Origin of the sequence: Shewanella sp. NKUCC05_KAH (assembly GCF_019345585.1) — a bacterium.
GTDB lineage: Bacteria > Pseudomonadota > Gammaproteobacteria > Enterobacterales > Shewanellaceae > Shewanella > Shewanella oncorhynchi.
Genome location: NZ_JAHKQZ010000008.1, coordinates 115,343 through 173,013, shown reverse-complemented (window position 1 = coordinate 173,013; position 57,671 = coordinate 115,343). Strand labels below are relative to the sequence as shown.

Genomic DNA, 57,671 nt, shown 5'->3' with positions numbered 1-57,671 from the left:
CCATTCCCATGGAGTAGAAATGATCACAATATCAATATCATCGCGGCTTAAGAGATCGCGATAGCTCAGGTCATTACCAGTATAGACAGCTGGTTTTGGCCGATTCTGTTTAACGATATGATCCACGGCTCTGTCCAGCACCGCTGTGTGAGTATCACAAATGGCTTTAAGTTCAACGCCTTCTAAATGACAGAATTGCTCGACATGGCTAAAACCCCGCTCGCCAACACCGATAAAGCCAACTCGAACCACGTCCATCTTGGGTGCTATGAGTCCGATAACGGATTTACCCGCTTGTGGTTTAGGGGCGACACTATTGGCGTAGGCGTTGAGGGCAATATTGGCTGTGACGAGTCCGGCGGTAGCTGCACCCGCTGCTTTAAGAAAGTGACGACGATGAATGTTATGCATAGCGCTTCCTGCTTTATTTTTGTTTTGTAGGGATATTGAAATATCACTTGGTCTTATTTGTGCGGTAATTCACTTATGTGGTTATATCAGAAACCCTATTAAAATTGGCAATAAAAGATGTAGAAAAATCTTTTTTATTGGTGAGCTAGGTGCGTTATTTTACGTTTTATATTGGTTTTTTAATGGCGCAGTATAATTCACATAACAAAGCCATCATGCTAGCAAGCTAGCTGGACAAATTTTCCGTTGTTCGTTTTATGCTTTTTCTACTACGCTAGCACAAAATAACCCACTCCAAATTTGTAGCATATGGCGGTGTTAGCTGCGCAGTTTAAGTTACGGGATATATCAACCAATAAGGAAGTTAAAATGAAAAATGTTATCAAAATCAGTTTATTTGCAATGAGTATGATGGTTTCCAGTATATCTGTCGCCAACCAAATTTCTCCTGACTTTCTCAGGGAAGAAATTGAATTTGCTCATTCTCAATACTTAACAGGCACACCTGAAAGCGGACTCTATGCGCTACAAGCTTTAGCAAGAGTCCTTGAGTCAGACCAATCGAGTTCTCTACATTCTGAAGTGGGACCCAATAATTTGTCATTTACATATCTGAGAATTGGGTTGATATACGAAAAGTTAGGAAGCGAATCTGAAGCAAGTGAATATTTCAATAAGGCTAGAATTGCCTATAAAGGTGAGAAAGTAGAAATAGCTCAATTGAGAGAGATGGTCGCCTACATCGATGAAAAGCGCCGCTAACAAGTTGCCAAAGTTCGTCGCAAAAAGCTCGGCTGGCCAGACACTCGCTGGGCTTCGCCCAACAACGCTCGCATTTGCCCCTTGGCAAAGTGTTACGTGTCTTTAAGAGTTCGGGGTATTTTTTAATAATGCAAAATATTATCTACGTAATGCGTCATGTTGATATTGGTGGGAATGTCGATATTCCTTATAAGAAGGCAGGAATAACTGGGGCCGGAAATGCAAGTCTCAGTTCAAGGCTGCAACAGATAAGCAATACCAAATCGCCTATAAAGGCGCAGTGCATTGCTGCCTGGGAACATCATGACGCAAGGTCTGTTGAAATGCATTGCACATGCTATTGGACGATAGCCGGATTGAGGGTGAATGGTTCTTAGATAAAGACGATACTCTAGTAGAGCGTATGCAACCAATTATGGCGCTAATTGGCGCGAAAGAATTAACGATTGAACAAAGTAACGATGCCTATACCCAAAGCGTCCTTCGTAAAGAAGTAGAAGCCAAGCAAAAATTTGATCATATTTTACTTGGTGAAATATCAGATTTACTAGAAAAGCCGCTTAGATCAAGCAATCAAGGATTGCTGGGCCAACATTTTTCAGTGATGAAAAGCAGCTAACTTACTATGTAAATGCAAGAAAATCAGGTAAGCATCATCTTTCTATAGGCCGGAGCAGAGATGTCTATGATGATATTAAAGAGTTTCTCGAAGGTCGTGGATTTGACGTAGAGCAAGGGAAAAAGGGTGGTGCAAAAGTAATGAGCATAAGCACCGAAACCGTTACTTCAGTAATTAATTTAATTGAGCGCGAGTTTGTACCAATCAACACGTAACAAGGCCAAGTACAATCACACGGCAAAAAAGCCGCCGTGCTGGACTTACTACACTGCGTTTCGCTCGCCTGTGTTGGCGGAGTTAGGGCTCAGGAGTGAAAATGACATTAGAAGAATATGAAAAAGCTATAGCTAATTGGGCGGTGGAAAAAGTAACACCAATTAGTCAGGCAATGCTTGCAAGCGAAACGCCAGAAGACTATAAAACGGATTACTTTCCAATGCTCCTAGGTGGCTTTAAAGGAGTATTTGACTCATTCATCTAGGAGGATAAGTCTTTTAGCTGCCTTTACTTTAGCGATAAGTAAATAGTGATAAAGATCGCGTTTTTATTTTTAGATTGAGCTACACTGCCGATTAATTAGTCAAAGGTATTTATCTTTTATATTTTAAATATTTAGCAAATTTAAATTAACCAAAAAGTTACATTTGACGGGCGATTTGAAGTAATTTGCTGCTGTGGGGAGTAAAGAGTTAAATGGGTTCTATGCTTAATGTACTACCACAACTGACATTCACTTTAGGTGATTGGGTATTGCATAAGGATATCAGGATGTCTGGGATCGAAAAACGCCGTCGCCTTCATTGGCGGGAGACAGATATGCAAAATCGTGAAATTATAGGTCGTTGGTTAGATGGGCGTCCTTTATTGGGTGACAAAATTACCCTCTATAAAGAAGACGATAAATATTTTTTAGAAACTTGGTTTAGTGATGGCTGCCATAGTTTAGATGAAGTCTATATGACGCAAACTCCTGAGGGCCATAAGCTGGAAGATGTTGGCGGCAATTTCTTTGGTGAATTCTTTATCGTGACATCGTCGCAGCAATTACAATTTTGTAATGAGCAGGGCTGCTATTTCCAAGCAGAAAAGTTAGCGGCTGATGTCGATTTTGGTCAAGGTATACGCGTCGCTTAAACGACGACAGTCGAATCGCGAAATAACTAAGGTCGCACGATAGTTAAGAGCTAAGTCGCGACCTTTTGCTTTTATGGAATTGTAGCGAGTGGCTTAAGTTATTCAGTAAATGGATGTTTACTGCTAAAAAACAGCGGTTTACCCGAATAGGGATGGGTCAAACTTAAGCTTTGTGCATGTAAACATAAACGCGGTTTGGCCTTGATAACCTCGGCATCACCATAAAACTCATCACCCAAAATCGCATGGCCTAGGGCAAGCATATGCACACGCAATTGATGGGTGCGGCCTGTTTCTGGCGAAAGCTCGACTAAGGTGCTGTTTTCTCGGCGCTCTAATACACGGTAGTGAGTGAGGGCGCTTTTGCCGCCAGTCTCTCCCGCCTGTAGCGTTTTTTGATAGGGCGGATGTTCAGTGTCTGGCACTATCGCGAGGTCAATAATCCCCTGTTCTTGCAGCACATGTCCCATCACTTCGGCAATATAGACTTTCTTACTCTGTCTATCTTGAAACTGTGTTTTTAAATGCGATTCCGCTTTTTTATTACGGGCGAACACCATAATGCCCGAGGTCGCACAGTCGAGCCTATGCACTAAAATTGTTTCTGGATAAAGGGCTTGTAAGCGGGTTAACGCGCAATCGAAGGTGTGAGCCGCTCGACCCGGATTAGACAATAATCCCGAAGGTTTATTGATGATAATCAGATCTCTATCTTTATAGCGTATGTCTAGCCAAGGAACTGCTGGGGGCTGGTAATCAAATATCTGCATCTTGTCCTCATTTTTGCGCGGCCATACTAGCAAAATTTACGCAGGCACACAGCATAATCTCATGCTTGCTTATTCTTAGAGGGGGGAGGGCAAATATTCTGCAGGTGTCTTACGGCTCCAAATACGGGTATAAGCCATCAGCTGCGGATAAAAAGTGCGGAACGCGGTTTCGATTTCTATCTGCATTTTATTGACGACTTTATGGGCATCTTTAAACAGTGCGGCTTGCGGATGCTGTTTGGCCACCTGTGCTAAGGCTTGTTGTAATCCTTTTTCGGTGGTGTAGCTGCCTAGCCAATCGGCGCTGCGCATTGTGGGCAAGAGTGTAAATAATGCCTCTGGATGGTATGGATCAACGCCTTGCGTGGCGAAAGCATCTAACGCGTCATAGGCCTTGCTGCTGAATTCATCCAAGGGTTGGTGGTGATATTCTTCCCAATAGTAAGCTAAATAGTGATCGAAACTCACCGCCATGAGTTCTGCTGCTATGCTTCTTAAGGGCGCAGGGAAAGCTTCCATTAATTCAATCGTCAATTCATGGCTGGCGCAGAGGGTATTAATCTCTTGGTTTAGCCATAAAGCTTGGCGTAACTCCATTGGGGCTTGCGCAATTGGCGCTTGAATATAGTTACCTGCTACGTTGGCAGCAAGGTGGGTTTTACTGATGTCGGCGAGATGTAAGTGTGTAAGAAAGTTCATTATTTGTGCTTGGTTAACCACGTCGGTTCACGGTATCATGCACAAGCGCGCTTAGGAAAGCGCCGAAGCTAAAAATGCAGTATTTTTTCACTTTTTATTGATAATGACATTTGATTCGCCGTGAATAATTATGGCTGACTTAAACGTTGACATAGTAATCGATAAGGGAAAGTGAAATAAAATCAATAACCTTTTTTAGGATCATGGATGATGTGGAACTGGTTCACCAAAATGCTTGGTAAAGACGAGCAGCAGAAGCGCAAAAAAGTGCTAATAGAAATCCCCTTTGAACAACACCGTTTCAGCATGGATGACTTTAGTCGCTCGCGGCTAAAATTCGATGCCGATGATAATCAGCCCCAAGATGGCATCAATCCAGTGGAACCCGAGCAAGAAGTGGACACTGGCAATAAGTAATCTTGATCTTATTGGCCTCTAACCATAGACTAGCCGCCGTTCTAAGCTATCTAGAGGCCAATATGCGCGTTGCAGACTTTTCTTTCGATCTCCCCGATGAGCTGATCGCTCGTTATCCTATGGCGCAGCGTAATGCATCTCGTCTGTTAACCTTAGACGGCAACTCTGGCGCGTTAGGCGACAAACAGTTTACCGATTTGCTGGGGATGATTAATCCCGGTGATTTAATGGTGTTCAACAATACCCGAGTGATCCCCGCGCGCATGTTTGGTCAAAAGGCCAGTGGTGGCAAGTTAGAAATTTTAGTTGAGCGTATGCTCGATGATAAGTGCATCCTCGCCCATGTTCGCAGCTCTAAATCCCCGAAAGTGGATTCGTTAATCCATCTCGACGGTGGCTATCAAATGAAGATGGTCGCCCGCCACGATACCTTGTTTGAACTTGAGTTGTTATCAGAGTTAACCATCTTAGAAGTGCTTGAAGCAGTAGGGCACATGCCTTTGCCTCCTTATATCGATAGACCCGATGAAGATGCCGACAAAGAGCGCTATCAAACTGTGTATAACCAAAACCCTGGTGCAGTTGCCGCGCCAACGGCGGGTTTGCATTTTGACGATGCCATGCTCGATGCATTAAAAGCCAAGGGCGTGAATGTCGCGTTTGTGACCTTGCATGTGGGCGCGGGAACATTTCAGCCAGTGCGTGTCGATACTATTCTTGAACACAAGATGCATTCCGAGTGGGCGAATGTGCCGCAGGATGTGGTTGATTTAATCGCGCAAACCAAAGCTGCGGGTAAACGTGTGGTGGCCGTAGGGACGACGTCAGTGCGCTCTTTAGAAAGTGCGGCACGCGCAAGCCTTGGCGAGCTCAAAGCTTTTAGCGGCGATACCGATATCTTTATTTACCCAGGTTATGAATTCCAAGTGGTCGATGCTATGGTGACAAATTTTCATCTACCTGAATCAACTTTGATCATGTTAGTTAGTGCTTTTGCTGGTTTTGATCATGTTATGGCGGCGTATCAACATGCTATCACGCAAAAATATCGCTTCTTTAGCTATGGCGATGCGATGTTTGTGACGAAAAAAGCCCACTAGACCAAGATTTTGTTTTAAAATAGCCGCCCAAAGTGAGATTGTGCGGCAATTTTTTTCGTTAAAAGATTGAACCTTTTAACGCTGTCCCCATCTCTATTGTTAATCAAAATGGCATTAGCCATTAAAAATGTAGTCAGACTGTTTATCTGGCGAGGTGAATTATGAAATTTGAATTAGACACTACCGACGGGCGTGCGCGCCGTGGTCGGTTAATTTTTGATCGTGGCACAGTAGAAACCCCCGCTTTTATGCCGGTAGGAACCTACGGCACAGTGAAAGGCATGACACCAGAAGAAGTACGTGCCACTGGCGCGGATATTTTGCTCGGTAACACTTTCCATTTATGGTTGCGCCCAGGCGAAGAAATCATGCGTAAGCACGGTGACTTGCATGACTTTATGAACTGGCAGCGTCCTATTTTAACGGACTCGGGCGGTTTCCAAGTGTTTAGTCTTGGCGATATCCGTAAGATCACCGAAGAAGGTGTGCATTTCCGTTCGCCCATTAATGGTGAAAAAATCTTCTTAGATCCTGAAAAATCAATGCAAATTCAAGATGCATTGGGCAGTGATGTGGTGATGATTTTTGACGAATGTACCCCGTATCCTGCCACTGAAGATGAAGCGCGCAAGTCAATGCAGATGTCTTTGCGTTGGGCAAGACGTTCGCGTGATGAATTTGACCGTTTAGAGAACCCTAACTCACTCTTCGGTATTATTCAGGGCGGTGTGTATGAAGATTTACGCGACGAAAGCTTAAAAGGCTTAGTCGATATTGGTTTTGACGGTTATGCCGTCGGTGGTTTGGCCGTAGGTGAGCCTAAAGCAGATATGCATCGCATTCTTGAGCATATTTGCCCGCAAATTCCTGCAGACAAACCTCGCTATCTGATGGGGGTCGGTAAACCAGAAGATTTAGTTGAAGGTGTACGTCGTGGTGTTGACATGTTTGACTGTGTGATGCCAACCCGTAATGCCCGCAACGGTCATCTGTTTACGAGTGAAGGTGTGATCAAAATACGCAATGCGCGTCATAGAGATGACACGTCACCACTTGATACTAAGTGTGATTGTTATACCTGTAAAAATTATTCACGGGCGTATCTTTACCACTTAGATCGTTGTAATGAGATTCTGGGTGCGCGTTTAAACACCATTCACAACTTGAGATACTATCAAATGTTAATGGAAGGTTTGCGCGGTGCGATTGAGACGGGTACATTAGACGCCTTTGTGGCGGACTTCTATACCAGTCAAGGTCGCGAAGTACCAGAGTTAGTCGATTGATTTTTTGCTAATAAGAAGAGAAAAACTATGTTTATTTCAAATGCATATGCAAGCGCTGCCGGCGCACCACAAGGTGGCGGCACGATGGAACTGATTTTCATGCTGGCGATTTTCGGCCTGATTTTCTATTTCATGATTTTCCGTCCGCAATCAAAACGCGTTAAAGAGCACAAAAATCTGATGTCTTCATTAGGCAAAGGCGATGAAGTGTTAACCAGTGGTGGGATTTTAGGCAAGATTGCAAAAATCAGCGACGAAAGCGATTACGTGTTACTGAGCTTGAACGACACAACACAAATCACGATCAAAAAAGACTATATTGCAGCTGTATTGCCTAAGGGCTCTATCCAGTCGTTGTAAGCCAAGAGGGCTCAGGCGTGTTAAATAAATACCCAATGTGGAAAAACATTATGGTGATGCTCGTCATCGCCATAGGTTGTTTCTATGCCGTACCTAACCTTTTTGGTGAAGATCATGCGGTGCAAGTGGTGGCGACTCGAGGTGCTGAAGTAACAGCATCTACCCAAGCCAGTGTGAACGAGCTGTTAGCCAGTAAGAGCATTGCGGTAAAGCGCTCTGAGCTTGAAAAAGGTCAGTTGTTGGTCCGTTTGCAAAATGCGGATCAACAGCTACTGGCGAAAGAACTGATTGCTGACAGCTTAGGTGACAAGTTTACTGTGGCACTTAACTTAGCGCCTGCGACGCCTAAGTGGCTCGAGTCCATGGGTGGTAGCCCAATGAAACTCGGTCTTGACCTTCGCGGTGGTGTGCATTTCCTCATGGAAGTGGACATGGGCGAAGCGATTCGTAAGATGGAAGAAGCTAAAGTTGCTGATTTCCGTTCACAATTACGTGAAGAAACCATTCGTTATGCTGGTATTCGTGTTAATGCCACTGGAATTGAGATCAAGTTCCGTGATGCTGAAAACTTGGCGACTGCCGAGCGTTTTCTTAAGACTCGCAATAAAGATATGGTGTTCACCGACGCTAGCCGTGGCGAAGATTTCGCGCTGCAAGCTGTGATGAGTGAAGCTTATCTAAAGCAGATTAAAGAAGAAGCACTGCAACAAAACATTACTACCATTCGTAACCGTGTTAACGAGTTAGGTGTGGCTGAGCCTGTAGTACAACGTCAAGGCGCCGAGCGCATTATCGTTGAGCTGCCAGGTGTGCAAGATACGGCTCGCGCTAAGGAAATCTTAGGTGCAACCGCATCAATTGAATTCCACATGGTGGATGACAAAGCCGATCCGAATGCTGCGCAATCAGGTCGTGTACCTGCAGGTTCTGAAGTGTATCAGCGCCGCGAAGGTGGCACTGTGATATTGAAGAAAGAAGTGATGTTGACGGGTGATCATATCACTGGCGCGCAACCTAGCTTTGACCAGTACAGTCGTCCTCAGGTCAGTATCAACCTCGACGCTAAAGGCGGTACCATTTTCTCTGACGTGACTAAAGACAACATAGGCAAGCCTATGGCGACTTTGTTCATCGAATATAAAGACAGTGGTGATCGCAATGCCGATGGCAGCGTTAAGATGCAGAAAATCCAAGAAGTGATTTCTGTCGCGACCATTCAAGCCCGTTTAGGCCGTAACTTTGTGATCACTGGCTTAAGTCATGGTGAAGCACAAAACCTTGCGCTATTACTGCGTGCGGGTGCCTTGATTGCTCCTGTATCAATTGTTGAAGAACGTACTATTGGTCCAAGCTTAGGTGCTGAAAACATTCAAAGCGGTGTGCAAGCTATGGTATGGGGTATGGCAGTTGTCTTACTCTTTATGTTGGTTTACTACCGTAGCTTTGGGCTTATTGCTAACTTGGCTTTGACCGCAAACTTAGTCATGGTTGTAGGCGTTATGTCTATGATCCCTGGCGCTGTGTTAACCCTACCCGGTATTGCCGGTATGGTGTTGACGGTCGGTATGGCGGTTGACGGCAACGTGCTGATTTATGAGCGTATTCGTGAAGAGCTTCGTGCCGGACGTAGCGTTCAGCAGGCAATCCATGAAGGTTATGGTAATGCTTTCTCAACTATCGCCGATGCGAACATCACCACCTTCATCACTGCGCTCATTTTGTTTGCCGTAGGTACTGGTGCGATTAAAGGCTTCGCTGTGACCTTAATGATAGGTATTGCGACTTCTATGTTTACCGCCATCGTGGGTACTCGCTCAATCGTTAACGCGATTTGGGGTGGTAAGCGCGTGAAGACTCTGTCTATCTAAGGGGAAGTGACAATGATTGAAGTTTTATCCTTAAAACATACAGTAAACTTCCTCCGCCATGCACTGCCTATTAGCATTATGTCGGCAGTGTTAGTGCTGGGCTCGCTGGTATCGCTCGCAACTAATGGCGTTAACTGGGGTCTTGATTTCACTGGCGGTACTGTTGTTGAAATGGAGTTTACTCAGCCGGTTGATTTGAATGCACTGCGTGTGCAACTGACGACGCCAGATTCCGAAGGTGCGATCGTGCAAAACTTCGGTTCTAGCCGTGACGTACTTGTACGTTTACAGGTGAAAGAAGGCGTTAAGAGCGATGTGCAGGTTAAGTCTGTCATGGAAGCCGCGCAGAAAGTTGACCCACAAGTGCAGCAGAAGCGTGTTGAGTTTGTTGGCCCACAAGTGGGTAAAGAACTGGCAGAGCAAGGTGCATTGGCGGTATTAGTTGCGCTGATTTGTATCATGATCTATGTGTCGTTTCGTTTCGAATGGCGCTTAGCGTTTGGTTCTGTAGCGGCACTGGCGCACGATGTCATCGTGACCTTAGGGGTGTTTTCGTTATTCCAATTGGAATTTGACTTGACCGTATTGGCGGGCTTGTTGACTGTGGTGGGTTACTCACTCAACGATACTATTGTGGTATTTGACCGTATCCGTGAGAACTTCCTTAAGCTGCGTAAGAGCGATCCTGAAGAAATAGTTAACATTTCAATCACTCAAACTATGAGCCGTACCATTATTACAACGGGCACGACTTTGGTGACTGTTGTTGCCTTGTTCCTTAAGGGCGGCACTATGATCCATGGCTTTGCGACTGCATTGCTGTTGGGGATTTTTGTGGGTACTTATTCCTCTATCTATGTGGCGAGCTTCTTGGCCGTTAAACTGGGTATCAATCGTGAACACATGATGCCAGTTGAGATTGAGAAAGAAGGCGCAGACCAACCTCCTATGATGCCTTAAAGGTTAATTTAGAGTTAAAAAGCCACCGACGAGGTGGCTTTTTTTTGCATCGATTTTGAGGCGTATCTGACATTCTGCTAGCAAACTCACAAAGTTATGGTCAGTTATGCTGTAAAAAGTGAATGTTAATTTATTTAACAACTGATGTAAAAATCAGCGCTCGACAGCCTCGGCTATTTAGCAGTAGGATGTCGGCAACCCATATTCTAGAGAGTTGTAGCCGTAGGATGTCGCATGGAAGAACGTAAAGTGTTAGTTGCTGGTGGTAATTTATTGCAGGCCCACACATGGAAAGGTTTATTGGAGGCCTGTGGCATTCATGTTGAACTCAGAGGTGAAGCGTTATTAGGCGGTATTGGTGAACTCCCTACTGGGATGCAAAACGTCGAGTTATGGGTAGGTGAGTCCCAATACGCGTCGGCACAAGTTCAATTGAATGCGTTGGATGTTGAAAGTCCGCAATGGCAGTGTGTGCAATGCCATGAGACTAATGAAGGCAGTTTTGAGCTTTGCTGGCAATGTAGCTCAGAGCGCAGCGAAAGCCATAACTAGCCTTTCACTGGCAACCTTCTCAGCTTTGCGGTGAGGCTGAAAGATTGCGTCTGCAGGATGAGAAGATTACACTTTGCTGATAAGCTGACATTCATCATGTCATTCAATATCTTATCTAGGAGTTAGTGATGCAGCATCCCAATGCATTTTCCGCCCTTGTTGACGCTATTCTGCCTAATATCACCGAAGTGACAATCGAAGCTTATCAGGCCGATGACCGCTGGCACCTTGTTGATGTGCGTGAGGATCGTGAGTGGCTGCAAGATCATTTACCCCAAGCGAAACATTTAAGCCGGGGTATTTTAGAGCGTGATATCGAAGCGCGTTTCCCCGATAAAAATACACCCATATTACTCTACTGCGCGGGTGGTGCGCGCTCCGCCTTGGCTGCCCATAATCTGCAACTTATGGGTTACACCCACGTTGCCTCTATGATTGGTGGCTATAAGGGCTGGGTACAGCGTCAACTGCCAGTCGTGCAGGACTAAGCGTTCAGGATCTCATCTAATGCAATATTTTCCCTTGTTTGTCGATACGGTTAATTTGAATGTACTGCTGGTGGGCGCGGGCGATGTGGCGAGCCGTAAGTTAGCACTGCTGACACGTACTGAAGCCAATATCCACGTGGTAGCGCCAGAGGTGAACCCTGAAGTGCAACGTTATGCAGATGCTGGCCGTATTTTGTTATCCCAGCGTGAAGTCGTCCATGCCGACATTCAAAATTATGATTTGGTGTATTTAGCTACGGCAAACGACAGTCTTAATGCAGAATTAGCGACATTAGCTACCGCGCGTGGTATCTGGGTTAATGCCGTTGATAATCCGGCCTTTTGCCGCTTTATCACTCCTTCTATTGTTGATCGAGGTCGTTTAGTGGTCGCGATCAGCACTGCGGGCGCTGCACCGGTATTTGCACGCACGATTCGTTCGCGTTTAGAATCTAGCCTACCGCAGTCACTCAAACCGTTATTCGATTTTGTCGCCGATAGACGCGTCGAAGTACAAGATAAACTCGATTCAACCTCGAAACGCCGCTTATTTTGGGAGCGTTTTTTCGATACCAATGGCGACCGTTTCGATAGTCGTACCACTGAGCATTACCATAATGCGTTTAATAACTTAGTCAGCCGCGGCGAAATCCTTTTGTTGGATGATGCAACGTCTGTGGACTTATTGCCGCTCGCCGCCATGCCATTATTACAGCGCCTCGATTGGATATACAGCCAAGGGGATTTGAGCGTCGAACTCACTGAACTTGTTCGCCGCGACGCAGATCGCGGTTTTTTACCCGCTTTCAGTGAATTGAGTCAACAGTATGAGCTGGGTACGCGCATGCTACTGGTAGCGGATACGCAAAAAATCAGCTTGTTGAAAGCCCATTTCCCCACGGCTAAACATCTGCGACCCGGTGCGATTTAATTTCTTACCGATTCAGCCTTGGGTTCGATTTAACCTTCTGTTCGATTGCACTTTATGTTCGATTTCATGGGCGTATTCTATTGTTCGTTTGAGCTAATGCCGAGTCTCAGGTAGACTCGGCAGCCTTATTTTAGGATTTCGCTGTTTCAGGATTTCACTCTGCATTTAGGATGACTATGGCCCTCAAGGCGACCGTGTTTAAAGTCAATTTACAGATAGCCGATATGGATCGGAATTATTACCAAGACCATCAATTGACGCTTGCCCAGCATCCTTCCGAAACCGATGGCCGCATGATGGTGCGTTTACTCGCGTTTATTGTGAATGCCAGCGAAACCTTAAGTTTTAGTAAAGGTCTGTGTGTCGATGACGAGCCAGAGCTATGGGACAAAACCCTATCCGGTGAAATTGATCTGTGGGTTGAGTTTGGTCAGGCCGATGAAAAATGGCTTCGAAAGGCCAGCGGCCGTGCCAAAGTCGTACAGCTCTTTACCTATGGTGGTCGCAGTGTACCGATTTGGTGGAAACAGAATCAGCAGGCATTAGAGCGTTATCAGAATTTAAAAGTGTGGAATATTGCCGAAGAGTCCGTCACGGCGATGGAAGCCTTTGTTGGGCGTAATATGGCATTGCAAGTTTCGATTAGTGAAGGCCAAATTTGGTTATCGGATAATGAAACCAGCGTGTTGATTGAGCCTGAAATTCTCAAAGATATTGAATAACATGTTTTGTAAAAAAAGAGCCTGCAATTGCAGGCTCTTTCCATTTATCACTTTTATGTATCAGTAAGAGTATCGATTTTGATTTATTTGAAGCTCAGTTCCCAGCCATCGATATAACCAGCATCACCACGGCCACTGTCTACGGCTTTTAACTTCCATACGCCGTTCGAATTTGCACCTGTCATATCTGCGGTATAGCTCTTGTTGATATTGTCTGCACCAAGACCTGTGTTGTTATGCAGGGTAACCGTTTTTCCTGAAGGGCTGATCAGCTGCACTTTTAAGTCACCAATGTAAGGGTGGACTATGTTCACGACTGCAGTCACAGTACCTGAATCACCTGTGCGAGTAACCGTGATTGGGCTAGTGATCCCCGCCGCTTTGTTATCAGGAATATTATAGTTATCAGTATTGGTATAGCTCGTTGGCGTACCGCCGCCATTAGACGCTGTGTAGTTCGCCGTTAACGACACACCAGTGAAAGCCGAATCGCCTTTCACCATGGCATAGTAAGTGCCTGATTGTACGTTGTTGATTGGACAAGACTCACTATTGCCACTTTTATACGGACGGCAATCGTAATTAGTGGTGGTTGGCGCCGCGCCATATTGCACATACAAGTCCGCATCACCTGTGCCACCGTTCATCACAAAGCCTAGGTTCGTTGCACCTGCTGGAACTTCAAATGAAAAATGTAATTCTTCACCTGTTGCGCCTGCTAAACCTGTTTTCGCCACACCGTTCACCAGAACACTATCGCCCGGTTCAGTTGGATCGACAGGACCCGTTGGACCAGTACAAGATGCGTCTAGGAAGGCTTTTGCTGCAACTGCATTAACTAAACCGTAACCATAGTAATTGTCACGACCTGCAGTTCCGAGATCTTCGGCGGTCATTTTCAATGCGTTACGGACTTGCGCCGCACTACATTCTGGGTGGTAGCTCCACACTAAGGTCGCAACACCTGACACATGCGGTGTCGCCATAGATGTACCATTGTAGTACTCGTAATCTTTATTGCCTTGGTTGCTGACAGTGACTGTGGCGCCCAGTTGATTGCGCAGTGCTAAGCCTGTTGCACGATCAACAGATACAGAAACCATATTGATTTCGTTGTTAGCATCGACAAGGAAGGGGTTTTGTAAGCCGGGTAATGCCGCGTTACTGTAAACAATCGTCGCACTGGCACCTGCATTCTTACAGGCTTTAGCTGCGTTAATTTCAGGGTAGCTAGTGCCTTGATTACCAACACGTTCCACTAAACAAATCTTATTGGTCATGTTGCCGCAGTTGAAGCTTGTGCCGCTAACGGTACATTCTGCCAAAGTTGCAGTGCTGGTACCGTTAAATGGTGCGGGGACATAGCTGCTACCAGAAGGTATCAGGCGATTGTGCGGTACGACACCTGAGTCAAAGTAAGACTGATTGCCGATAGTGATATCGGCTAAACGGCCTTCGCCACGGGTAACAGTCGATAGAACGGCTTCACCAGGGCCAGATATTTCCACTTGGTTGGTGTATTGGGAGAATGCTGAGTGGTCTTTATGGCTATCCACAGAGGCGACAGACATGACGCCATCGTAGGATGCCGGGTAGCTGTGAGTGCTATTCCCATCGTTACCCGCAGCAGCAATCAGGAGAACACCATTATTATAGTGGGCAGCCAGAGCGTTACGCTCAGTGGTGCTAGAACCTGAACCACCTAAACTCATAGTGACAACATTGGCGCCGTTGGTGACACAAGTATCTACGGCAGCGACTAAGGATGAAGAGTAGCCCCAGCCAGATTCATTAAACACTTTGATCACATGAATATTGGCATTTTGATTTGGCATAACGCCGATCACGCCATCATTGTTGGCAATCGCCGCAATCGTCCCCGCAACGTGGGTACCGTGGGCGTTATTATTGCCCGGCTCAAACCAGTTACCCGTGCCTGAGTTATTGGTCCCTGTGACATTGTTGCCACCTAAGTCGCTGTGACTACGGTCGTAGCCTGAGTCGATAATACAAATAGTGCGGTTGCCAGCTTGGCTGTCGCTTAGCTGGGTTGCTCCCACAAAAGTTTGGCCCCAAGGCGTACTTTCACTTAGAAAGCGGCGTGGCATATCTTCTTCGACATATTCCACATCAGCACGGGTTTTTAATTCATTGATCCCTTTGGCATCGAGTTTCACCGAGTAGCTGTTACTGCGGCCGATACGCTTCATTTCCTTCGCTTGTACTTTATTTAATGCGGTATGTTGGGCACTGATTTCAGCCATTTGTGGCTGATAATTCATTGTGGTTGGTAGCGTATCTGTTGTCGCGTCATTGAGTGACTGCAGATCACTCGTTGATTGCACACTATTAGCTGACATGATGGCCGCGGCATCAGTGTTTTTAAACTTCACAATGTAACGCTTTGGCAGTGGTGAGGTTTGTGCTTGTAATGCTGCGGCAAAACCTGGGGCTTGTGGTGCTGCTTGTACACCGGCTGAGATCGCAATAGCTAAGCTTGAAAGGCTTAACGCTATTTTAGTGGTTCTGTTGATTGTCATGTTCTTCTTCCATGGTCAATTTAGTGTTAATCATTATTATTTTATGTTTCATAAGAATAACTACGACTCAGATGCTACTCGGTTAGTGAATTTATCTGCGACCACAGTATTTGTAAATGATTTGTTAACGGTATGGCGGTTGGTAAGTGTTTAGATTTAATAGGCATTTATAGTGCATATAAATTCAAATTGTAACGAGTTGTAACCAGATTTTATTAAAATATTTGTTTTTTTATGTGATAAACGTGAATAAGTGAATACGAATTTACGACTCCATATACGGGTTTTTGATTGATTTTGCTGTTAGCAATGCATTGAAATTTATATATATATTTTTTTGTGATTAAAAATAACAAAAACAAACTTTAAGTTTTCATCATAATGATAAGATTTTCTCAAGTGATTGATTATGCGAAATTGTTGCAAAAGGCTGTCAATAGGGTGGCAGTTGCCAATTGATTGACGACGGCTAAGCCATTCGAGCTAATTTGTTGAAGTGTTTTTGAAGGGGAATGTGAGCGGCAAAACGAGAAGTGGAAGCATGCAATATGTGTGATAAAGGAAAATGCTGAGTGTTACATCATCCAAAATAGCGGTACAGGATATGAGCTACCACTGCGAACTCGAACATGCTTCAATTATGTTTATGAGGCTAATTATGTCGATAAACTTTCAATTAAAAATTTTAAATAATCTTATTTATTTTTCATCGATAGAACAGTCTAAAAAATATATTCATTTAAATAATTATAACGCCCATCAGTGTGACGCTTTACTTCTAATAATCTGCATACATAAGTGTGAATTTTTCGCATTTTCACAAAATTTAACATATAAGCATTTTGCCTAATAGCGTGTCTATTGGATGGGTGGTAAGTTAAATTAATTCATGAGGTTAAGTTATTTTTCTTGTGGCATGGTTTAAGCGAGTGAGTGCACGAATTTAAGGCTGTGCACTATAAATCCTAAATTGGAGTAAATAAAAATTATAAAAAATATAACATCTAAGCGGATCGTATTGATATCTTCTTCAGCTGATCATCTTCATATAGAGCTTGAAACACCACAGTTACTTGCTGAAAAATTAAATGCAATTGTTTCAAATGCTTGGCCTTGTGGCGAATATGATTGTGATGCAATGGCGTTTTTCCTTGCTTGCTATGAAAATGGCGGTGAAGCAGCCCAAGGTTGGTATGGCTGGTATGCAGTTGATATTAATCCTGTTTCAGGAGAGAGAACACTAGTTGGCTCTGGTGGTTATTTTGGACCTCCAGATAGTCATGGGATGGTTGAAATAGGTTATTCAGTGCTACCTGAGTGGCAGCGTCGTGGCTATGCTACAGAAATCGTTAATACACTCGTTTCCCATGCTTACTCTTTTGAAAAAACAAAGAACATTATTGCTCATACTTCAGCGGAAAATGAAGCATCAAAAAGGGTTTTGATTTCCAATGGTTTTAGTGAGACTGGCGTTAATGAAGGTCATCTACGTTTTGAACATGTTAGATAGTTAATTTTTTTGCCATACATCGGATCATTTATGTTACTTGTGTAGCAGCGAAAACGATTATTAATTTTTTATCTGGATCGATTTACGCTAATAAGACACTTCAATATCTCGTCATTCGCCCGCCATCTCAGATGTCTAATGTTGGGGTGGATAAAAGCTTTTTATATAAAGCAATGTTGATTGATAGGCTATTACTTAAAGTAAGCTTATTCATTTAGACAATAAAAAAGCGCCCTAGGGCGCTTTTAGCCGTTAAGCCTTGAATGACTAGAGCGAGGTGAGAGTACTAAAGTGATTTATTCTTACTTCCCCACACTAGAGCCAATTTGATGGTAGTAAATTACTTAGCGGGTGTTTTTTGCGCCTCAACTAAGGTGGAGTAACCGCCACCATTATAGGTTTGGGTGTATCCGGCAGCGACTAAGGCTTCGGTCGCAATACTGCTACGACGACCGCTGCGGCAATACAAGACGACGGGAGCATCTTTGGCGATGCCACGCTTAGCAAACTCCTCTGTCACTTGCTCAAAGGGAATATTGACCGCATTCGCTAAATGACCTTCGGCAAATTCTTCAGGCGTTCTAACATCGAGCACCATAGCGCCTGAGGCAATTTTATCCCATGCGATTGCAGGATCTTGGTCGGTGGCGCTGGCTATCATGGGCATTAGCAGCAGTGGCATGAGTACCAGTGATTGCAAGCTTAATCGGGCTAAGCGCATTAGGCTTTGGCCACGGGTTACGAGGTTGTGGGTCACTTTATCTCTCCTTGACGGCTTTTTGGCACGCTTGTATTAACCAAGCGTGTACTTGCTCACCTAACTCTTATCTTAACTCTTAAGAAGTGACTTTATGTGGCTTAGCTTTGCTTAGCAATTTCAGCCTCTGATTTTACCCCTAATTTGCGTAAAACCATGGCGGCAGGACAAAAACCGGTAAAAGCACTTTGGAATAGGTTAGCGCCAACAAATGCGGTTAACCACAGAAAGTTGTGGTGCACATAGGCGGTTAACACCAGTGACAGTAACACCATCAATCCAGCAAAAGCCATAATACTGCGTTCTAATGACATACCTTACTCCTTGAAGCCATCTTGGTGATGGCCTTTGTTGTGGTTAGTTTTGTGTTTGTGTTTGTATCTGAACAGTATTCATACGGTTTTTCATGGCCGTGTAGTACAGCACAGGGATGACAACTAAGGTCAGTATGGTCGAGATAAAAATACCAAAGATCAGACTGATCGCTAAGCCATTGAAAATCGGATCATCAAGAATAAACAATGCCCCTATCATGGCTGCAAATGCAGTCAGCATGATAGGTTTAGCTCGCACGGCGCCAGAGTGGATCACTGCCCGCTCAAAGGGCACACCGGATGCGGTTTCTTGATTAATAAAATCGACCAATAATATCGAGTTACGCACAATAATCCCCGCCAGCGCTATCATGCCTATCATGGACGTCGCCGTGAATTGCGCTCCGAGCAGGGCATGTCCAGGCATTACGCCAATCACAGTCAGTGGAATTGGCGCCATGATGATAAGCGGCACCAGATAAGATCTAAACTGCGCGACCACCAATAAATAAATCGCAATCATGCCAACGGCATAGGCGATACCCATGTCTCTAAAGGTTTCGTAGGTGATCTTCCATTCGCCATCCCAGAGCACGGCGACTGAGTCTAACCCTGTGGGTTGGTGAATATAATGCTGATCAAATCCTAAGCCATCGGTGCCATCAATTTTGCCCGCCATATCGAACATACCGTAGAGTGGGCTGTCCAATGGCCCCGACATATCGGCGACGACCATGATCATAGGGATCATATTCTTATGGATAATTGGTGCATCGATTTTGCCGCGTTTGATGGTCACCAGCTCAGAGACAGGCACAGATTGCCCCGTTTGGCTCAGTAACTTCATATTCAGCACTTGCTCTAAATCGACTTTCGCGCCTTCGTTTAATTGCAGGCGGATCGGTATCGGTTGTTTTTGCTGGGCTTGATGTAAATAGCTCACATCTTTGCCGCCAACTGAGGTGGCAATCAAGTCGACAATATTGCTGTAGGGCACGGCCATCAGGCTGGCTTTACTGCGGTCGATCATCACTTGCCATTTTTGCTGGGCGGCGGGCAAGAAAATATCGATATCGACCACATCTTTGGTTTCATGGAACAGCGCCTGCATCTCATATGCGGCTTGCTCGCGAATAGCGGGACTTGGGCCATACACTTCTGCAACCAGCGGCGACCACACTGGTGGTCCAGGTGGCACTTCAACCACTTTGATATTGGCTTGATATTGCTCGCCAATTTGCTGCAGTTCGTCTCGCACCGATACCGCTATGCTGTGGCTGTCGCGCTTGCGGTGTTTCTTATCCACTAGGTTCACTTGGATGTCGCCAAGCTCTTGGCTGTGACGCAGGAAATAGTGGCGCACTAAGCCGTTAAAGTTCATTGGCGCGTTAGTGCCCGCATACAATTGCAGATGCTCGACCTCAGGGACGGTTGTTAGGTAGCGACTCAAATCCTGCAATACTCTTTGTGTTTGCTCTACGGGAGTGCCTTCTGGCATGTCCACCATCACTTGAAACTCGGACTTATTATCGAAGGGCAGCATTTTAAGCACCACGAGCTGACCGACAGGGAGCGCGACGGCGATGCCGATTAACACAAATACGCCGGCAGCCAGTCCCACTCTTGCCTTACGGGCATTTTTACCCAGCAGGAAAGGACCAATTAAGTGAGTAAAGAGGCGCACCATCTTAGTTTCAGCTTCATCCTCGTGCGAGGCTTGGGCAGTATCGTGTTGGTCATTATGTTTCAGCAGTTTACGACTGAGCCAAGGAGTGACCACAAATGCCACTACGAGGGAAATTAACATGCCCATACTGGCGTTGATGGGGATCGGGCTCATGTAAGGCCCCATTAAGCCCGATACAAAAGCCATCGGCAGCAAGGCTGCGATAACAGTAAATGTCGCCAGAATCGTCGGGCCACCGACTTCATCAACCGCCACTGGGATAAGCTCGCTGAAGGACTTTTTGCCGAGCGCCATATGCCGGTGGATGTTTTCTACTACGACTATGGCATCGTCGACCAAGATGCCGATGGAGAAAATCAAGGCGAACAAGGACACGCGGTTTAAGGTAAATCCCCACGCCCAAGAGGCGAAAAGGGTGATCGCCAGCGTGATAATAATGGCCACGCCCACGACTAAGGATTCGCGTGCGCCCATGGTTAAAAATACCAGTACAACTACGGCGCTGGTGGCAAAAATCAGTTTTAAAATAAGGGTGTTAGATTTATCCGCCGCGGTTTCGCCATAGTTACGTGACACTGTGACTTCGACATTTGCCGGGATCAACACATTGTCGACTTTAGCTATCCGCTCAATCACACTGTCGGCGATATCGACGGCATTTTGGCCTGCTTGTTTACCAATTGCGATTGTGACGGCGGGATAAATGTCGGTTTTATCTGCGTGCCAAACGCTCTGTTTAGGGATATCACTTTTTAAGCTGATTTCAGCAATATCCGCCAAATAAATCGGAATATTTTTGCCTTGTTTATCTTGATAGACACTGACGACTAATTGCTTGAGATCGTCGATGGATTGTAAAAACTGCCCAGCTTGGACCTTTATCTCTTGATTGCCTTGCACTAAGGATGCAGGCATAGAGACCATATTATTGTCATTCAGGCTTTGTCTTAACTTGTCGTAGGTCAGATTAAAGCTGTTCATCTTGGCGGGATCGATACGTATGTTGGCCACCATATCGTGCTGGCCAACGGTATCGATTTCGCGAGTGCCGGGAATACGCTTAATTTCGGTTTCTAATCCAAGGGCGACATGGGTTAGCTGCTCAGCAGACACTTGCCTGTCCTTAGACCACAAGGTCAAACTGACAATGGGCACATCATCGATGCCGCGGGGTTTAATTAGCGGATCGCCCACGCCAGCGGCCCTTGGCAATTTATCCATATTGGAATAAATCTGGTTGTATAGGCTGACGATGGCATCATTGCGCGCAACGCCGACCTTAAAGATGACGATGATCAGCGCGCCATCGGGTTGGGAGAACGAGTACAGAGTATCTATGCCTTTGATTTCGGAGATCACTTGTTCCGCTGGCAGAGTGACTAAGTTTTCAACTTCCGTGGGTGTCGCACCGGGAAAAGGGATAAACACATCGGCAAAGGTGACATCAATTTGTGGCTCTTCTTCTTTTGGTGTGACCAAAATGGCGAATAAGCCAAGTAAGAGCCCGAGAAGTGCTAATAGCGGCGTGATGGCGCTATTTTGAAAGGCAGCGGCAATTCGTCCGGAAATCCCAAGTGTGGTTTGTGGTACTGGAGCATGTTTCATAAAACAACCTCGACAAAGCTTAAGTCGCTAGGGAATTTATTGCTTCTTGCTGAGCAACACTTGGTAGGCATCAACGGCCACCTTATCACCCGACTTAAGGCCCGCAAGCACTTCTACCTCGCCATCTAAGGGCTCAGTGACACGGACTTGGGTCAGCACAAAGGCTTCGCCCTGTTTAAGGTAAACACTGCTCAGTTCGTTCATTGTGAGCAGTGCAGAGGTGGGCAGTTGGATTTTTTCCCGATCGCCATTTTTAAAGGAAGCTTTTGCCCAAGTACCGGGTTGAAGATTGGCTTCATTTTCTGGCAGATTAATTCGCACTTGATAACTGTGGCTGACGGGATCGGCGAAACTGAAAATCGTGAGGTCAGTTGAGGTGAACTCGCGGCCATCACTTAAACGGACGAGAAATTCGGGGGAATTTTTAAGTTGGTTAATGTAACGCTGTGGCACTTGGGTAATGGCGCGCATTTGACTCGCGGAAAACCCTGAAAGTAGTGCTTGTCCTGGGCTTACGGTTTCACCAAGTTCGACAAAACGCTCAGTGACGATGCCACTAAAAGGCGCTGAAACGACAGTGTATTTTAAGGATTCGTTGGCTTTGATGACACGGGCTTGTGCTGCACTGACGGCTTGCTCTGTTGCTTTAGCATTGGCGGTGGCTTCATCCATCGCGCCCTTAGAAATCGCGCCTTGGGGAAATAGCTCTTTATAACGTTTGTATTGTGCCTGAGCTTCGACATTTAAAGCCTTCGCTTTGGCTAGATCAGCCTCAAAGCTTGCCAATTCAGCACCTTGCTCTTTACTGGTAATTTCCAGTAGGGCGGCTCCTTCGGGGACGACATCGTTAACATCGTAGTTGAGTTTGACAATACGGCCAGAGGTTTGCGCCGATACCGTCGCTGCTTTTATTGCTTCAATGGTGGCGTCTAAGGTGACCCAATTCGGATAGGGTTTATTTAAGACTTCGATGGTTTCGACTGAGGCAGCCTGAGCTTGAGTACTGGAAAGTGCCAGCAGTAAGAAAAAAGCACGAGAAATTGATGTCATAACTTATATCACCCCAGATGTAATTTATGAGAAAATTCTAATGGAGTTGTTTTCAATAGGCAATCAATATTTATTAGAAAAATTTAATGTAGTGTTTTTACCTAATTTAGGAATAAGGAATAAGGCCTATAGCGCCTTATTCCTCGTGCTTCAGAGTTTCAAATTAAACCTAAAGTTTAGTCATTTAAATAATAGGTTAGTGTGGAAACGATGCGAATTTGTTTAATGTAAGGCGTGCTGCTGTCGCGGTCTGAAATAGTGAACTGGCCTTGACTCGCACTTTTAATTTTTCCGAGGCGAGAATCCGAATCCTTAGCAAATTTTTCAGCCACTTCGCGGGCATTTTGAGTCGCTTCTTGCACCATGACAGGTTTGACTGAGTTGAGATCGGTAAACAGAAACTCAGTGCGATTATCATAATCTTGGCTGGCGATCGCTATACCTTCTTTTACTAAGTTAATCATTTGCTTACGGGTGTTCAGCATGAGATCAATTTGTGGGGTATAAACCGATAGGTTCACTTTTGCCGAGTAACGGTATCTGACGTTGGGATCGACATAACCTTGGGCTTGGCGATCTTCAATTGAAGGCAAAGAGACAGTAATTTCGCTGTCGCTAAAGCCTTGTTCCTTTAAAAACGCCACAACACGATCGGTTTTTTGTTGAACCGTCTCGTAGAGTTTAGGCAGATTGTTATCGACCTCAGTGAAATTGATTGGCCAAATTGCCACATTGGCTTTGACTTCTTTTTCCGCTAAGCCCTTTACCGTGACAGTGCGTTCCATGGCTTTCATTTGCAATAGTGCTGAGCTTGCTGTCTGGCCTACATAAACAAGCCCAGCGCAAAGGAAACCACCTAACAGCAGGGCAGGAAGGATGTTACTTTTTTCCATAAAAAGAATCTCTTGATTAGATGAACTCAGTCTACGATACCGAATAAACCTCAGTCATGCACTGGGTTTATTCGGAATAGATGCCGCTTAAGGTAGGGGAGATTATGTTGAGAGATGAGTTTTGAAATATCTGTTTAAAGCATTTTATTTTTCAGGAGGGATGGCGCTTGGCTGCCATAATTCGACTTTATTGCCATCAGGGTCTATAAACCAGCCAAAGCGGCCAAATTCTGAATTTTCAATACTACCAATCGGTTGACCGCCACCTTGCTCTACTTGTACTAGGGCTTGCTCTAGATCGTCAACGACAAAGTTGAACATAAACCCTTTATCTGAGGGGGCGAAATAGTCCGTGCTATGGGCGAAAGGGGTCCAAACATGGTAGCCAAGAGTTGATTTATCTGTGTGATAAAACGCGGCGCCGCCCCAGTTTTCAATGGGGACTTGAAGATGGGTTTTGTACCAAGTTGCCAAGGCAACGGGATCGACACTTTTAAAGAAAATTCCACCGAGTCCAATGACTTTAGCCATAGCCGTAGCTGCATTTACAGGAGTATGAATTAACTTTAGGCAATAAATGCTTAAGATACAAAAAAGCCGCAAAAAATGCGGCTTTTGGTGTTAGGAGTTTATCTTAGAACTGGTAGTTGTATTGAACTGAGTAGTACATACCACTCGATTCAGTAATCGCATTAACAGGGCCAGCGATTGCGCTGTTTTCGATCAGGTGAACTTCTTCACCTTTAATATAAGCGATACCAAAGTCAACGGTGTTTTGTGGGTTGATGTGGTAGCTCATACCCGCTGTGTACCAGTTACGGTCAGAGTCTGGGAATGAAATAGAGCTGATTTCGTCCACAACGCCTTGGTCATGCATATAACCTGCACGTACAGTGAATTGTTCGTTGATTGTGTAAGTACCACCTAGGCTGAATAACCATGAATCTTTCCATTGGTATTCTTTCAGCGCAACATCACCTACGGCTTGAGTCACTCCAACAGCTGGAATGGTTGCAACACCATCTTTAGCTGTGATTTGTTCAAAATTACCCCATTGGGTGTGCTGCGCTGTATAGTGCAGAGCAAACTTAGGGGTGATTTGATGAAAACCTGCCACTTGGAAGATATCCGCTAGCGGTACATCTAAACTATCAAAACTGGTGGCAACAGCCACTTGTCCAACATTTGGTATATTGGTTGATGTAATGGTATTAACATCACCTTTAACATTCACTGTTGGGCTGAAACGGTAGCTGATACCGAAACGATTGTCTTTATCTAACTCAATTGTGGCACCCACAATACCACCAAACGCCCAACCGTCAGCGTCGACGTCAACCAGAGGTGTCGCGCCCATGTTACGGGTTAAACGACCTTCACCGTAAATGGCATCAATACCAGCACCGATACTGAACATGTCATTAATACGGTATGAAAGGCTGGTGTTAAAGTTAACCGTTGTTACTTCTGTTTCGCCAAGCAGATCATAAGGTGCTGGTGAGCCTGCTGGTAAACTCTTTGATAGTGAGCTGGCATCGGTACCGGTACCAAAGTTAGAGAAAGCGGCAAAACCTACGGCGAACTTATCGTCGATGGGGTGGATGTAGAAAATATTAGGGATAATTTTAGAGCTACCCGCGTCATCGATGCTGCCTAAGTCAACGGCACCACCGGCAAAGTTAACGTCTTTAACATCAACAGTAATATCGGCATAAGTTAAGCCGAAGGAGATCGCATCTTTATCGAATAATGCCATAGCAGCAGGGTTACGTGATAACACAGAAGCGTTATCGGCAATAACCGCATCACCCGCAAATGCACGGCCCATACCCGTTGCTGATTGGCTGTTTAGTTGAAAACCTGAAGCTAAGGTTTGTGTGCTTGCTAATGCGACAGAAACGGCAATGAGTGTCTTGTTGAATGTTTTCATTATTATTCTCTCTATTTTTTATAAGTATTGGATTTTTATTCGGTCCTAGTCCGCCGAAAGTATTTAAATCCATTTATTAGTCTCCGGCATCTTATGGATTCAATGTACCCTCAACAAGTCCGACCAGAAGTGAAATATGTTAATTTTCAGTTAATTAAAAGTCTTTAAAACAAGAGTGATACTTTAGTATGCTTGAATGGTCTGGCCAGATGCTTGATATGAAGGGCTTTGGGTGCTGCTATGGGTTTCAATTGAAGTTAACGGTTTGTAATGGTGTGTAGGGTATTTAAAAGGATACAAAATGTAAAAAGCGCACACTTGTGCGCTTTTAAACATATGGAAGCATATCTAGATTAGAGTGCAGACTTAAATTGTTCGAACTCTGTCGTTACTTTTTCACTTGGAGCAGAGAATTTACTGACTAAAATACCCGCAATAGTCGCGAATATAAACCCAGGAAGGATTTCGTATACTTCAAAAATGCCACCAGTGAGTTGCTTCCAAATCACCACGGTTAATGCACCGACAATAATAGTGGCGATAGCGCCATTACGGCTGTATTGCTTCCAAAACAAGGATAACAAGACTACGGGACCAAAGGCCGCACCAAAGCCTGCCCAAGCATAACTCACTAGGCTGAGTACGCTACTTTCAGGATTGAGTGCTATCACACCTGCAATCACAGCGATAGCGAGCACGCCTAAACGACCTACCATCATTAGCTCGCGATCATCGGCCTTTGGGCGTAACCATTTACGGTAGAAATCTTCGGTGATGACACTTGAGCAGACTAAGAGTTGTGAGTCGATAGTACTCATGATTGCCGATAAAATAGCGGCGATTAATAGCCCACCAATCCATGGGTTAAACGCCGCTTGAGCTAAATGGATAAACACTGTTTCAGAATTGGCTAATGGCTCTTTGGCGAAATAGAGCGAGCCTGCGATACCTGTGGCTAACGCGCCAATGAGAGATAACACCATCCAGCTCATGGCAATACGGCGTGACAAGGGCAGGGCATCGGCACTGCCTATCGCCATAAAACGCGACAAAATATGTGGCTGACCAAAATAACCTAGGCCCCATGCGAGCAAAGATAACATGCCGATGGCAGTGGTTTTGTCATTGACCAATGCCAACATTGCGGGATCAATCGTTTCAATACCTGCATGGCTTTCGGGGTGAGCGAAAACGGCAAAAGGGACAATCAATAGGGCGATGAGCATTAAACTGCCTTGGAAAAAGTCAGTCCAACACACGGCAAAGAAACCGCCAATAAAGGTGTAACCGACTATGATGGCCGAGCCAATCACGAGGGCTGCAGTGTAATCAAGCCCAAAGACTTTCTCAAACAAAATCGCGCCACCGACCATGCCTGAGGAGGCATAGAAAGTAAAAAACACCAGAATAGTGATTGCGGAAACGAGCTTGAGATAGCCTTGGGTATCGTGGAAACGTTTCTCGAAAAAATCCGGTAAAGTGAGGGCGTTATCGGCGAGTTGGGTATAAATGCGCAGTCGTTTGGCAACAAATAACCAGTTTAGCCAAGCACCAATAATTAATCCTACGCCAATCCAGGCTGCACCTAAGCCGCTTAAGTAAACTGCGCCGGGTAACCCCAGTAACAGCCAACCTGACATGTCAGATGCACCCACGCTGAGTGCGGTCACTGCGGGGCCCATTTTGCGGCCACCTAAAATATAATCATCAACAGTATCGGTAGCACGGTAAGCCCAAAAACCTATGCCCATCATCAATACTAAGTAACCAACAAATGTGATTAAAATCGGGGTTTCAATCGTCATCTTGCCTTTTCCCATCTTTTTATTATTAAAAGTGGCAAGCATGCTACCAGATGTTTGAACGTGCGCCCATTAGCAGATGTAAGTGTGATTGAAATCTAACCTCCGATAACATGAAAATATCGGAGGTTGATTTTTAAATATCATTTATAACAATGTCTTAAATAAATATATTCTTGATTTCGTCTTTTATATAGCTAAGGTCAGCTTGATCCTCACCTATGAGCAAAATAAATGCATCGGGCGTTTCAAAGCCCATTCCTTGATATTTACCGTCGGCGAAGGTTTTATCCAACACCATACGTTTCTCGAGTGGCACGATAAAAAGCGTCACCTTACTTTGTTCGCCCTGAAGTACTAAGTGCAGGCTTTTTACCCCTTGAAAATCGCAATAAGAGGTGTAATACACTTTGCCCGGTTGTTGGGTAAATTTGGCGTTGCCAAAGTCTTTTATCGACGCAAGCTGGGCATTGACTTGACTAAAATTGACATTTTGATCGACATGCAAGGCAATATCTTCATGGTAGACATGGGCCAGTGCATGTTCAGCCAAATCAATAGGCCCTAAGCGTAATAGGCTGAAGCTGATCCCTACCACAAACGCAACCGAGGCTGCCATGGCCACTAAAAAAAACGTTTGCCGGCGCTGTTTATGGTGCTGTTGTAACTGCTGACGCAAAATGAGTTTGTCGGCGAGATCCTCAGCCACATCCACTTTTAATGCATTGCTCAGTTTGGCATCAAGGTTTTTAAGCTCATTGATTAGGGCTTGGTTTTCTGGCTTGGCATTGATCTGCGCCAGAAAGTCAGCATCTTGATTATGAGGATCTTCATAAGCTTGACGTCTAAATTTAAGCTCATCCATTGGATTGACCTCTCACATCATTCTTTTCAAGTAATTCTTTCAATTGGCTCCTCGCCCGAAATAAACGCGTCATTACGGTGTTGCGATTGAGCTCCATCAGCTCGGCGATTTCATCGCCGCTAAAGCCACCAATGAGCTGGAGTAAGAGTGGTTCGCGGTATTCGATATCCAGCTTGCCAATTTGTCGACGGATCAGATATTGCTCGGTCTGCTCTTCACTGCTATTGGAGATATTGTCCTCTAAGGTATCTTGCTCAACGTCGGAATAATCGAACTGTTTACGCTCGAAACGCCGCGCATTTTCACGCCTAAGAATCGTGATCAGCCAAGCTTTCGCCGCTTTATCATCCTTGAGGGAATCCAAAGAGCGCCACGCCCGCAAGAAGGTTTCTTGGGTAATGTCTTCAGCCACGTGCTTATCGCCGCATAACCAATAGGCGTAGCGGAAAATGTCTGCATGTAGCGCCTTGACTAGGCTGTTGTATCGTCGTTGTTTGCTTAGCATGTCAGAAGAGACCGCGGGCTCGACGGATTTCTTGCGCCAGTTAGCAAACATTTTTTATCTTTGGGCTTTTGGGCGGAATATTTAGCATAGTAGCACTCGCTTTTTTGTCATTAACCCCATCATTTATTTAGGATTCAGTGGGCTTAATGGCGCTGATTTTGGGTTTGAATGTTTATGCTCACAGGCCTTAACCGCGTTAAGTAAGGCGGTACATTCGGCGCTTAAGTGGCTATTTGTATTGTTAGAATTCGCACTGCTCGTATTAGCACTGTCAGTATGGTGGCTCTTATCGGCCTTCGCACTGTAGGCTTTGATTTGCAGTTGCTGTATCGCTGCTGCCAGTTGTGGTGACTGCTCAGCAATCTTATCTAATGTCATAGGCGTTTGCTGTAACTCACTGAAATATCGCTGCAATTGCAACATAATTCGGCTCACATCGCCACTGGCGCAGGCTTGCTCTAATCCTTTCAAGCCGGAGGCAGTCACTGATTGTGCTGAACTTATTGAAGAGTTTACTGCAATTGGGGCGGCCGTTAGATTTTTTAAGGCGCGGCGCCAAGCGACTAAGGTGATAATCCAAGCGACTAGAGTGACCAGCCATAGCGCAGCAAAAACAGTGGTTAGCCAAGACCAGCCCTTATCTGCCGCGGAGTTGGTTTCCCATGTTGGTTGAGCTGGCGTATCACTGACAGCACCACCTTCAACGATTATGGTACGCGCGGGCAGCGTTGCAGTTTCTTGACGTTTAAGGCGCGGATTCCACCAAGGCACTTTGATTTCGGGCAAGGTAAAGGTGCCCGCTTTGCTGGGAACGATTGCCGAAGTAATACTGTACTGCGAAACAATTTGTGCATCGCGCACAAAGGTCTGCCGCTGAGGTTTTTCTGGGTATGACTTCAGTTCATTAGGCAGGGTTTGCAGTATATCAGGCAGACTATTTTCATCGGCATTGGAAGCCAACAGCGTAATAGTGCGGGTGATAGGGCTACCGACGGTAAACTTTTTAATATCCTCAGGGAAGTTTTCTTTTAGCGCTACTAAATCGGCAACCAGCCATTGGCCTTGGAAGCTTGCTGGTGCGGGATTCACTTGAACTGTCAGTGAGGGCGCGCCTGCTTGCATTGGGCGGCTTTCATTAAAGCCAAACATGCCGCCGCGGCGTTGGGATTCTACCAGCACATCGCCAGCAAAGGTTGCACCTTTGATATTCACTTGGCCGGGCAAATCGGGAATGATGCCATAGGTGCGTTCAATCACGCGGTAACGTCGACCATCGACTATCTCTGAACCATCCCTATCTTCACCGATTTGTTTGATCTGTGCGCCTTCGATCACAGGTGCACTCAATACGCCCCTTTGTAATTCTACCGCCAGATAGAGTTTCACCTTGTAGGTAATGAGCTGCCCAACATAGGCTTCGTCGGTCGAGACTTTGGCGTCAATGAACAGATTGTTCATTTGCGCGGGCTGGCTACCGGTTTCGACCACTTTGAGTGGGATCGGCGCCGAGCTGACGCCGTCAATAGTAAAGGCTGGAATGGTTAACTGGCCTTTTTGTTTTGGCGCGAGCAACACTTGCCAGCGAGTCTCTTTGACCGCATCGAAGTTCATGATCTGTGTGCTGCGACTCACGCTGGTGCGGCCAACAATAAAGTCTTTCAGGAGGGCGGATGTGTCTAGCTTGCCGGTATCGATTTCATCATCGACGCTGATGTTGAGCACAAAGTATTCACCCTCCATCACAGGATTACGATCGACCGATGCCTCAATTTTGCTGAGTGCAAAGGCGGGATGAGCCACTCCGATGGTAAGGAGTAGCAGGATAAAAAATTGTCTCGTCACCACTGTTCGTTATCCTTTGATATTTGGCCATTTTGACGGCGTTTTTGATATTCCAACTGCATCTTGTTGCGCAGTAACACTTGCGGGTCTTCACTCACGCCCCTCAGTGCTCGTTGCATTTCTGCGGGCAGTGGCTCGCTATTGGTTGGCGGTGCCTCGACCGATTCACTCATCGCAGCCTCTTGTTTATCTTGCGTATTTTGCTCTGGAGCTTCTTTGGCGGCAACGCTTTGCTTTTCTTGCTCAGCTGACTTTTGCTCTTCAGCATCGGCTTTAGCCTGCGCTTGCATCTTAGCTTCATTGTCTGCAGGTGAATTGTCTACAGGCTCATTTTCCTGCGCATCCTGCTCGCCATTTTGCTGCTTGGCTTCATCCTGCTGATCCTGAGCATTGCCATTTTGCTTATCTTGCTCAGACTGTTGCTCATCCGTTTTTTGCTGCTCAGGGCTTTGATCCGCGTCGGCATCGTCCTGTTGATCCTGAGGCTCTTGTCCCGCTTGATCTTGCTTATCTTTCTGAGCGCTATCTTGGTCAGATTGCTGTTTACCCTGCGATTTTTGGTCACCGGATTGTTGGTCGCCAGACTGCTGATCGCCTTGTTGATCTTGGTTCTTATCCTGTTGCTCGTTTTTACCTTGCTGTTGTTGCTGTTCCTGCAATAACTTTTCAGCCAGTTCAAGGTTGGCCTTGGCCGCAGGGAAATCGGTTTGTTTTTCAAGTGCGGCTTGATAGCGCTCCTTGGCCTTATCGGGTTTACCGAGTTGCATCAACGCATTGCCTTGATTGTAGAGGCCTTGGGCTGAGCTATCTTGCTCGAAGGTTTTCAGTGCTTGCTGGTAATCACCGGCTTTGTATTGGGCGCTGCCTCGCCATTGTGGCGACTCAAACTGCTTAGCGGCGTTTGCGTAATCTTGGGATTGATAGGCCTGCATCGCTTGTTGATCTGTGGTTTTCCACACATTATCCCAGGCATTGTCCCACACACTGGCATGGGCTGGCTGAGGCACAGCCGCGAGCAGTAAGCTGCCAGCAAGAGTGATAAATCCAACACTGGCCACGATTCCTTGTCTAAAGCTGAAAAGGGCGGGTAGCAGTAATAATAAGGCGAGGTAAGGACCGAGATCCTGCCAAGTTTCACCATCAAGATCTGTGGCTTTCGCATCGCCAGCATCGCTTAACCATTGCTGTAATTGGGCGAGATCATTACCGTCGGTGCGATTTTGGATTAAAACGCCTTTGTTATTCGCAGCCAGTTTTTGCAGCAGAGCGAAATCAGTGCTGGCCACAACGACTTCGTTGCTGCTGTCGCGCTGCAATTGTCCATCGGGTAGACGGATTGGCGCGCCTTGGCTGGTACCAAAAGCGACGACGGCGAGGCGATATTGCGTGCCATTTAATGCCGAGTTAGCCTCATCAAACTGGGCTGTTGTGATGCCATCTGTCATCAGGATAATATCACCGCGAATATGGCCACCCTGAGCCAGTAGCGTTTTGGCTTGGGTCAAGCCTGCCGCTAAGTTTGAGCCACGAACGGGCATGATCTCAGGACTTAAGGTCGGCAGTAAATTGAGTAATGTGCCGGTATCACGGGTTAATGGGCTGATAGTAAAGGCATCGCCTGCAAAGGCGACTAAACCTGTTTCACCTTCTTTAAGATTACGCAGGAGATCCGTTGCCCTAAATTTGGCTTGGGTTAACCGATTCGGCGCAAGATCGGTGGCGAACATAGATACGGACATGTCCATCACCAGTACGCGGCCTTGTTCGGCGGCAAACACAGGTAAGGATTGTTTATTAACGGCAGGTCCGGCGAGTGCCAAGGTCGCAATCAACCAAGTTAAGGCTAATAAATGCAACGGACGGCGGGATTTCTTATTGCCTTGGGTGACCAATATCTTGGCTAAGTGCGGCGCAATATAACGATTCCAAGCGCTGTGGCTCTCGTGTTGCCGCCATAAACTCAACAAGGCTAAGGCTAGCGGCACTAGGGCGAGTAGCCATTCGGGACGAATAAAATGTAGGCTCATTATTTGATGTTCCCCTGTGAAGTGGTTGCGACAGAGGGTTTAACGCGGCGCGCTGCAAAGAGTGGCAATTGACCTAAGGCAATCCACAGACTCGTCAGTAATGCCAGTGCCAGCGGCCAATAGAACAGATCTGCCTGCGGACGATAGCTTAACTGGTCGCGACTCACAGGTTCGAGTTTATCGATTTCTTGGTAAATCTGGTCTAGCTCTTGGCTGTTACGGGCGCGAAAATAACGGCCGTGGGTGACGTCGGCGATATGCTTAAGTTGGTTTTCATCCAGATCCATCGAAGGATTAACCCGCTCACGGCCAAAGAGTGTGCGGCGCTCCATCACATCTGCGCCCACACCAACCGTATAAATGGTAACTTTACGATTAGCGGCAATTTGCGCTGCTTGCTCTGGTTCGATATTGCCCGCGTTGTTAGAACCGTCGGTCAATAAAATCAATACTCTATTACTCTCGTCCATTTTATCGAAGCGTTTTACCGCTAGAGCGATAGCTTCACCTATGGCGGTTTGCTTACCGACTAAGCCAATTTGTGCTTCTTTTAAAAATTGCGCCACTGAACGTCTATCTTGGGTGAGCGGCGCCTGTAAATAGGCGTGATCAGCAAAGAGGATCAAGCCGATACGATCACCCTTGCGGCGCTCGATAAAGTCACTGACGACGTGCTGAATTAAAGTGAAACGGTCGACGGTTTTGCCATTCACCACCATGTCTTCAATCTGCATACTGCCGGATAAATCCACCGCCATCATCAAATCGCGGCCTTGGCTTGGCAGTTCGATAGGTTCACCAAGCCATTGAGGACGAGCAATAGCGAGCACTAACAGGCACCACATCAGCCAGTAGCGTTTGCGACTCTGGCGCGTGTTGGCCGCTAAGCTTTGTTTACCCGTTTGGCTTATTCCGGGTAATTGCAGCCGGCCACCATCCACTTGTAATGTGTGTTGGCGCCAAAAAATCAAGGGTAAAGGCAATAATATCAATAGCCAAGGCCATGCAATTGTTAACATTGTGCCTCCGCTTTTTCAGTGTCAGTTTGCTGGGTTGGCGCTTGGCTTTTAGCTCGAGCGTCGCCACTAGCTTGAACGTAGCCCTTAGCTTGAACAAGATTCGGCTCAGGCGCACTCAGTTTTGCTTTCGATGCCAACCAAGCCTGTGCGAGTTGATGTAATTCATTGGCTTCAGCTAAGGTCAATGGCGTTGCCTGATGACGTTTGGCTAATAAGGGGCCGATACGTTGGCGTTTATGCTCGGGTAAATAGCTGTCTAACCAAGTCGCCCAAGCTTCGCCATTTAAGGAGGCTATCGCTTCTCTGCTGAGGTAACTCATGGCGGTGCGCTTTAATAGGGTGTTGACGTCAGAGGCATAGGAAGTCGCTTGTTTATCGAGCTGATTGAGTAACTGTTTAGCGGCTTTTTTCGGCGCTAAGTCACGGGCGCGTTTTCTTAGCCAGATAACTAAGAGTGTGATGAGGGCAATCACAAGTGCTAAAACCAGCCAATAACCGATTGCCCAAGGCCAAGCGCCGATCGGATCGGGATGAATAATATCCTGCAGTTGTGCAAGGGCTGGGTTTGACGCCGTAGAAGGCATAGGTACTGTTGCCTGTGGATTTGCTATTTCTGAATTCACTGTTGCTGGATCCATAGTTAACGCAATAATTCCAATTGATGGGCTAGGGGAGCACCCGCATCTATGAGCTGGGTGCGAACGCGCAGTTGCTGCATCATGGCGATAAAGTCCTTTTGCTGACGCAACTGAATGTCGAGCCAAGCCTGATAACTGTGGCGGGTAAGCACTAAGTCCTCATCCCCATCCCGTACCGGCAAATTAAAGTTGTGCGGTAACGGCAGTGTGCCTTGACGCAGAGGATCGGTAATAAGATAGGCACCCACATCGCAATGACGCTTAAGCTCGGTGAGAGGCGCGATACATTGGGGACTAAAATGGCTGCCATCTGTCACTATCCAAACTAAGGAGCCGGGTTTGGCGATACGTTGTAATCGCTGACAGGCACGCAGGATATGGTCAGGATCGCGCTGGCCAGTGCCAACATGATTGAGCTGATTTTCGTGCACACGGCGCAGGCCTGAGATCAATTGCAATATGCCCTGACGACGGCTGCGGGGTTTGAGCTCTAAATGCTCAGACTCGCATGCGATCAAGGCGCCGAGCCGATCGCCATGGTTAATCGCATTCCAACCTAAGGTGGTCGCAAGGTGTCCTGCTTGCACCGATTGCAGCAATAAACTCGAACCAAAATAGAGGCTTTGGCTCAAGTCGATTAACAATAAAATAGGGCGCTCACGTTCTTCGACAAATAACTTAGTGTGAGTTGTGCCTGTACGAGCGGTAACGCGCCAATCAATGGTGCGCACATCGTCGCCCTGTTGGTAGTGGCGCACCTCGGCAAACTCCATACCGCGGCCTTTGATTAAGCTGCTGCGATGGCCCGCTAAATTAGCGCGGGCACGGCTATAACGCTCAGGCATAGCACGGGCGATATTTTGGCACGCCAGCAGCTCTTGCTCGGTTAAATGCAAGCCATCGGCAAAAAGCGGCAAGCCATCGACTGAGGCTGAGAGTCGCGCTATGTCACTCATCTTATTTCACCTTTATCTTCACCGTTAAGGTACTGCAACTTGACTTAAGATGTGGTTGATCACGTGATCGCGGCTGACACCTTCGGCCTGTGCTTGGTAGCTAAGTAGCAATCTGTGTCTTAACACGTTCGGTGCGACGGCTTGAATGTCTTCCGGTGAAACAAAGTCTCGCTCGTGCAGCCAAGCACGGGCGCGGGCGCAGCGTTCTAATGAAATGGTTGCGCGCGGGCTGACGCCGTACTCAAGCCACTTAGCTAAGTCTTCGCTGTAACGTAAAGGCTCACGGGTCGCCATCACGATTTCGACTATGTACTTTTCGAGCGGTTCGGCGAGATAGATTTCCATGGCTTCGTCACGGGCGGCAAAGACATCTGCTTGTGCAATCGGCTCAGTGGTTGGCAATTCGTGGGTCAGCGCTTCTTTGCGGGATTGACGCAGAATTTCGATTTCAGTCTCGCCGCTCGGGTAATCAAGGTTTAAGTGCATCAGAAAACGGTCAAGCTGTGCTTCGGGCAGCGGGTAAGTGCCTTCGTTTTCTAATGGGTTTTGGGTGGCCATCACTAAAAACAGCGGCGGTAGCTTATAGCTGTGCTTACCAACTGTGACTTGACCTTCGGCCATGGCTTCTAATAAGGCTGACTGAACTTTGGCTGGGGCGCGGTTAATTTCGTCCGCCAGGATTAAATTGTGGAAAATCGGTCCGGCTTCAAATTCGAAGGTGCCGGTTTGCGAGCGATAGATATCTGTGCCAGTTAAGTCGGCAGGTAGCAGATCTGGGGTAAATTGAATGCGGTGAAAATCGCCCTCAACCCCGTCACATAAGGCTTTCACTGCACGGGTCTTTGCCAGTCCCGGAGGTCCTTCAACTAATAAGTGGCCATTGGCAATTAAGGCAATGAGCAGATTTTCGGTCAATACTGGCTGCCCTAAAACAACCTTATTTAGGTAAGTGCGTAATGCGTGGAAGCGACTCAAAGGCATGATGCTACTCGTTTTATTATGTTGAAAATACGTGTGTGGGCTATAGACAGCAGCTATGGTAAAGAATTCCCTTAGGGTTTGGCTAGTGTTAAAAAAACAAACAGGTGTTTAAAACTTGCTGACAAGAAGTTAGAATCAGATCACACTTTAATGGTCAGACCTGTTATTGGGCGTTTTTCGCCGTAAAACAATGGGTCAAACACGGAAATAGCTAGCGCCGCCTGAAATCTCTCAGCGATTGCGCACATAAAGAGGGTGACAAATGAGTGATAGACAACAGGTTACGAACGCCAAGGGTGAACGTATCGCCATTGTAGCGGGTTTAAGAACGCCCTTTGCAAAGCAAGCCACGGCATTCCACGGTGTATCGGCGCTCGATATGGGCAAAATGGTGGTCAATGAATTATTGGCGCGCTCTGAACTCGATCCTAAGCTGATTGAGCAATTAGTGTATGGACAAGTCGTGCAAATGCCGGCTGCACCTAACATTGCCCGTGAAATCGTACTCGGTACTGGCATGAATGTGTCGACCGATGCCTATAGTGTCACTCGCGCCTGTGCAACTAGCTTTCAATCTGCCGTAAACGTGGCTGAATCTATCATGACGGGTAATATCGAAATCGGTATTGCGGGCGGCGCCGACTCTTCCTCTGTATTGCCTATCGGTGTATCGAAAAAATTAGCCCATGCGTTAGTCGATCTGAATAAAGCCCGTAGCTTTGGGCAAAAGTTACAAATTTTCCGCCGTTTAGGTTTAAAGGATTTATTACCTGTGCCGCCTGCGGTGGCAGAGTACTCAACGGGCTTGTCTATGGGACAAACCGCCGAGCAGATGGCAAAAACCTACAATATTAGCCGTGCCGATCAAGATGCCTTAGCGCACCGCTCACATACCTTAGCGAGTGAAACTTGGGCTTCGGGCCATTTGCGTGACGAAGTTATGGTCGCGCATATACCGCCGTATAAGCAGTTTATCGATCGTGATAACAATATCCGTGAAAACTCGGTACTGGAGTCATATGCTAAGTTGCGTCCTGCATTCGATAAACAGCATGGTACTGTGACGGCGGCTAACAGTACGCCACTGACGGACGGTGCCTCAGCGATTATCCTGATGAGTGAAGGTCGAGCCAAAGCCTTAGGTTATCAACCTATTGGTTACATTAAGAGTTACGCCTTTAGCGCCATTGATGTGTGGCAAGATATGCTGATGGGACCGTCCTACGCGACGCCACTGGCGTTAAAACGTGCTGGAATGGAATTAGAAGATCTTACTCTGATTGAAATGCACGAAGCCTTTGCTGCGCAGACATTAGCGAATATGCAGATGTTTGCTTCGAAAAAATTTGCCGAAGAAAAACTCGGCCGTAACCGCGCGATTGGCGAAATCGACATGAGCAAGTTTAACGTGCTCGGTGGCTCGCTGGCTTATGGTCATCCCTTTGCGGCAACGGGAACCCGTTTAATCACCCAAGTGTGTCGTGAGCTTAAGCGCCGTGGTGGTGGAACTGGCTTAACGACGGCCTGTGCGGCCGGTGGTTTGGGCGTGGCTATGATAGTGGAAGTGGAGTAATCGGCATGGAAAAGACCTTTAATTTAACCCGCCGCGACGACGGCATTGCCATTTTGACTATGGATGTTCCTGGCGAAACTATGAACACCCTAAAAGCACAGTTTGGCCCTGAAATCAGTGAGATCCTGGCTGAGATTAAAAGCGATCCTCATATTCGTGGACTCGTGCTGATCTCGGGCAAAAAAGATTCTTTCGTTGCGGGCGCAGATATTTCCATGCTCGATGCCTGTAAAACGGCGGCCGATGCCAAAGCCTTATCCCAGCAAGGGCATGTGGTTTTTAATGAGTTAGAAGCCTTAAAAATTCCTGTAGTGGCGGCAATCCATGGTGCCTGTTTAGGTGGTGGTTTAGAGTTAGCCTTAGCTTGTCATCAAAGGGTATGTAGCGACGATGGTAAAACCATGCTCGGCGTACCGGAAGTTCAACTTGGCTTATTACCTGGCGGCGGTGGGACTCAACGTTTGCCTCGTTTAGTCGGCATTACCACCGCCTTAGACATGATGTTGACCGGTAAACAAATCCGTCCTAAACAAGCCTTGAAAATGGGCTTAGTAAATGATGTTGTGCCGCAGACTATTCTGTTACAAACCGCCGTTGAGATGGCGCTTGCGGGTAAACGTGCACCGAAACCAGTTAAAAAGTCACTCGTTAATCAAGTACTTGAAGGCACGAGCTTTGGCCGTAACATTATTTTCGATCAAGCGACTAAACAAGTCGAAAAGAAAACCCAAGGTAATTATCCAGCACCAGCCAAGATTATTGACTGCGTGCGTCAAGGGATTGCGAAGGGGATGCAAAAAGGGCTAGAAGTCGAAGCGAGTCACTTTGCCGAATTAGTGGTATCAAAAGAATCTGAAGCGCTGCGCAGTATTTTCTTCGCTACCACAGAAATGAAGAAAGAAACCGGCGCTGAGGGTGCTACGCCGCGTAAAGTGAAGAAAGCGGTGATCTTAGGTGGTGGTTTAATGGGCGGAGGCATCGCCTCTGTGACTACCACTAAGGCTAAAATCCCCGTTCGCGTCAAAGACATCAGTGAAAAAGGTTTAAGCAATGCATTAGCCTACGCTTATAAGTTGTTGGATAAAGGGGTAAAGCGCCGCCATATGACGCCTGCTGCCCGTGACAACTTAATGGCGCTGATGACTACAACCACTGAGTATAAAGGCGTTAAAGATGCCGACATCGTTGTGGAAGCGGTATTTGAAGACTTAGCGCTTAAGCATCAAATGGTGAAAGACATTGAGCGTGAGTGTGGTGAGCACACGATTTTTGCGTCAAACACCTCATCTTTACCTATTAGCCAAATCGCCGAGGCGGCGACGCGTCCTGAAAATGTGATTGGTCTGCATTATTTCTCGCCAGTAGAGAAAATGCCGCTGGTGGAAGTGATTGCCCATGCTAAAACGTCGCCAGAAACCATTGCGACCACTGTCGCATTTGCCCGTAAGCAAGGTAAAACACCGATAGTGGTGCAGGATGGCGCGGGTTTCTACGTGAACCGTATTCTGGCTCTGTATATGAATGAGGCTGCGCAATTACTACTCGAAGGCCAAAGTGTTGAGCATTTGGATAAAGCTTTAGTGAAATTTGGCTTCCCTGTGGGACCTATTACTTTGCTCGACGAAGTGGGTATCGACGTGGGCGCAAAAATTTCACCGATCCTTGAAAAAGAATTGGGTGAACGTTTTAAAGCGCCAGCCGCATTTGACAAGCTTTTAGGTGACGATCGTAAAGGCCGCAAAAATGGCAAAGGATTTTATCAATACGGCCAAAAAGACTCTAGCAAGAAAGCGAAAGTCGTCGATGAGAGTGTTTATGGCGTGTTAGGCATTAAGCCTGGCACCAATAAAGACGCAAAAGCGGTTGCTGAGCGTTGTGTCGTACAAATGCTCAATGAAGCGGTGCGTTGTTTAGATGATGGTATTATTGCATCGCCAAGAGATGGCGATATTGGCGCCATTTTTGGTATTGGCTTCCCGCCATTCCTCGGTGGCCCATTCCATTATATTGACACTTTAGGCGCTGCGAACTTAGTGAAGATTCTTGAAGGTTATCAAAGCCAATTCGGTAACAGATTCGAACCTTGTGAGCGCTTAAAAACCATGGCTCAAGAAAACGCGAACTTTTTCTAAGTTTCAGTGAATCTAGGTCTTAGTCAATCAAAATTGAACAAAAAAGCGGCAGTTTGTTGCCGCTTTTTTATTGCCACAAGGCATGTTTTTGCCTAAAAAATGTTCATGTTGGGGATGTGGATCTTGTATAACCCGAGCCCTTTATCGAGAGTTCGGTGTTACGTGTTCTGTACTGAGAGCGTAGCGATGAATGAGTGTTGCTCGTTTATGCATAGTGCGGAAAACTTTTTATCCTGCCGTTAAAATGACGTATTTAACATGTGCATCAATCACCAAGACTACGCGAGTAGCATTCGCATTTTGATGAGGAATTAATTTCTCTACCTTTATGATTTATTTAGTTGTTTTTAAAGAGGTGGTTTGTGATTTTGCTGGTTATCTTTATCGCATTAATCTCGGCTTGGTACTTCGGCTTAGCTGCATTTACCGCAGGTCTTACTGTTAAGCATTGGGTGCTGCTGGGTTTTGTGCTCGGGCCTCTGGCTTATCCACTCTTTACGACACACCTCCATTTAGCCTTGAGGAAAATCCGTTGTAGTGAGGAAGGAATATTAAATAGCTAATTTATCAATCTGTTATGTAATTTACATGACTATTTAGTACTTTTATATTCTCTTAAAACTAAAGGGAGCCAATGCTCCCTTTATTGTTTCTAAGTCGCGCTAACTTAATTAACTATCACTGTACATGAGTTAGACTCATGTCTACAGAACTTAAATTAGTTCCACCAACCTTTTGCAGAAATCACTTCAAGGTGATTCAAGCCTTCAGGCAACTTAACTTTTTTACGCGCTGGCTTGGATAAACCGAGTGCTTTTTTGATTGAATTTAACATAGTCACTCTCCTTAACCTGATTAATGTTATGCAACTTCAGAGTTAATGAACTTCACGCATGGATGACCTGCAACTTCAAGTGATTTGAATTTCACAGCAGGATGACCAGCAACCTCAAGTGATTTGAACTTCACAGCAGGATGACCAGCAACCTCAAGTGATTTGAACTTCACAGCAGGATGACCAGCAACCTCAAGTGATTTGAACTTCACAGCAGGATGGCCAGCAACTTCAAGTGATTTGAACTTAACAGCTGGATGACCTGCAACTTCGAATGGTTTGAATTTGACTGCAGGATGACCAGCGACCTCAAGTGATTTGAACTTCACAGCAGGATGGCCAGCAACTTTGAGTGGTTTGAATTTGACCGCAGGATGACCAGTAGCTTCAAGCGATGTTTGTCCAGAATTGGAAGTCGCTTCAAGTGCTGCAGAATTTGCTACAAAGCCAATTGAAGATAATAGAGTAACTGTTACTAGGATTCCTTTAATCATTCTAATTCTCTCAGGGTAGTTGATATTGATTTATTATTGACACTGATAGTGCTATTGCACTTGTTGTGCCAATGTTGTAAATCAAAATCAAATTGAGAGTAAATGATTAAGTAATGTTACTCCTAGTGTTTGGCTTTGCCATGTCTTCTTGGAGTAGCAGGGTAAATTCGGTCTCCTTTATGGCCTTACTAAAAATATAGCCTTGAATTTCTTCACAGTTTAGTGCCCGTAAAATGTTCAATTGTGCTGTTTGTTCTACCCCTTCACCCACAACAGAAAGCCCCATGTTATGGGCGATGGTGATAATAGAATCGACCATTTTGAGATCGCGATCAGATTTATCTATATCGTCAACAAAGGCTTTGTCAATTTTTAAAGTATGAATAGGAAAGCGTTTTAAGTATGAAAGGGACGAGTACCCTGTGCCGAAATCATCGAGTGCTAAACTGACGCCCATTTTAGCCAATTGCTGCATGACGATAATCGCCGTTTCCGGCTGTTTAATGACGGTTCCCTCAGTTATTTCTAATTCAAGATGACATGCGGGGAGTTTAGTGAGTCTTAATATTGACTCTATTCGCTGTTGAATATCAGGCAGTGCAAATTGACGTGACGATAAATTGACGGCGACTCTGCCGCTGAATATGCCTTGTTCACGCCATTTTTGCGCTGCGAAACAGGCCTTGCGTAAGACAATTTCACCAATTTCAACAATCAAACCGTTTTCTTCAGCAAGTGGAATAAAGTCATTGGGGGGAATTAAACCATGTATTGGATGATTTAATCTGACTAAAGCCTCCATACCTGCAATTTTACCGCTTTTAAGATCAACCTTAGGTTGATAATAAACTTCAAATAGATCATCTTTTAAGCCTTCACGGATAAGATTTTCTATTTCTAATTGCCTAATTGCATGTTGGTTCAAGGACTCAGAATAAAACTGGTAGCAATTACCTCCCGCAGACTTAGCATGGTACATAGCAATGTCAGCCTTTCTCAGTAATGCTTGCTCGCTTTGTTCATCTTCTGGGAACAGCACTATACCAATACTTAATCCTAGGACTAGCTGTTCATTGCTAACGTCAAATGCAGGTTTTAGCCCTTCAATAATACGGTTAGCTATTGCTGCACTGGCGCTTATATCTGAACCCTTGTCTAATACAATGGCGAATTCATCTCCGCCTAGACGATAAATACTGGTATTTTTAGGAAGTAAGGACTTAATGCGGGTAGCAACGAGCTTTAATAAAGTATCCCCAATTTGATGGCCTAGGGAATCATTAATACGTTTAAAATTATCAAGATCAAGCACCATAAGCGCATGAGCTATTTCTCGATTCACTAGGTTATTTAAGGTCACTTGTAAGTTGGAGCGATTAGGTAGTCCGGTTAAGAGATCGTTATTGGTTAATTTTCTAAGTTCTTCTTCTTGCTGCTTACGTCTTGATATATCAGAAAAAACACCGACATAGTGTGATAATTCGCCTAACTCATCATAGATCGCATCGATCGTGAGCTCCATATGGAAGTGACTGTTATCTCCTCTGGCTGCTTCGACTTCATTTGCCCAGCGACCTTGCTGTTTTAACATAGTTCTAATTTGGGTGGAGAAGGTTTCTGGATATAAATCAAATGTGAGTAAGTTGCCAATAAAATCAGTTCGGTTACGTAATGAAATTTTACAGCAAGCTTCGTTGACTTCGACAAAACGGTATTCGTTGTCGAGGATAAACATACCTTCCGAAATGTTTTCAATTGCTTTTTCAAAGAGTTTTAGTTGTTCTTCCTTTTGTTTAAACTGACTAATATTTTTAATCGTTCCAGTCATTCGCAGGGCATTATCTTTGTCATCCCGCTCTACAATTTTGGCACGGTCTAAGATCCATACCCAATTGTCGTCTTTGCCTTTTACCCTATATGCGGCTTCAAAATGATCTGTTTCACCATAAAAATGCTTATTAAGCGCTTCACGGACACGTTCTTGATCCATAGGATGTATATTACTCTCTTCATCCGATTTTCCAGAACGATGCCCATCACGGGGAAATTCAAGAGCTCCCCAGATATTGGAGCGAAAAATATTGCCAGTTTCTATGTCCCAGTCCCACATTTCATCACCACTTCCCCAAAGGGAAAGTTTTAATCTTTCTTCGCTGAGGACAATTTGTCTTTGCGTTTCTCTACGACGTAAAATGGCTTTTACTATTATAAATGAAATAAATATTGTAATTACTACATATATCGATTTTGCTTGAAATGATGACCACCAAGGAGGCGTTATAATGACATCAAGCTCTTTTGTTACAGATTTTTCACCGGAAAGTGAATCAACGGCATAAACTTGAAAAGTATATTTTCCAGGTGATAAGTTTGTATATGTAGCAGAGTTCGTTCCATTTGCTGATATCCATGTATCAGAAAGGCCATACATCCTATAATGGTAGTTGGTAGATGAGTCGTCTGACATAGGTGATATAAAATTAAATGAGAATGGATAATCTGAATACTTTAAGGTTATTTCGTTTTTAGTTGGATTTTTTTTGTTAACAAAGTTACTTTCATTTTCTTGTATGATATTAAAGACTAAGAACTCTGATATTTCCGTTTTGTTTGTTTTTCTATTATTAATGTAGTTTACTACATTAATAGGAGATACCAAGCTAACTCCATTGATACCTGCAAGTAAAACATAACCATTAAAATCTATTCCACTCGGCGAGTTATATTCATACTGACTTCCATTTGACGTTTTTAAAGTGTATGATTTCTCATTTTTCTTTTCATATATAATCACTTCGCTTAATGATGCAGCAGTCAAAAAGTTATTGCTATTAACTATGGAGTAAATTTCTTTTTTGTTAGAAAATATTTCAGAAGTTTTATTGTTATTTTTATTGTAGAACATTAATGATGTAGATGTTCCAAAATAAATTCCATGATCACCTTTTACTATGCTGTATGTTATTTCTTCACTTAAATTTTTTAATAGCCCATTTTTATATTCTTTAAGGCCTCCCTGACCAGCAGTATAGATAACATCTGTCGACTCTAATTCAATGTCAAAAATAGGCTCATTTTTTTTAGTATCAACACTACGGATTACTTCTCCTTTACTGATAATCAATACCTTTCCATCAGATGTACCAGCAGCTATTAACGAGTTGTCTTTATTACTAGATAGTGATGATATTGATTTTTCACTAATCAACTTTATAGTTCCAGCAGTCTTCAGAAATAGCCCAGTGCTAGTGCCAAAATAGAGCCCGTCATCATTCAATATAGCGTATTTATATCCTTGGCTTTGAGTGTCGAAACTTTCGATTAAATTAAAGTTTTCGTCAAAAAGTTCTATCATTTCAGATTCAGATGATACTAGAAAACCCTGTGGATTTTTTGTAAGATGCCAAGTGTTATCTTTTATTAAATTAGTTTGTTGTACTAAATTTTTTACTTTTTTTATAAAAACAACACCTTGATCAATACTGCCAAGTATAAACATATCTTCGGTTGCAAAAAATGAAGATGTTTTATCTGTGCTATCTGTGGCTAGAAGTCCTACAATGCTATTTTTAGAAATATTAACTATATTTTTATTAGTGATACCATAAATAGTGTTTTTGTGTTTCGTGAGTTGAGAAAATACTCGTGGATCAATTTTTACTATTTTATTGTCCTTATACTTATATAGTCCATCACTTAATGATATGAGTAGTGTTGAGTGATCTTCTTGCTCGAAATCAATTGTTTTTTTAGCTATCTCTTTTAATTTATTCTGGGTTAACTTGAATAACGTACCTGCATAATCTCTTATATAATAATCGTCGCCTACTTTTATCGTTTTTTTGATTTCACTTAGGCCTTCATTTGAAAGTTCGTATGTTTTTTCTTTGCTATTTATATCTATAATTGCTTTGTTAGTTCCAACAATTAAACTCTTATCACTTGAGTTGAGGCTCCAAACAGGAGAGTTTTTTACCGACAGGCCATAATGAGAAAAGGATTCTTGAAGTTTATCATATACGACTAAGCCACTATCTGTTCCAACATATAAAATGCCTTTATCATCAATAAGTAAACTTCTAATAAAAGAGCTGGGAAGGCCTGTTCTAGTATCATTAGCATAAAAATGCTTAAAGTTTTTCCCATCAAATCGATTTAATCCATTAAATGTTCCTATCCATATATAACCATCATTGTCTTGAACGATAGACGTAACAGTGCTTTGGGAAAGTCCTTCTGGGACACCAAAAGATTGTGATTGGAGAATAATAGGAGATTTATCAGAAAAGGGAGATGCGTTTACGTCTTCGAATGCATGCAAGCTAAAAAAAGCGAGCAAGACGATTTTAAAGAGTGCTTTAGGCATAGTGTTTGTTCTTATTATCCGAGGATGCCATGAAACAATTGTGTTACATCACTTTTCCAGAAAGTGAGCGGTTTGTCAAAGTAGAGTCTGCAGAAAATCCTTTTAACAGCATGTAGATGCAGTAAAATTGTTCGGTGCTGAAGTGGTAGAACATGGGCTAGCCATGTTTTACATCAGGATTACGTCCAACACTGAAAGATACGACTATAGTTGGACTGATTTGTAGCGGTTCTGTTTGTTTACCTAACTTTGCTCACAAATGTGTGAGCAAAAGTGTTTTTTGTTTAGAAATTAAACTTTTCTGCCGTTTGCTTAAAAACTTTAAGATCCGTGATCATTTTGTCTGACATCAGCGCGGCTTGGGTTCTGTGTTGTTCACCTGTGCTAAATAACACTAAGCGATCGCTGTGCTTAGTACGCATTTTACGCATCATGAACTTGAGTAAATCAGTGCGGGTGAGCTTAGTGATTTCGTCTACGACGAGTTCTCTTTGGTTAAATTGATAATCTCTATTGCCAACACTGACCCAATAACGTTGACTGCGAGTTTTGAGGTTCGCGTCGTGCTCCATTATTTGATTAATCAGGCCTACCTTTGTGCTTTCCCATTCTTCGTTGGTGATTTGCATCACTGCATAATTAAAGTCGGCAATAAACTCGTCGATGGCCTCTAATAAATGCAGTGGCCCAGTTGTGGGTGACTGAATATAGAAAATAAGTCCAGGATGACGATTGAGCGGCAGGTAACCTGTGCCTACCATATAGCCCAACTGTTTTTCAGTACGCAGCTCATGGAAGAAGGTGGACGACATAGTATGATTCAGTAAGCTAAATAGCGCCATTTTTTCAGGTGTTGCCACGGCAGATTGGTAATACACAATAATTGCGCTATCTTGATGATCTATTGCGAGTTCTCTCAGTAACGTGCCTTGGCCTGTTAAATTCACTAATTCTCTGGTGGACTCGGCGCTCGGCGTCGAAACTAAAGATAAAATGTGCTCTAAACGTTTGCCGAGAGCTTGTGCTTCAGAGACTAGCCAATCCCCGTAGACTAACCCTTCAAGATAGATCTTTTCGTAGAAGGCGCGTACATGGTTATGTAAATCTTCTAGGCTAATATCTTCCAACATTTGAGCCATGCGTGCTGGTTCATAGCTGCTTTTTTGCAGTGTAACAGTCAGGCTCGTAAATAATTGTGAAATCGGTTTAGCTTGTGTTTGATTCTGCCAACTGCGCAGTAGCTGAGATTTTATGAGGGCAAAGCGCTCTTCGGTAAAATTGCGCTCTCTGGCTTTATGGATTAATAGCGCTAATAACGTTTCTTGATTGCCTGTAAAGCCAGATAAATGCAGTGTAATTCCGCCTTGATGCGGATAAATGTTATAGCTTAAGCCTGCAACTTCGGCCTGATAGGTTGGCTCGGTGAGATAATCGAGTAGCATTTCAACATACAAGCGGGTGAGGGCGGCATGCCTTGGTGTTTTACTTGCCTGCTCTGAATCTAGCGATAAATACATGTGACCTTTTGGCACATTAAACTCATCATCTTTCTTATGCCAAATGCGGTATCCAGTTGATTCAGCAACTATCACTGGCACGTCAACATCGCTCTTATCCGGACGGGCAATCGAGTCGGCGACAATAAAAGGATTTGCAGCCGGTAGCTGTAATTCAGGGCGAATATTGTTCACTTGCCAACGAGCGAGGGACTGTGGCGCAATTGGGCAGACTTTGTACGGTGTGTGATACCAGTTAGCTTTACGATCCGTTTTAACCGATTGGGCGATAAGCTGCAGGCGCATATTCTGTGGCACCATGAGCTCAAGTAGCTCAATGGTTTCAGGGATATCTAGCCCATCCATCCGATAATCACCAAAGACCAAGTCTTCGACCTCATAGTGATGCATATTGATGCTGAGATGGCTGGCTAAATCGAGTGATTTAACTTGCTCTTGATAACGAAACGCCATTTTGAGCAGGTTTGCACGCTCCAAATAACGCCATTCATCTAAGCCTTGGGTTTTGATAAGTTCAATATACTCAAAACAGCAGCTGATAATTTCATCGAGATTGCCTAGCCCTTTATCGGTTAACTGTAAACCGATACTGTAATCCTTGAAGTTATAACCATTTACACCGCCGCCCGCAGACAAGTTGTTCACTAATCCTTGTTCTTTCAGATACGACAACAGACTGCCATGACTCTCATTGCCTAAAATATGGCTGATATAAGTCAAAGGCTTACGTTTGTAGTAGTGATCAATTCCTGGGAAATTAAAACTGATGCTTAAGCGTTTTTGCTCCTTAAGCGGCACAATATCGATTTGCCTCAACAGTTCTTTTTCTGAAAATAGTGGTACTTGAGGATAGTTTTTCACTAAGTTCAAGTTTCGGATCCCACTAAAATAGTGACAGGCTAAATCTTGTAATTCATCAAGGGAAAGCGGAGCGACTAAGCACAAGGTCATTAAGTTGGCGCTGTAATGGCTTTGATAGAAATCGAGTAATTCACTACGTACCTGTGCTTGTTCTCCGCCTAAGGTGACTAAGTTACCCACGGAAAATTTCGAAAATGGATGCAGTGGGTTGACTGTCTCTTTGAGTACTTGATAGGTTCGACGGATATCATCTTTTAGTTTTAAACTAAATTCAGATTCAATAGCTTGGCGTTCTCTATCGACTAAATCTAAATCAAATTTTGGGGCGATAAAAAATTGGCTGAATCTGTCTAAGGAGTCGGCAAACACTTCTTCATTGATGGTGAAAAAGAAGTTAGTGTGCTCTGTGCCCGTCCAAGCGTTATTGCTGCCGCCATGCTGATTAATAAAGGCGTGATACTCGCCTGAGTCTGGGAATTTCTCAGTACCTAGAAAGAGCATATGCTCTAAAAAGTGCGCCATGCCGGGTCTATCTGCGGGATCATCAAAATGACCCACGCCAACAGCCATAGATGCGGCAGCTTGGCTAGCATCTTGATCTTCAACCAATAACACCCTGAGCGCATTATCTAATACAAGATAACGATACTGGCGGTGATCATTTGGACTTTTATATATGGACTGAGAGGCTTGCAAAGAGACACTCCGGTAACGATAGCTTGTTATATATTGATAGTCTTAATGGTTTTTAGCAAATATCTCTTGTGTTTATCGACTAAAGATTAAGTCTTGTGAGGTTTGTTGAAACGGATTTTAGGGCTACAATTGGGATAAAACAAAAACAAGTTTGAGTCGCGAGAGAAGTATGCAGCTATTTTTGATGAGACATGGTGACGCCGGATTTAATGCTCAGTCTGATAGAGACAGAACACTGACCGATGTTGGAAGGCACCATACTGTGTTGATGAGCAACTGGCTAGCTCGCAGTGTGGCTGATTTCGATCTTGTTTTAGTTAGTCCTTACTTACGAGCACAGCAAACGTGGCAGGAACTGAGTCAGCATTTTCCTGAGCCGCGTAAGTGGTTAGTCGCCGATGATCTTGTGCCTTCTGGCGATCCCGCCAATGTAGCCGCCTTGGTTGTGGCTTATGCTGAGTTATACAAGGCGGATAAAGTACTCGTGATTGCTCACATGCCGTTACTGGGTTACTTAGTCAGTGAGTTAGTGGCTGGCGTTGAGCCGCCATTATTCGCGACGTCAGGCATTACGCTCATTGATAAACATGCCGAGCAAGCGTCGATTGTGTGGCAGCACGCCCCGCATAGTATTAGCTAATCTAGGTTTATATCTCTTTTACAAAACAAACGGCCCACATTAAATGGGCCGTTTTTTTCGCTAAATAGTAAATGTTAAAGCCTAAGCCGATAGCGAGCTAACGTCTATGCGGCTGCTCACCAATATCAATCAGCACTAATAACGCCGCATCCCCTCCCCATTCTTTAGGCGCCTGATGGAAAGCTTTCACCATAGGATGCTGCACTAACCACATGGGAACTTGTTGTTTCAATATGCCACTGCCATAACCATGCATAATGCAGCAGCACAGACTCTGTTGTTTGACGCAGGCTTGGATTAATGCTGCTAGCTCAAGTTTGGCGTCTGATTGGCGATAGCCGTGTAAATCCAGCAGCAAATCTGGCTGGTAATCGCCACGTCTGAGGCGTTTGAGTTCTAAACTGTCAACACCTTCTTCTAACCAACGCATTGGCCCTTGTACAGGCAGTAGTGGCTGATAAGTATCTGAGAAATAACTGTTAGCATGCAGTTGCTGCTCTTTCAGTTCTATTTCTTGTTTGGTTTTTAAGGGCATGCGAAAGTGTCGCTTATTTTGCGTGATGGGTTTAATTCCATCAATAAGCGCTGAGAACATCGCCAAGCCTTCTTTGTCGTCGTCTTTATTCATGGCGGGTATTCTATTGAATCCTATGGTTTCTGAATAGAGTTCAGTTACAATGTTTGCGAACAAACTAGCGGGAGCACGTTTTGGATAAGATCTTTGTAGATGAAGCTGTGACAGAATTACGTACTATTGGCGATATGTTACGTTGGGCCGTGAGCCGTTTTAACGATGCCAATGTGTATTATGGTCATGGTACTGATAATGCGTGGGATGAAGCCATCGCCTTAGTTTTCCATGCCTTACACTTACCCGAAGAAATCGGTCAGCAAGTGATTTTAAGTAACTTGACCAGCAGTGAAAAGCATAAAATTGTCGAGTTGATCATTCGTCGGGTGAGAGAACGCTTACCTGTGCCTTACTTGACCAACAAAGCGCGTTTTGCTGGGCTTGAATTTTACGTCGATGAGCGCGTGTTAGTGCCACGTTCACCGATTGCCGAAATGATCGCTAACCGTTTTAGCCCCTGGTTATATAACAAGCCAGTCACGCGTATTTTAGATTTATGTACTGGCAGCGCTTGTATCGCGATTGCCTGTGCCTATGAATTTGAAGACGCCGAAGTCGATGCGCTGGATATCAGCGATGATGCCTTAGATGTGGCGCAAATCAATATCGAAACCTTAGGTGTGATGGACAGAGTTTTCCCGATGCAATCGGATCTGTTTTCGGCCATCCCAGAAGGGCCTCAGTATGATTTGATTGTTTCAAACCCACCTTATGTGGATGCTGAAGACATTGGCGACATGCCTGATGAATATCACCATGAGCCTGCCATTGGTTTAGCCTCAGGTCGCGACGGGTTAGATTTAACCAAGCGTATACTCGCCAATGCCGCGCAATACCTTACGCCAACGGGTTTACTCGTAGTCGAAGTCGGTAATTCTATGGTGCATTTGATTGAGCAGTTTCCAGAAGTGCCATTCACTTGGATTAACTTTGAAAATGGTGGCGATGGCGTATTCGTACTGACCCGCGATCAACTGGTCGAAAATCAGTCAGTGTTCGGCATTTATCGCGACGCACAATAGCCTAAGATAGCAAATTAGGTTGAGACTTTTCCCGCTGCCAGTTAGGCTTGCAGCGGGAAAATGAATTGTCCAGTACTCGCTGGGCGCGGAGCGATGAACAAATAACCTAAGGTGTACAAAGCGGATGTCTGGAAACAGTATTGGTCAAAATTTTGTAGTGACGACGTTTGGTGAGAGTCACGGTGTTGCACTGGGTTGCATTATTGATGGTTGCCCACCTGGGCTTGAATTAACCGAAGCCGATATGCAGCATGATCTTGACCGCCGTCGCCCAGGGACATCCCGATATACTACGGCCCGTCGTGAGCCCGATGAAGTGCGGATTTTATCCGGCGTTTTCGAAGGTAAAACCACGGGCACCTCGATTGGACTCTTGATTGAAAATACCGATCAACGCAGTCAAGATTACTCTAATATCAAAGATTTATTCCGTCCAGGACATGCCGATTATACCTACCAGCAAAAGTACGGTATGCGTGACTACCGCGGTGGTGGCCGCTCTTCAGCCCGTGAAACTGCGATGCGGGTTGCGGCGGGTGCGGTGGCTAAAAAGTATTTAAAGCAAGTTCACGGTATCGAGATCTACGGCTATATGTCGCAGTTGGGTCCTATTTGTGCCGAGACCATTGATCTTGACCAAATTGAGCAAAATGCCTTTTTCTTCCCCGATGCTAGCAAGCTGGAAGCGCTCGATGAATACATGCGTGAGCTGAAAAAATCCGGTGACTCGATTGGCGCGAAAATCTCCGTTATCGCGACAGGTGTGCCAGTGGGTTTAGGTGAGCCAGTATTTGATAGACTCGATGCCGATATCGCCCACGCTTTGATGGGTATTAATGCCGTCAAAGGTGTTGAGATTGGTGATGGTTTTGGTGTCGTGACGCAAAAGGGCTCCGAAGGGCGTGACTTAATGTCGCCGCAAGGCTTTGAATCTAACCATGCGGGCGGTGTGCTCGGTGGGATTTCGTCGGGTCAGCCGATTATTGCCCATATTGCGTTAAAACCCACATCAAGCATCAGTGTGCCGGGCCAAAGTATGACGGCGCAGGGTGAAATGGCCGAAGTTGTCACTAAAGGTCGTCACGATCCCTGTGTTGGGATCCGCGCAGTACCGATTGCCGAAGCTATGCTTGCCATTGTGTTGATGGATCACTTATTAAGACACAGAGCGCAAAATCAAGATGTGCGCAGTCATACACCCGTGCTTGGTATGCGATAAGTCGCATGAAATAGCTGGTATGCGATAACGATACAATGAGTGGCATGAGATAAATGGAATGCGTTAATGTCAACTTCTTCTAGCACAAGCCGGCAATTGCGCTGGCTTTGTGCCTGCTATTTTTTCTTCTTTTCTATTCTCGGCACTATGGTCCCTTATCTTGGGGTCTTCTTCGAAAATCGCGGTTTTAATCCTCAAGAAATTGGCTTTTTACTCGCCATCCTGATGGCGACGCGCATCGTTGCGCCGAATGTGTGGGCTAAAGTGGCTGACCGAACGGGGATGCGCGCCGAGCTGATCAAAATGGGCGCGGGAGCCGCCGCGCTGGCGTATTTGAGTTTCTTCTACCATGGTGGTTTTGTGTATATGGCGCTGAGTTTGGCCCTCTATACTTTCTTTTGGAATGCGATCCTCGCCCAGCTTGAAGTGATCACCTTAGAAACCTTAGGCGAGAATGCCAGCCGCTACGGTCAAATTCGCAGTTGGGGCAGTGTCGGTTATATCTGTCTTGTTGTCGGTGCGGGCTTTGCCATTGGTCAGTGGGGCACAGAAGTGCTGCCTTATATTGGTTTGTCATTATTTATCGGCATGTTAGCCTGTGCGTTACCATTGCCTGCAAATCGCTTAGTGCGCGACACCAGCCAAGTGCGGCCGCCATTGCAATGGAATCGGGCGATTATTTGGTTCTTAGTCTCGGCGATGTTGCTACAAATGAGCGCGGGACCTTTCTACGGCTTCTTCGTCTTATATTTAAAACAAGCGGGTTACTCAGAATCATCAGCGGGGATATTTGTCGCCCTTGGCGCTATGGCCGAAATCGTGATGTTTATGTTCGCGCCGCGTTTACTGGGTCGCTATGGCGTGAATACCTTATTGATTGTCAGTATTGGCATGACTTGCCTACGTTGGTTATTGGTTGCCTTCGGGGTAGATAGCGTGTTGTGGCTTGGTTTTAGCCAATTATTACATGCCTTTACCTTTGGTTTAACCCACGCCGCATCGATTCAATTTGTGCATAAACATTTCGATGCGAGTCACAGAAGCCAAGGTCAAGCCCTATACGCCAGTTTAAGTTTTGGGGTTGGCGGCGCGCTCGGTACTTGGATTTGTGGCTTTATTTGGGGCGATGGTAGCGGGGCGGTTTGGTCTTGGGTATTTGCCGCAGTATGCGCCTTTGCCGCTATGCTGGCGGTATTCTTTATCCCTAAGGATAAACCGAGTGTTGTAGCCCATACGGCCTAGTCATATCCATTAAGATAAAAAATATAAAAATCAAAAGATTGTGTTAAGTGAGGTAAAGGTGATTCGGTTTCGTTTAGGGTTAGTTGTCAATCCGTTGGCTGGCTTAGGTGGCAGTGTTGGTCTTAAGGGCAGCGATGGCGTTGCCGAAGAGGCGATCGCCTTAGGCGCTGAACCCAAAGCCGCCTTGCGTATGATGCAGGCCCTCGAGGTTATCCGTGATTATAGTGATGACATTGAAGTCATTACTGCTTCAGGCATCATGGGTGAAGACGCCGCTAAAACACTCGGTTTTACCACGCGAGTGGTGTATCAAACTCCGGATAAAACTCAGGCACTGGATACGCAGGCCGTTGTGCGTGCGCTGCTGGATGAGCCGCTGGATTTACTGCTTTTTGCTGGTGGTGATGGCACGGCCCGCGATGTTTACTCCGTATTTGAACAAGCCACTATCGACGACAAACTCCCTGTGCTCGGCGTGCCTGCTGGGGTGAAAATTCATTCCGGTGTTTACGGTATTACGCCCCATGCGTCTGGCATGGTGGTCAAGATGTTACTCGATGGCGAACTTGTCAGTTTGATGTCCGCCGATGTGATGGATATTGACGAAGTGGCTTTTCGCCAAGGCACAGTGCGCGCTAAACGATTTGGTGAGCTCTTAGTGCCCGCCGAGCCGCGCTATGTGCAAGCGGTGAAGATGGGCGGCAAGGAAGTCGATGAACTCGTGCTGGCCGATATCGCCGCCGATGTGATCAATCAAATGGAAGATGAACTGTACATCATGGGCTCTGGCAGTACGGTTGCCTTTGTTATGGAAGAGTTAGGACTCGATAATACCCTGCTCGGTGTTGATCTCATTCAAAATAAAAACCTAGTTGGCAATGACTTAACCGCGAATAAATTACTCGAACTGACCCAAGATAAGCCGACTAAGTTGGTGATTACCTTAATTGGTGGCCAAGGCCATATCTTAGGGCGCGGTAATCAACAGTTGTCACCCGAGCTCATTCGGCGCATCGGAAAAGACAATATTATTATCCTCGCCACAAAAACTAAGCTAAAAGCACTTGATGGACGACCACTAATTGTGGATAGTGGCGACCCTAAATTAGATAGCGAGCTTGGCGGCTATTACAAAGTGACGACGGGCTACCATGATTACGTCATGTATCAGGTGGCCAATCCAGATTTATTGGTCGCAGCAGATGTGTCGGCCAATCCAGTATTAATGGAGAGTTAGACCCATGTTAGAGCATTACGAAGACGCATTAGAACAGTGGATCGCCAGCGTTGTTAGCCATGGTGATGACGATGCTTTGTTTGCCTGTGGCTATTTACAGGGCCATGTGGCCGTAGTGTTGTCCCAATTGGAAGCGCAGGGTGAAACGGATCTTGATGCTTTAATGCTAAAAATGACCGACTGTCTAGCACTCGCGCGCCAAGAATTAAACGATGCCGATTATGCCTTGGTTGAACAGGCATGGGCACAGCTGCAGGCAAAGATTATAGGCGAATTGGATGTTGCCTAGCTCCCAGCCGATAACTGACAACGAGCACGTGACTAATACCGAAGTAACGAGTGTAGAAATGCCGAGTGCTGAATTAGCCAGTGAGCAAGCTCTCGATGCTAGCGCGGTATTTATCGGTTTAGTGAATCCTAAAACACCCGTTAACGTCGGTGGCATTATGCGCGCATCGGGTTGTTATGGCGTCGATGGCGTATTTTACACTGGCAGGCGCTACGAGTTAGCCGCGCGTTCGGGCGCAGTGCAATACCATGTCGATACTAAAGATGCTGGCGAGCGCATTCCGCTCACGGGCGTCACTTCATTGTTAGCCGCGATTCCGGCGGGCACTCAGCTTATCTGTGTCGATTTGGTGGTGGGCGCAACGCCGCTGCCGGAGTTTGTCCATCCCGCAAAAGCCTTTTATGTGTTTGGTCCTGAAGATGGCACCATTGGCCAAGAGATTATCGATAAGGCTGATGCTGTAGTGTATGTGCCTACGGTCGGTTGTATGAATCTTGCGGCTTCGGTCAATGTGCTGCTATACGACAGATTGGCGAAATCTCACCGTGAGGCTGCAAGCCTGACATCGAGCCTAGCATCTGGTCTACCTTCGAACTTAAGCGGCGATGCGCTGATCCGCCAGAGTCGTGATAACAACAATCGTACTCGGGTAAAAGTGGCGAGAGAATCGAGAAAGCCCCGACATATTGAGGCTAGCTGTGTAGAGCCTAGCAGTCTTGAACCTAGCAGCAGTGATAACACTATTGTTGTTACTGCCGCTTAAGTGGTTTACAGAAAATAATAAAAAAGGGATTAAGCCAAGGCTTAATCCCTTTTGTTTTATTTGCACAGGCGATGGCAAAGCTAGAGGGATTTTCCCTTGAGTAACTTTCGCAGCCACATACGATTAGGGTTGAGTTTACACAGAGTAGCTTTATCGAGTGGTATTGGCTCGCCGCAAAGCTGCGCTGCGAGACATTCGGCTGCAAGTGGCACAGAACTGAGTCCCCGTGAGCCTAACCCACCAAGAATATACAGTCCTGGATGCACCGGCGCTGGCGTGGTTTGCCAGTAGTGGCGACTCTCTTTAGTGAGTTGATGTTGCGCATAATCCTTAATAATTTGCGCCACATCGGGCGCGCAGCCCATCATAGGGAAATGATCCCGCGTCACCATACGCACGCCAACACGGGCATTGTTGCCACTCATGTCGATATCTTCAAGCCAGCTTTGGTTCGGATAACTCTCGTGCATTTTGGCGAGGTTTTCTTGCTGCTCCAGCGGGCAAAAATCTAAATGCTTAGGTTCTTTAACGTAACTCGCGCCAAGGCAGTGGAGTCCTTCGTGACTCGGGGTCAAATAACCGTTGGCGCACAGCACTGTCGCGAGTTGACTCAATTGAAATTGAGCGGGTACATGGCTGACTTGGCCGCGAAAAGGGCTAATTTGTAATTTGTTGCTGGCATCAAATTGGGTGAGCGCTGCGCCATTGGCGAGCACAACTTGCGCAAAGGGGCCAAAGCGATGCTTAGCGGTGATTAAATACCAACCTTCACTTTGATGCTCAATTTCAAGGATCTCAGTCTCCAAATGGAGTTTGACCTCGGTAAGCTGCTGCGCTTTTTGTATTGCGGCTTCGGCATATTCGTAGGGACAAACCCAGCCAGCCAGCGGATAGAAAAAGCCTGATTTGTCAATATTAATGTTCGCAAGAGAATTAGCCTGCTGCGCATCGACTCGATAGGCAATTTCACTTGGCCAGTTCTGGCTTTGAATAATTTTATCGAGTCGTAATTGGCTGCGTTCATCGTGGGCGGTTTGCAATACCCCGCAAAAGTCATGGGAAATCGGCGTTTGATTTGGGGCGGGGGCAGATGTCAGCGCCTGTACTCGACGGCGGCTAAATAAAAATGCTTGCTGGAAGAAGCGGCTTAATTCATCATTTTCCGGTGTCAGCAGCGGATAAATCGCCCCTTGGCGATTGCCCGAGGCGCCTTGGCCAAGCTTGGTATCTTTACAAAAGAGCTGCGTACTTTGGCCGCGTTCCGCCAAAGACAGTGCCAAATGCGCCGAGGCTAACCCGCCGCCTATGATGGCAATCGAGCTGGGCGCGTCCGAGGGTAAGATTGCAGCCATAGGATTAAAGGCATAGGCTTTAGCATCTTGCTGGCGTAAGACGTGGCGCTCGTGTAACAAAATGGCATCAGGCTGAGGGGCTGTCTGTATTGCTGCGCAGGTAAAATCCCTCACCTCAAAGCCGCAGGCTTGGAAACGGCTCACAGGTGTTTCGCTTAGTCCGCTTGATTCGTTTAATCCAATAGTTGCCACAGTGGCGCCATCGTCACTGAGTTTTGCCATCTGCCAATGGATCTGCTGATTTAACCCATTTTGTAGATGGGGCAATACCAGCCAGTGCTGAACGGGGTGAAGCGGAGAATGGATGAGTGAACTGAGCTGGGATTGAATATCACCAAAGTGCAGGTCGATTGTGGTACGACCGTCATCAAAAATTAATCTCTGGCAACCTATAATAGCCGTCGGCTCTGTATGAAGTAAGCGTTGGGCAAGTGGCTCAAGTTCAGGCACTTTGGTTAAACAGGCGGATTGATCCCAAAGTAATTTAAGTTCGTAAGCATTAATCGGATTGGGTTCGAATACGTTAAGGAGTAATCGTTGGTTAGGGTTCGTCTGAGTGCGCCACCAAGATAAGAGTTCAAGCCCGTTACCTAAACCCATTTGCCCTAATACTAAGAGTTTTTGCTGTGAATGAGCCTCAAATACCCGCTGCTGATAAATGCTCAACTTGCTGAGATAGTGTGCATCAGTGTGAGCTGTTGCGGGATAAAGGTTGATTAATTGCGGGTAATCGCGCTTAATTTGGCAAGGTTTATTGGGCTCTGCAGTCAAAGAAATTTACTCTCGGTCTCATAATTGGCAT

The 57,671-nt window shown here is 45.5% G+C and carries 50 protein-coding genes (1 of these 50 cut by a window edge); 25 read left to right on the top strand and 25 right to left on the bottom strand.

Features of this window, described 5'->3' with window-relative positions:
• Window positions 1-411: the 5' end (the start) of a Gfo/Idh/MocA family oxidoreductase gene (locus KO533_RS09650; protein WP_219253891.1), read on the bottom strand. 969 nt of this gene lie to the left of the window's left edge; 411 of the gene's 1,380 nt are visible here — the first part of the coding sequence; its start codon is at window positions 409-411; its stop codon lies off the left edge, out of view.
• A 369-nt stretch (window positions 412-780) separates the two neighbouring features.
• On the opposite strand from KO533_RS09650, the gene KO533_RS09645 reads away from it, so the two are divergent.
• The 4 genes from KO533_RS09645 (at window position 781) to KO533_RS09630 (ending at window position 2,926) form a co-directional block, all read left to right on the top strand.
• The gene (locus KO533_RS09645) at window positions 781-1,173 is read left to right on the top strand and encodes a hypothetical protein (RefSeq protein ID WP_219253890.1); all 393 of its coding nucleotides are present in this window, start codon (window positions 781-783) and stop codon (window positions 1,171-1,173) included.
• 334 nt (window positions 1,174-1,507) lie between these two features.
• A complete protein-coding gene (locus KO533_RS09640; RefSeq protein WP_219253888.1) occupies window positions 1,508-1,792 on the top strand; it encodes a hypothetical protein in 285 nt (94 codons plus the stop codon).
• 316 nt (window positions 1,793-2,108) lie between these two features.
• Window positions 2,109-2,273 (top strand): hypothetical protein, encoded by a 165-nt coding sequence (locus KO533_RS09635; protein ID WP_219253885.1) that lies wholly within the window; start codon window positions 2,109-2,111, stop codon window positions 2,271-2,273.
• 212 nt (window positions 2,274-2,485) lie between these two features.
• Window positions 2,486-2,926, top strand: a complete 441-nt coding sequence (locus KO533_RS09630; protein ID WP_131523165.1) for a hypothetical protein — start codon at window positions 2,486-2,488, stop codon at window positions 2,924-2,926.
• Between the two features lie 98 nt (window positions 2,927-3,024).
• On the opposite strand, the gene KO533_RS09625 is transcribed toward KO533_RS09630, so the two are convergent.
• Together KO533_RS09625 and KO533_RS09620 are read right to left on the bottom strand one after the other, a co-directional pair.
• Window positions 3,025-3,696, bottom strand: coding sequence for a pseudouridine synthase (locus KO533_RS09625; protein WP_219253883.1), 672 nt, complete (start codon window positions 3,694-3,696; stop codon window positions 3,025-3,027).
• A 75-nt stretch (window positions 3,697-3,771) separates the two neighbouring features.
• Window positions 3,772-4,395 carry an acyl carrier protein phosphodiesterase gene (locus KO533_RS09620; protein WP_219253881.1) on the bottom strand — a complete coding sequence of 208 codons (624 nt, stop codon included), beginning with the start codon at window positions 4,393-4,395 and terminating at the stop codon, window positions 3,772-3,774.
• A 207-nt stretch (window positions 4,396-4,602) separates the two neighbouring features.
• Between KO533_RS09620 and KO533_RS09615 the strand changes: the two genes are divergently transcribed.
• The 10 genes from KO533_RS09615 to KO533_RS09570 all read left to right on the top strand — a co-directional run bounded on the left by KO533_RS09615 (window position 4,603) and on the right by KO533_RS09570 (window position 13,079).
• Entirely contained in the window at window positions 4,603-4,812 is a 210-nt protein-coding gene (locus KO533_RS09615) for a hypothetical protein (protein ID WP_105252070.1), read from the top strand.
• A 62-nt stretch (window positions 4,813-4,874) separates the two neighbouring features.
• Window positions 4,875-5,912 (top strand): tRNA preQ1(34) S-adenosylmethionine ribosyltransferase-isomerase QueA, encoded by a 1,038-nt coding sequence (gene queA, locus KO533_RS09610; RefSeq protein ID WP_168824289.1) that lies wholly within the window; start codon window positions 4,875-4,877, stop codon window positions 5,910-5,912.
• Window positions 5,913-6,073: 161 nt separating this feature from the next.
• Window positions 6,074-7,198: a tRNA guanosine(34) transglycosylase Tgt gene (gene tgt, locus KO533_RS09605; protein ID WP_006082277.1), complete on the top strand. Its 1,125-nt coding sequence runs from the start codon at window positions 6,074-6,076 to the stop codon at window positions 7,196-7,198.
• A 27-nt stretch (window positions 7,199-7,225) separates the two neighbouring features.
• Window positions 7,226-7,558, top strand: coding sequence for a preprotein translocase subunit YajC (yajC, locus tag KO533_RS09600; RefSeq protein ID WP_007649452.1), 333 nt, complete (start codon window positions 7,226-7,228; stop codon window positions 7,556-7,558).
• A 17-nt stretch (window positions 7,559-7,575) separates the two neighbouring features.
• Window positions 7,576-9,426: a protein translocase subunit SecD gene (gene secD, locus KO533_RS09595; RefSeq protein WP_173496405.1), complete on the top strand. Its 1,851-nt coding sequence runs from the start codon at window positions 7,576-7,578 to the stop codon at window positions 9,424-9,426.
• Between the two features lie 12 nt (window positions 9,427-9,438).
• A complete protein-coding gene (gene secF, locus KO533_RS09590) occupies window positions 9,439-10,386 on the top strand; it encodes a protein translocase subunit SecF (protein WP_198572756.1) in 948 nt (315 codons plus the stop codon).
• A 234-nt stretch (window positions 10,387-10,620) separates the two neighbouring features.
• Window positions 10,621-10,938, top strand: coding sequence for a DUF2007 domain-containing protein (locus KO533_RS09585; RefSeq protein WP_028761071.1), 318 nt, complete (start codon window positions 10,621-10,623; stop codon window positions 10,936-10,938).
• 128 nt (window positions 10,939-11,066) lie between these two features.
• A complete protein-coding gene (locus KO533_RS09580) occupies window positions 11,067-11,426 on the top strand; it encodes a rhodanese-like domain-containing protein (RefSeq protein ID WP_131523169.1) in 360 nt (119 codons plus the stop codon).
• Between the two features lie 19 nt (window positions 11,427-11,445).
• Complete coding sequence (locus KO533_RS09575) at window positions 11,446-12,357, top strand: bifunctional precorrin-2 dehydrogenase/sirohydrochlorin ferrochelatase (RefSeq protein ID WP_028761069.1); 912 nt, start codon at window positions 11,446-11,448, stop codon at window positions 12,355-12,357.
• Between the two features lie 176 nt (window positions 12,358-12,533).
• Window positions 12,534-13,079, top strand: a complete 546-nt coding sequence (locus tag KO533_RS09570) for a YaeQ family protein (protein WP_113941666.1) — start codon at window positions 12,534-12,536, stop codon at window positions 13,077-13,079.
• 83 nt (window positions 13,080-13,162) lie between these two features.
• Here the strand turns inward: KO533_RS09570 and KO533_RS09565 are convergent, their stop codons facing one another.
• Window positions 13,163-15,619 carry a S8 family serine peptidase gene (locus tag KO533_RS09565; protein ID WP_219253879.1) on the bottom strand — a complete coding sequence of 819 codons (2,457 nt, stop codon included), beginning with the start codon at window positions 15,617-15,619 and terminating at the stop codon, window positions 13,163-13,165.
• A 1,018-nt stretch (window positions 15,620-16,637) separates the two neighbouring features.
• Between KO533_RS09565 and KO533_RS09560 the strand changes: the two genes are divergently transcribed.
• Entirely contained in the window at window positions 16,638-17,129 is a 492-nt protein-coding gene (locus tag KO533_RS09560) for a GNAT family N-acetyltransferase (protein ID WP_219253877.1), read from the top strand.
• A gap of 340 nt (window positions 17,130-17,469) precedes the next feature.
• Here KO533_RS09560 and KO533_RS09555 read toward each other — a convergent pair whose 3' ends face one another.
• The 16 genes from KO533_RS09555 to KO533_RS09480 form a co-directional block, all read right to left on the bottom strand.
• Entirely contained in the window at window positions 17,470-17,886 is a 417-nt protein-coding gene (locus KO533_RS09555) for a rhodanese-like domain-containing protein (protein WP_219253876.1), read from the bottom strand.
• A 101-nt stretch (window positions 17,887-17,987) separates the two neighbouring features.
• Window positions 17,988-18,200: a DUF2892 domain-containing protein gene (locus KO533_RS09550; RefSeq protein ID WP_105252075.1), complete on the bottom strand. Its 213-nt coding sequence runs from the start codon at window positions 18,198-18,200 to the stop codon at window positions 17,988-17,990.
• Between the two features lie 43 nt (window positions 18,201-18,243).
• On the bottom strand, window positions 18,244-21,492 hold the full coding sequence (locus KO533_RS09545; protein WP_219253873.1) for an efflux RND transporter permease subunit: 3,249 nt from the start codon (window positions 21,490-21,492) through the stop codon (window positions 18,244-18,246).
• Between the two features lie 36 nt (window positions 21,493-21,528).
• Window positions 21,529-22,542: an efflux RND transporter periplasmic adaptor subunit gene (locus KO533_RS09540; RefSeq protein WP_219253870.1), complete on the bottom strand. Its 1,014-nt coding sequence runs from the start codon at window positions 22,540-22,542 to the stop codon at window positions 21,529-21,531.
• Between the two features lie 176 nt (window positions 22,543-22,718).
• Window positions 22,719-23,435: an SIMPL domain-containing protein gene (locus KO533_RS09535; RefSeq protein WP_113940700.1), complete on the bottom strand. Its 717-nt coding sequence runs from the start codon at window positions 23,433-23,435 to the stop codon at window positions 22,719-22,721.
• Window positions 23,436-23,579: 144 nt separating this feature from the next.
• Window positions 23,580-23,966 (bottom strand): VOC family protein, encoded by a 387-nt coding sequence (locus KO533_RS09530; protein ID WP_219253868.1) that lies wholly within the window; start codon window positions 23,964-23,966, stop codon window positions 23,580-23,582.
• A 103-nt stretch (window positions 23,967-24,069) separates the two neighbouring features.
• Window positions 24,070-25,365 carry an outer membrane protein transport protein gene (locus KO533_RS09525; RefSeq protein ID WP_219253865.1) on the bottom strand — a complete coding sequence of 432 codons (1,296 nt, stop codon included), beginning with the start codon at window positions 25,363-25,365 and terminating at the stop codon, window positions 24,070-24,072.
• A gap of 353 nt (window positions 25,366-25,718) precedes the next feature.
• Window positions 25,719-27,170: a sodium/proline symporter PutP gene (putP, locus tag KO533_RS09520; RefSeq protein ID WP_105253092.1), complete on the bottom strand. Its 1,452-nt coding sequence runs from the start codon at window positions 27,168-27,170 to the stop codon at window positions 25,719-25,721.
• 157 nt (window positions 27,171-27,327) lie between these two features.
• Complete coding sequence (locus tag KO533_RS09515) at window positions 27,328-28,032, bottom strand: DUF3379 domain-containing protein (protein WP_131525286.1); 705 nt, start codon at window positions 28,030-28,032, stop codon at window positions 27,328-27,330.
• Window positions 28,025-28,588: a sigma-70 family RNA polymerase sigma factor gene (locus tag KO533_RS09510; RefSeq protein WP_006085483.1), complete on the bottom strand. Its 564-nt coding sequence runs from the start codon at window positions 28,586-28,588 to the stop codon at window positions 28,025-28,027. Before KO533_RS09510 ends, KO533_RS09515 begins: the two co-directional genes overlap by 8 nt.
• A gap of 72 nt (window positions 28,589-28,660) precedes the next feature.
• Window positions 28,661-30,382, bottom strand: coding sequence for a BatD family protein (locus tag KO533_RS09505; RefSeq protein WP_219253863.1), 1,722 nt, complete (start codon window positions 30,380-30,382; stop codon window positions 28,661-28,663).
• Window positions 30,376-32,406 carry a VWA domain-containing protein gene (locus KO533_RS09500; RefSeq protein WP_219253861.1) on the bottom strand — a complete coding sequence of 677 codons (2,031 nt, stop codon included), beginning with the start codon at window positions 32,404-32,406 and terminating at the stop codon, window positions 30,376-30,378. Before KO533_RS09500 ends, KO533_RS09505 begins: the two co-directional genes overlap by 7 nt.
• Entirely contained in the window at window positions 32,406-33,425 is a 1,020-nt protein-coding gene (locus KO533_RS09495) for a VWA domain-containing protein (protein ID WP_198572765.1), read from the bottom strand. The genes KO533_RS09500 and KO533_RS09495 overlap by 1 nt, the downstream gene beginning before the upstream one ends.
• The gene (locus tag KO533_RS09490; RefSeq protein ID WP_173244023.1) at window positions 33,419-34,063 is read right to left on the bottom strand and encodes a DUF4381 domain-containing protein; all 645 of its coding nucleotides are present in this window, start codon (window positions 34,061-34,063) and stop codon (window positions 33,419-33,421) included. Before KO533_RS09490 ends, KO533_RS09495 begins: the two co-directional genes overlap by 7 nt.
• A gap of 2 nt (window positions 34,064-34,065) precedes the next feature.
• A complete protein-coding gene (locus KO533_RS09485) occupies window positions 34,066-35,019 on the bottom strand; it encodes a DUF58 domain-containing protein (RefSeq protein WP_219253859.1) in 954 nt (317 codons plus the stop codon).
• Between the two features lie 24 nt (window positions 35,020-35,043).
• Window positions 35,044-36,000, bottom strand: coding sequence for a MoxR family ATPase (locus tag KO533_RS09480; protein WP_028761051.1), 957 nt, complete (start codon window positions 35,998-36,000; stop codon window positions 35,044-35,046).
• Between the two features lie 262 nt (window positions 36,001-36,262).
• Here KO533_RS09480 and fadI point away from each other — a divergent pair, with 262 nt between their 5' ends.
• The 3 genes from fadI to KO533_RS22630 all read left to right on the top strand — a co-directional run bounded on the left by fadI (window position 36,263) and on the right by KO533_RS22630 (window position 40,268).
• On the top strand, window positions 36,263-37,573 hold the full coding sequence (fadI, locus tag KO533_RS09475; protein ID WP_014610833.1) for an acetyl-CoA C-acyltransferase FadI: 1,311 nt from the start codon (window positions 36,263-36,265) through the stop codon (window positions 37,571-37,573).
• A 5-nt stretch (window positions 37,574-37,578) separates the two neighbouring features.
• The gene (gene fadJ / locus KO533_RS09470; RefSeq protein ID WP_219253857.1) at window positions 37,579-39,705 is read left to right on the top strand and encodes a fatty acid oxidation complex subunit alpha FadJ; all 2,127 of its coding nucleotides are present in this window, start codon (window positions 37,579-37,581) and stop codon (window positions 39,703-39,705) included.
• 362 nt (window positions 39,706-40,067) lie between these two features.
• On the top strand, window positions 40,068-40,268 hold the full coding sequence (locus tag KO533_RS22630) for a hypothetical protein (RefSeq protein ID WP_309247075.1): 201 nt from the start codon (window positions 40,068-40,070) through the stop codon (window positions 40,266-40,268).
• Between the two features lie 298 nt (window positions 40,269-40,566).
• On the opposite strand, the gene KO533_RS09465 is transcribed toward KO533_RS22630, so the two are convergent.
• From KO533_RS09465 to KO533_RS09455, 3 genes are all read right to left on the bottom strand, one after another.
• Window positions 40,567-41,034, bottom strand: a complete 468-nt coding sequence (locus KO533_RS09465; RefSeq protein WP_219234287.1) for a hypothetical protein — start codon at window positions 41,032-41,034, stop codon at window positions 40,567-40,569.
• 106 nt (window positions 41,035-41,140) lie between these two features.
• Window positions 41,141-45,400: an EAL domain-containing protein gene (locus KO533_RS09460; protein WP_219253856.1), complete on the bottom strand. Its 4,260-nt coding sequence runs from the start codon at window positions 45,398-45,400 to the stop codon at window positions 41,141-41,143.
• Between the two features lie 284 nt (window positions 45,401-45,684).
• A complete protein-coding gene (locus KO533_RS09455) occupies window positions 45,685-48,474 on the bottom strand; it encodes an insulinase family protein (protein WP_219251523.1) in 2,790 nt (929 codons plus the stop codon).
• Window positions 48,475-48,643: 169 nt separating this feature from the next.
• Here KO533_RS09455 and sixA point away from each other — a divergent pair, with 169 nt between their 5' ends.
• Window positions 48,644-49,114 (top strand): phosphohistidine phosphatase SixA, encoded by a 471-nt coding sequence (gene sixA / locus KO533_RS09450; protein WP_028761045.1) that lies wholly within the window; start codon window positions 48,644-48,646, stop codon window positions 49,112-49,114.
• Between the two features lie 97 nt (window positions 49,115-49,211).
• Here sixA and smrB read toward each other — a convergent pair whose 3' ends face one another.
• Window positions 49,212-49,742, bottom strand: a complete 531-nt coding sequence (gene smrB / locus KO533_RS09445) for an endonuclease SmrB (protein ID WP_219253854.1) — start codon at window positions 49,740-49,742, stop codon at window positions 49,212-49,214.
• Window positions 49,743-49,822: 80 nt separating this feature from the next.
• Between smrB and prmB the strand changes: the two genes are divergently transcribed.
• The 6 genes from prmB (at window position 49,823) to KO533_RS09415 (ending at window position 55,517) form a co-directional block, all read left to right on the top strand.
• Complete coding sequence (gene prmB, locus KO533_RS09440) at window positions 49,823-50,767, top strand: 50S ribosomal protein L3 N(5)-glutamine methyltransferase (RefSeq protein WP_168824248.1); 945 nt, start codon at window positions 49,823-49,825, stop codon at window positions 50,765-50,767.
• 124 nt (window positions 50,768-50,891) lie between these two features.
• Window positions 50,892-51,986, top strand: a complete 1,095-nt coding sequence (aroC, locus tag KO533_RS09435) for a chorismate synthase (protein ID WP_219253852.1) — start codon at window positions 50,892-50,894, stop codon at window positions 51,984-51,986.
• 66 nt (window positions 51,987-52,052) lie between these two features.
• Window positions 52,053-53,228 carry an MFS transporter gene (locus KO533_RS09430; protein ID WP_219253850.1) on the top strand — a complete coding sequence of 392 codons (1,176 nt, stop codon included), beginning with the start codon at window positions 52,053-52,055 and terminating at the stop codon, window positions 53,226-53,228.
• A 58-nt stretch (window positions 53,229-53,286) separates the two neighbouring features.
• Window positions 53,287-54,465, top strand: coding sequence for an ATP-NAD kinase family protein (locus KO533_RS09425; protein WP_219253848.1), 1,179 nt, complete (start codon window positions 53,287-53,289; stop codon window positions 54,463-54,465).
• Window positions 54,466-54,469: 4 nt separating this feature from the next.
• Window positions 54,470-54,754 (top strand): YfcL family protein, encoded by a 285-nt coding sequence (locus KO533_RS09420; protein WP_011788898.1) that lies wholly within the window; start codon window positions 54,470-54,472, stop codon window positions 54,752-54,754.
• A complete protein-coding gene (locus tag KO533_RS09415; RefSeq protein WP_219253846.1) occupies window positions 54,744-55,517 on the top strand; it encodes an RNA methyltransferase in 774 nt (257 codons plus the stop codon). Before KO533_RS09420 ends, KO533_RS09415 begins: the two co-directional genes overlap by 11 nt.
• A gap of 80 nt (window positions 55,518-55,597) precedes the next feature.
• Here KO533_RS09415 and mnmC read toward each other — a convergent pair whose 3' ends face one another.
• On the bottom strand, window positions 55,598-57,640 hold the full coding sequence (gene mnmC / locus KO533_RS09410) for an FAD-dependent 5-carboxymethylaminomethyl-2-thiouridine(34) oxidoreductase MnmC (RefSeq protein ID WP_219253844.1): 2,043 nt from the start codon (window positions 57,638-57,640) through the stop codon (window positions 55,598-55,600).
• Between the last annotated feature and the right edge of the window lie 31 nt (window positions 57,641-57,671).

Coding starts and splice junctions, on each gene's coding strand:
- KO533_RS09645 (WP_219253890.1), top strand. CDS start 781: ATGAAAAATGTTATCAAAATCAGTTTATTTGCAATGAGTATGATGGTT.
- KO533_RS09640 (WP_219253888.1), top strand. CDS start 1,508: ATGCTATTGGACGATAGCCGGATTGAGGGTGAATGGTTCTTAGATAAA.
- KO533_RS09635 (WP_219253885.1), top strand. CDS start 2,109: ATGACATTAGAAGAATATGAAAAAGCTATAGCTAATTGGGCGGTGGAA.
- KO533_RS09630 (WP_131523165.1), top strand. CDS start 2,486: ATGGGTTCTATGCTTAATGTACTACCACAACTGACATTCACTTTAGGT.
- KO533_RS09625 (WP_219253883.1), bottom strand. CDS start 3,696: ATGCAGATATTTGATTACCAGCCCCCAGCAGTTCCTTGGCTAGACATA.
- KO533_RS09620 (WP_219253881.1), bottom strand. CDS start 4,395: ATGAACTTTCTTACACACTTACATCTCGCCGACATCAGTAAAACCCAC.
- KO533_RS09615 (WP_105252070.1), top strand. CDS start 4,603: ATGATGTGGAACTGGTTCACCAAAATGCTTGGTAAAGACGAGCAGCAG.
- queA (WP_168824289.1), top strand. CDS start 4,875: ATGCGCGTTGCAGACTTTTCTTTCGATCTCCCCGATGAGCTGATCGCT.
- tgt (WP_006082277.1), top strand. CDS start 6,074: ATGAAATTTGAATTAGACACTACCGACGGGCGTGCGCGCCGTGGTCGG.
- yajC (WP_007649452.1), top strand. CDS start 7,226: ATGTTTATTTCAAATGCATATGCAAGCGCTGCCGGCGCACCACAAGGT.
- secF (WP_198572756.1), top strand. CDS start 9,439: ATGATTGAAGTTTTATCCTTAAAACATACAGTAAACTTCCTCCGCCAT.
- KO533_RS09585 (WP_028761071.1), top strand. CDS start 10,621: ATGGAAGAACGTAAAGTGTTAGTTGCTGGTGGTAATTTATTGCAGGCC.
- KO533_RS09580 (WP_131523169.1), top strand. CDS start 11,067: ATGCAGCATCCCAATGCATTTTCCGCCCTTGTTGACGCTATTCTGCCT.
- KO533_RS09575 (WP_028761069.1), top strand. CDS start 11,446: ATGCAATATTTTCCCTTGTTTGTCGATACGGTTAATTTGAATGTACTG.
- KO533_RS09570 (WP_113941666.1), top strand. CDS start 12,534: ATGGCCCTCAAGGCGACCGTGTTTAAAGTCAATTTACAGATAGCCGAT.
- KO533_RS09565 (WP_219253879.1), bottom strand. CDS start 15,619: ATGACAATCAACAGAACCACTAAAATAGCGTTAAGCCTTTCAAGCTTA.
- KO533_RS09550 (WP_105252075.1), bottom strand. CDS start 18,200: ATGTCATTAGAACGCAGTATTATGGCTTTTGCTGGATTGATGGTGTTA.
- KO533_RS09545 (WP_219253873.1), bottom strand. CDS start 21,492: ATGAAACATGCTCCAGTACCACAAACCACACTTGGGATTTCCGGACGA.
- KO533_RS09540 (WP_219253870.1), bottom strand. CDS start 22,542: ATGACATCAATTTCTCGTGCTTTTTTCTTACTGCTGGCACTTTCCAGT.
- KO533_RS09535 (WP_113940700.1), bottom strand. CDS start 23,435: ATGGAAAAAAGTAACATCCTTCCTGCCCTGCTGTTAGGTGGTTTCCTT.
- KO533_RS09530 (WP_219253868.1), bottom strand. CDS start 23,966: ATGGCTAAAGTCATTGGACTCGGTGGAATTTTCTTTAAAAGTGTCGAT.
- KO533_RS09525 (WP_219253865.1), bottom strand. CDS start 25,365: ATGAAAACATTCAACAAGACACTCATTGCCGTTTCTGTCGCATTAGCA.
- putP (WP_105253092.1), bottom strand. CDS start 27,170: ATGACGATTGAAACCCCGATTTTAATCACATTTGTTGGTTACTTAGTA.
- KO533_RS09515 (WP_131525286.1), bottom strand. CDS start 28,032: ATGGATGAGCTTAAATTTAGACGTCAAGCTTATGAAGATCCTCATAAT.
- KO533_RS09510 (WP_006085483.1), bottom strand. CDS start 28,588: ATGTTTGCTAACTGGCGCAAGAAATCCGTCGAGCCCGCGGTCTCTTCT.
- KO533_RS09500 (WP_219253861.1), bottom strand. CDS start 32,406: ATGAGCCTACATTTTATTCGTCCCGAATGGCTACTCGCCCTAGTGCCG.
- KO533_RS09495 (WP_198572765.1), bottom strand. CDS start 33,425: ATGTTAACAATTGCATGGCCTTGGCTATTGATATTATTGCCTTTACCC.
- KO533_RS09490 (WP_173244023.1), bottom strand. CDS start 34,063: ATGGATCCAGCAACAGTGAATTCAGAAATAGCAAATCCACAGGCAACA.
- KO533_RS09485 (WP_219253859.1), bottom strand. CDS start 35,019: ATGAGTGACATAGCGCGACTCTCAGCCTCAGTCGATGGCTTGCCGCTT.
- KO533_RS09480 (WP_028761051.1), bottom strand. CDS start 36,000: ATGCCTTTGAGTCGCTTCCACGCATTACGCACTTACCTAAATAAGGTT.
- fadI (WP_014610833.1), top strand. CDS start 36,263: ATGAGTGATAGACAACAGGTTACGAACGCCAAGGGTGAACGTATCGCC.
- fadJ (WP_219253857.1), top strand. CDS start 37,579: ATGGAAAAGACCTTTAATTTAACCCGCCGCGACGACGGCATTGCCATT.
- KO533_RS09465 (WP_219234287.1), bottom strand. CDS start 41,034: ATGATTAAAGGAATCCTAGTAACAGTTACTCTATTATCTTCAATTGGC.
- KO533_RS09460 (WP_219253856.1), bottom strand. CDS start 45,400: ATGCCTAAAGCACTCTTTAAAATCGTCTTGCTCGCTTTTTTTAGCTTG.
- sixA (WP_028761045.1), top strand. CDS start 48,644: ATGCAGCTATTTTTGATGAGACATGGTGACGCCGGATTTAATGCTCAG.
- smrB (WP_219253854.1), bottom strand. CDS start 49,742: ATGAATAAAGACGACGACAAAGAAGGCTTGGCGATGTTCTCAGCGCTT.
- aroC (WP_219253852.1), top strand. CDS start 50,892: ATGTCTGGAAACAGTATTGGTCAAAATTTTGTAGTGACGACGTTTGGT.
- KO533_RS09430 (WP_219253850.1), top strand. CDS start 52,053: ATGTCAACTTCTTCTAGCACAAGCCGGCAATTGCGCTGGCTTTGTGCC.
- KO533_RS09420 (WP_011788898.1), top strand. CDS start 54,470: ATGTTAGAGCATTACGAAGACGCATTAGAACAGTGGATCGCCAGCGTT.
- KO533_RS09415 (WP_219253846.1), top strand. CDS start 54,744: ATGTTGCCTAGCTCCCAGCCGATAACTGACAACGAGCACGTGACTAAT.